The organism is Acinetobacter sp. WCHAc060006, assembly GCF_004209135.1.
GTDB lineage: Bacteria > Pseudomonadota > Gammaproteobacteria > Pseudomonadales > Moraxellaceae > Acinetobacter > Acinetobacter cumulans.
The window spans coordinates 1-56,240 of sequence record NZ_SGSS01000024.1; the positions used below are offsets into that span (position 1 = coordinate 1).

The window sequence follows — 56,240 nt, forward strand, 5'->3', positions numbered from 1 at the left end:
TGTCAGAATTATCTATAAAAATTGGGAAATTAATCCGTAATAAAAGAATAGAGTTAAACATGACTCAAGAGTTCTTGGCCCTACAGTGCTCTATAGATAGGAGCTACATGGGAAGAATTGAGCGTGGGGAAGTAAATCTAACTGTCGAAAAACTATATGAGATTGCAAAAATATTGAAGATTCATCCTCAACACTTATTACCGAACTTTTAGAAAATTAATTATTTAACAAAAGGTTATAAATTAAATAAAAAACGTAGATAATCTACTGTAATTTTAATTGACATAGTACTATCAGCAACATAATATGCTATTTAGCTGGTTTGAATAGATGTTCTACTGCAAAAAATAAGGATGACAGGTGGCCGCCTGTCATCGAGTTCAAAACCATTAACACGACTAAATATTAGGAGTTCAGAACAAATGAAAGTATATCAGATCAATTATGACCTGCGTAAACAACGTAACTATGATGAGCTTTATGAAAAAATTAGGTCTCTAGGCAATTGGTGTCATCCACTGGAGTCATGTTGGTTAATTGTCTCTGAAAAAACACCATCACAAATTGCAGAGGAATTATTCAAAGTCATGGATGGTAATGATGGCTTATTAGTGACTCGCTTACAAAATGAGGCAGCTTGGTACAACCTTGATTCAAAGGGAATGAAAGATGTTACTACTTGGCTTAAAGAAAACTTAGGCAAAGCTTCTTAAATATGTGAGCCAAGGATGGCTCAATCCCTTTCTGAGTAAATATTTATGGCAAAGTTAAAGAGATTCTTAAAACTGAGCGACCTTACAGAGATTCGTACAGGCTTTACATTTCGAGAAAAGATCGAGGAAGTTGAGTCTGGCAATGCCCACGTATTGCAGATCAAAGACATTCGTAACATAGCAACGGATACATGTAGTTATACGCTTTTTGCAGATGCTTTACCGCAAATTGATTGGCAAGGTAAAGATAACGCAATCGTGTCGCCTGAGTCTGTGTTGCTGCCCTGTCGTGGAGAGTATCTCAAGGCACATTATTTTGTAGGCAATCAAGATCAATCAAAAGCATTACCCTTAATTGTGAGTAGCCAGTTTTTGATAATAATGCCAAATCAAAATGTAGTGCCTGAATACTTATGCTGGTACTTAAACCAACCTCATGTGCAATACGAGTTACGGAAAGAAAGTCAGGGCTCTAAGATGCCAATGCTTAGCGTATCTACAGTCAACCAGTTTGAAGTTGAAATCCCTAGCTTGGATATTCAGCAACGCATAATCGAATTAAACCGTATTTGGGAGCAAGAGCAGATCTTGACCCAACAATTACTTAAAAATCGTGAACAAATGATGATGGGCATGTTTAAACAACTGCTCCAAGGAAACAAATAATGGTTACTCAAATCAACCAAGATACCGTCAATAAAGCCCTTTGGTCGGCATGTGATGTATTCCGTGGCACGGTGAGTGCAGATACCTATAAAGACTATATTTTGACAATGCTGTTCTTAAAGTACATCTCTGATGTATGGCAAGACCACTACGACAATTATAAAAACGAATATGGTGATGAACCTGAACTGATTGAAGAAATGATGAAAAATGAGCGTTTTGTACTGCCTCGTGAATCTAATTTCTATACCTTGCTTGAGCATCGTTTTGAGCCCGGCAATGGTGAACGTATTGATATGGCTTTACATGCACTTGAAGAAGCCAATGGTACAAAGCTGAAAGATGTAGGCAAAAGTGTTTTCCAAGATATCTCGTTTAATACCGATAAATTGGGTGAAGAAAAGCAAAAAAATACGATTCTAAAAGATCTTTTAGAAGTATTTGCTGTGCCTGATTTAGATTTAAAACCAAGCCGTGTGGGTTCACTTGATGTGATTGGTAACGGTTATGAGTTTTTGATTAAAAACTTTGCTGCGAGTGGTGGTCAAAAGGCAGGTGAATTCTATACGCCACCTGAAGTATCGGACTTAATTGCGGAGTTACTTGATCCACAAAAAGGCGACAGCATTTGTGACCCTGCCTGTGGTTCTGGTTCACTGTTGATGAAGTGTGGTCGTAAAGTTGTAGCGAATCACGATAGCAAAGAATATGCACTTTATGGGCAAGAAGCGATTGGTTCAACTTGGTCATTAGCCAAGATGAACATGTTCTTGCATGGTGAAGATAACCACAAAATTGAGTGGGGAGATACCATTCGTAATCCAAAGTTATTGGATAAAAATGGCGACTTGATGTTATTTGATATTGTGACTGCAAACCCGCCATTCTCATTAGATAAATGGGGTTATGAGCAAGCTGAAAATGATAAGTTTGATCGTTTCCGTCGTGGTTTGCCGCCAAAGACCAAAGGTGATTATGCCTTTATCTCTCACATGATTGAGACGCTAAAACCTGTTACGGGTCGTATGGGCGTTGTGGTTCCACATGGCGTGTTATTCCGTGGCTCATCTGAAGGTAAGATTCGTGAGAAGTTGATTAACGAGAACTTATTAGATGCGGTGATTGGTTTACCTGAAAAGCTGTTCTACGGTACGGGTATTCCTGCTGCGATTTTAATTTTCAAAAAGCAAAAGTCTGATGATTCTGTTTTGTTTATTGATGCAAGCCGTGAGTTTAAGTCAGGTAAAAATCAAAACAATTTAACTGAAGAGAATATTGCCAAGATTATTGCAACCTATCGTGCTCGTGAAAGTATTGATAAGTATGCGTATTTAGCGACTTTGCAGGAAGTGAAAGACAACGATTACAACCTGAATATTCCTCGTTATGTGGATACTTTTGAAGAGGAAGAAGAGATTGATTTGGTTGCTGTACGTGCTGAGCGTGAGCAATTAAAGACTCAACTTGCTGAGCTTGAAGTTCAAATAGCAAAGTATTTAGAGGAGTTGGGTTATGGTGCCTAAAGAATGGAAAATTAAGACTATAGGTGATATTGCAACAGTATCCTCTGGAGGAACTCCAAGCAGAAAAGAACAAGCATATTGGAATGGTGATATTCCATGGGTAACAACGGCTGAAGTTCAGTTTAAAACTATTTTAGATAGTGCTGAAAAAATTACTAAAGAAGGTTTAACAAATTCTTCTGCCAAGCTATTTCCAATAAATACCATTTTAATGGCAATGTATGGGCAAGGTAAGACTAGAGGGCAAGTTGCAAAGTTAGGGATTGAAGCTTCTACGAATCAGGCTTGTGCTGCAATTATTCTATCTTCTGATTATTGCGTAGATTACTACTATCAATTTTTGATCTACCAATATGAAAACATTCGAGATATGTCGAATAGTGGTAGTCAGGAAAATTTGAGTGGATCAATTGTCAAATCAATTCCTGTACTTGTACCTCCTTATTTTGAGCAGGAAAAAATCGCCCAAATCCTTTCAACTTGGGATCAAGCAATTTCGGCTACTGAAAAACTGATTGAAAATAGCCAACAGCAGAAAAAAGCGTTAATGCAACAGTTGTTGACGGGTAAGAAGCGTTTGTTAGATGAAAATGGGGTTAATTTTAGCGAAGGGTGGAATGAGTATTCACTTGGAAATCTAGGAAATACTTTTACAGGGCTGACGGGTAAAACTAAAGATGATTTTGGAAGTGGTGTTCCATACATCACTTACATGAATATCTTCAAAAATAGTCGAATTGATATTAATCAAGTCGATTACGTGGTTGTTAAAGAAGATGAAAATCAGAACTCTGTAAGGTATGGAGATATATTTTTTACAACATCTTCCGAAACTGCTGAAGAAGTTGGTATGTCATCAGTTTTATTGGAAGAAGTAGAAAGACTATATCTTAACTCCTTTTGTTTTGGTTTTAGATTGAATAATTTTAAAGTTTTACTTCCTCAGTTTGCAGCTTATATTCTGCGCAGCAGTAATATTAGAAAGCAAATATCGATTCTTGGGCAAGGTGCAACACGTTACAACTTGTCTAAAAATCAATTAATGAAGTTAATATTAAAATTGCCAACGATTGCAGAGCAAAAAAAGATTGCCGAAATTCTAACGCTTTCAGATCAAGAAATTAAAACCTTGCAGAAAAAACTTGATTACTTAAAGCAAGAGAAAAAAGCACTCATGCAACAACTTTTGACAGGTAAAAAACGTGTCAAGGTGGCTGCCTAATGCTGCAAATCAATCCTAGCTACTACCGCATTATGGCGGGTGCAAAGTCTGTATTTGCTCAAGAGTTTCTAGAAGGCGGCTTTATTGCCGCCAACTGGAACATTGACCAAGACTTAACACATGACTTACCTGATGATTGGCGTGAGTTTAATCACCGTTTTATTCCTGTCTATCTTGAAGCCTTACCTGATAAAACCAAAATTTCAGCAGGCTTAGCCTGTGGCATGTTACACACCATCTGCAAAGGCATTAAACAGGGTGACATTATCCTTACACCTCGTGGGGATGGTCATTACTTAGTTGGTAAAGTCATTTCAGACTATTACTACGTGCCTTCTGGTGAACTAAGCCATCGTAGAAAAGTCGAATGGTTTGAACAAACTTTACCTAGAGAACTGATGTCTCAAGAGCTAAAGAACTCATCGGGATCAGTCGGTACAGTTTGTAATCTAACCAAGTATGCAGAAGAGCTTAAATCGCTCATTAATGGCAAAGAAACGGTTGAGCATCTCGAACCTGATGAAGTGGTCGAAGACCCCGCCGCTTTTGCTTTAGAAAAGCATTTAGAACATTTCTTGGTAGAGAATTGGTCTAAAACTGAGTTGGGTGCAACATACAACATCTATACCGAAGATGGTCAATTGGTTGGTCAGCAGTATCCATCGGATACTGGTCCTATCGACATTTTGGCAATCAGTAAGGATAAAAAGACCTTGCTTGTTGTGGAGCTAAAGCGTGGTCGAGCAAGTGATCGTGTTGTAGGGCAAATTCAACGCTATATGGGCTATGTCAAAGATGAGTTGGCTGAGGCGGATCAGCAAGTTAAGGGTGTCATCATCGCACTAGAAGATGACTTAAAAATTCGTCGTGCTTTGAGTGTGGCTCAGAATATTGAGTTTTATCGTTATCAGTTGAGTTTTAAGCTGCTTAAGCACTAGATTTGCTTAAAATTAAAGGGGGGGTTTTTGAAAAAGTATTTGAAATTTAATATGTTGGTGCTATTTTTTGATTTTCTTTATAAAGAAAATGTAACACCACAAATACGTATATTCTTATTGAATTTACAAAAGCATCTTGCAATTTCGGCTATGGGTAAGCATAATATGTTTAACAACACCCACAGCGCCTCTGATTTAAGCGTACCAGTGTGGGTTTTTTTATGACTAAAACTTTTTCAAAAGACCCAAAAACATACCCAGAATTATTACAAAAGTTAGAATCTGATGGTCTAAAGATTACAGATCAGACAGCTGCACTACGCCACCTTAAACAGATCAGCTATTACCGATTAAAAGGCTATGGACTGGCTTTTCGACAATATGATGAAACTGGCAAAAGGTTAAGTACATATCAGCCTAATGTTGAGTTAGTTACTTTAATTCATATGAGTATGATTGATGCTGAATTACGTAGTCTGATTTTAGCGGCAATAGACCGTATTGAAGTCGAAGTAAGAAATGTTATTAATCATGAATTATCGATTAAGTATAATAGCTCTCATTGGTTCTTAGATGAAAATTTGTTCCAAAGCTCTGATCAATTTAAACATCAAGATTTTTTGGGCAAGATTAAGCAATTTACTGCTAAAAAAGCAGATGCTGGTAGTGAAAAAGAAAAGCTCAGAGAAACTTTCATACATCATTATTATCAGGCTTATGACACACCAGAATACCCGCCATGTTGGATGATTGCTGAGGTTTTACCTTTAGGCTCATGGTCTAAGTTATATGAGCATTTGGTGCAGAGTAAAGATCGTAAACAGGTTTCAAAACAGTTTGACTTGTCACCAGAGTTATTGGAGTCATGGTTACATGCGCTGACCTACTTACGCAATGTCTGTGCGCATCAAGGGCGTTTATTTAACAGAACATTTGCCTTTCCGCCTAAACAGGGTAAAAAAGCTCCTCTAAAGACCCAGCATCAACTCTATAATTATATCTGTATTTTATTCCTGTTCTTAAAGGAGTTTAATCATGAATATGATTGGTTAGAGCGCATTGAAGCAGTATTAAAGAAATGTCCAAATGAATTATTGAAATTTTATGGTTTTGATGAAAATTGGTTAGAGAAAGATGAAGACTATTGGATGAACTAAACCAAAATTTAGGAATCTCATAAAGTTATTTAAACAAAGTACAAGATAAAGTCATTTTAGGGTGAATGCGTGAATATTTATAATCCAAGGTTTCAAGAAGAATATAGTGGAAAGATTCCTGCTCTAACCTTGTTGACTAACTTAGGATGGTCATTCTTATCCCCATCACAGGCACTCGCTGCTCGTGATGGTAAACAAGACCAAGTGGTATTACGCCAAATTTTACGTAAAGAGCTCTCTAAACGTACTTTTCCATTTGCGGGTCAAGAATATCCACTTTCAGCAAAGTCGGTAGACAACTTAATTGCTGAAATCTGTAGCCCAGCTTTGAATGAGGGGCTACTGACCGCTAACGAAAAAATGTATAACCATTTGTTCTACGGTATTCCAGTAACTGAATTTGTAAATGGAAAAAAAGTTAGCCCAACGATTCCATTGATTGATTGGCATAACATCCATAATAATGACTTTTCATATACAGAAGAATTTGCTGTAACACGTTCAGGTGGAGTAGATACACGTAGACCCGATATCATTTGCTTTGTAAATGGTATTCCTTTAGTTGTGATTGAAGCAAAACGCCCTGACAGTCAGGCAAAGAAAGGTCCAACAATTAATGAAGGTATTTCTCAGACACTTCGTAATCAGCGACCTGATGAAATTCCACATCTGTTTGCATATAGCCAACTGATACTCTCTATAAATGGGCATGAAGGTCGTTACGGCACATGTAATACCCCTGCAAAATTTTGGGCTGCATGGCGAGAAGAAGATATTTCTGATGCAGAAATGTATGCGCTTAAAAATAAGAAATTAAGTGCTTCTCAAAAACAGAGCCTATTTTCTTATCGTCCAGTTGATGACTTAAATTGGTATGAAAACCTAATTGCAGGTGGAGACTTAGCTGTTACAGGTCAAGATCAACTGCTGATTAGTCTATTAAAGCCTGAACGCCTACTTGAAATGGTTCGCCTATATACGCTTTTCGATAAGAAAGCAGGAAAAATTGTTGCTCGTTATCAGCAAATCTTTGGTATCAAACGACTTATTGAGCGTATTAGTACGAAGAACAGCAAAGGTGGTCGTGAAGGTGGTGTGATTTGGCATACAACAGGCTCAGGTAAATCTTTTACTATGGTCTTTCTCAGTAAAGCCATGATCTTACATGAAACTTTAAAAAAATGCCGTATTTTGGTTGTCACTGACCGTGTCGATTTAGAAGATCAACTGAGTAAAACCTTTGTATCAGGTGGTGAACTGGCAGGAAAAAAAGACAAGCAAAATGCCATGGCGACTTCAGGCAAACGCTTGGCTGAACAAATTGGTAAGGGTACAGAACGAATCATGTTCTCTTTGATTCAGAAGTTTAATTCTGCAACCAAGCTTCCTGAATGTGTTAACACAAGTTCAGACTTCATTGTCCTGATTGATGAAGGGCATCGAAGCCAAGGTGGTGAAAACCATGTACGTATGAAACTCGCACTGCCAAATGCGGCATTCGTGGCATTTACAGGTACACCATTGCTTAAAGATGAAAAGACCGTTAACAAGTTTGGACCTATTGTTCATGCTTATACAATGCAAAGAGCCGTAGAAGATAAAACCGTAACGCCTTTGCTATATGAAGAGCGCATTCCTGATTTAGATGTAAATGAACGTGCTATTGATACATGGTTTGAGCGCATTACAGAAGGTTTAAATGATCAGCAAAAATCAGATTTAAAACGTAAATTTGCGAGAAAAGGTCAGCTTTATACTGCTGATGACCGTATTCGCCTGATTGCGTTAGATATTGCTAATCACTTTGTGAAAAATATTGATGATGGTTTAAAAGGACAGCTTGCTTGTGACAGTAAGGCTTCAGCGATTAAGTATAAAAAGTACTTGGATGAAGCAGGCTTGTTTGAGTCTGCTGTGGTGATGAGCCCACCTGATAGTCGTGAAGGGAATACTGATGTTGATGAATCCACTACCCCTGAAGTTACGCAGTGGTGGAAAGAGAATGTCGGCACTCAGGATGAGCAAGCCTATACCAAACAAGTAATTGAGCGTTTTGAAAAAGATGATTCTCTCAAATTGCTGATTGTGGTGGATAAGCTCTTAACAGGTTTTGATGAACCTAAAAATGCTGTTCTTTATATTGATAAAAATTTAAAACAGCACAATCTGATTCAAGCAATTGCGCGTGTAAACCGACTTCATCCGATGAAAAAGTTTGGTTTATTGATTGACTATCGAGGTATTTTAAAAGAATTGGATGCCACAATTCTTGATTACCAAGATCTCGCTGCTCGTACCCAAGGTGGCTATGATATTAATGATCTTACAGGCTTGTATACGCAAATGAGCTCTGAATACAAACGTTTACCTCGTTTGTATAAAGCGCTATGGGCAATTTTTGCTGATGTCAAAAATAAAAATGATCCAGAGCAGTTGCGCCAAGTTTTAGTCCCACGCATTGAAGAGCGTGAGGGTGAGTTGGTTGATATTCACTTGAAAGTACGTGATGATTTTTATGAAGCACTTACAGAATTTGCTAGTTGTTTAAAAGTTGCATTGCAGTCAGCAACCTTCTTTGAAGATAAAAGCTTTTCTGATGCAGATCGTCAGCACTACAAAGAAACAGTCAAACTATTTACAAGCTTGCGTCAGATTGTGAAACGAGATGCTGGAGAGACTATTGACTATGATCAGTATGCTGAGCAAGTCAAAAAACTTCTTGATAAGCATGTTGTGGGTATTGAGGTAAAAGACCCTGATGGAGTCTATGAAGTCGGCAAGATGGGCAAAATGGCGCAACCCGAAGATTGGAGTGAAGAGAAAACACGTAATGAAACGGATATCATCAAAACTCGTGTAACGAAGATGATTGAACAGCAATTGCGTGATGATCCTTATGCTCAGGAGGCTTTCTCTAAACTGTTACGTCAAGTCATTGAAGAAGCAGAGAAAGAATTTGATCATCCATTGAAGCAACACATGCTGTTTAAAGAGTTTGAAGAGCAAGTTGAGGCTCGTCGTTTAGATGAAATTCCTGATGTGTTCAGTGGTAATAAGCATGCTCAAGCTTATTATGGTGTATTCAAGAAACTATTACCTGAAGCATTCTCGATAACAGATCAACAGAATCAAGATAAGTGGATTGAACTCGCTTTCGAGGTTGATCGTTCTGTCATGAGCTCTGTGGCTGAAAACTCCATCAATCCACAAAATATTGAAGCGGATATCCGTAAAAAACTATTACCTCAGATGTTCCGTGAATGTAAATCCATTGGGAGTGGTATGGATCAAGCCAAAAAAATTGTGGAAATGATCGTACAAATTACGCGGGTCGGTTTGAATGGGCTCTAGGATGAATACGCTGCCAGAGAGAAAGTTAAGCATTGCTTATGGTGATGAAGTTATTGATTTTGAAGTGCTTGAAAGTCCTAGTCGTACTCAAAAGATAGTGATTAAAGTCTATGCTGATTGTCGGGTTGTTGTATCAATACCCTTAAATACAGATGAGAAAATAATCATTGAAGCGGTAAAGCAGCGTAGTCGTTGGATCTATAAACAATTACGAGGGTTCCGTGAACAAAGCAGATTTATCACGCCTCGCCAATATAAAAGTGGTGAAAGCCACTTTTATTTGGGTAAACAGTATCAATTGAAAGTGATTCATGATGATACCAAGCCAAGAGGTGTAAAACTTCTGAGGGGAAGATTGGAGGTAAATACCTTAGATGTGGACATCGAAAGTATTAAATCTCACTTAAATGAATGGTATAGGTCCCGAGCAAAAGTCATATTCGAAGCACGTTTGCAACATATTCTAGAACAAGCTTTATGGGTTGAAAATTACCCTGATATTCGTTTGATGACCATGCGAACACAGTGGGGAAACTGCTCCCCATCAGGTTTACTTACGCTCAATCCTCATCTAGTTAAAGCGCCTACAATCTGCATTGATTATGTGATTCTGCATGAACTTTGTCATTTGGTTGAACATAATCATAGTGAGCGTTTCTACCAACTATTGAATCAAGTTATGCCTGATTGGGAGGTAGTGAAAGAGAGATTAGATAACATGGCTGTGAAGTTTTTTGATATTTTATAACAAGTTTGTTTCAGCGGTGGAAATTCGGTAAGGGGGAACTCTTCCATATAATTTATAAACTGATTAAGGTATGTGGCATAAGTGAGCTTAAATTTAAAATATTGTAATTACAAAACAGCAACTTATACATAAAATATCAATGAATGGCTTTTCAGGAAGTTTGTGCAATGTAAGCCTATCGTAAGCTATAAAAAGGGAAATTTAATATCTCCCTTATAGATTACAAATATGAAAGCTGTATTTGAGATGCAAAAAAAAGCTTTTGCTCTAATTCCTCATTCCACAGTCCTTCATCTTCCATACCTTGTTTTATATTTTTGAATATATCATCAGATAAGGTAACAGTAGATGATATAGCTGAATATTGAGCTTGAGGTAAGCATTCATTCAATAAACCTTTCATAGTATTGATCAGTTTATTTCGCCAAATAGTTGTTCGTTTTGATTTATATTGCTCAAATTGATCTTCGGCAACGGAAAGAAGTTCTTGTATTTTTTCACCAATATCAAAACGAACTTGTACCCACGAATTTCACTTGCTAATGGTGAATTTTTTACAAACTCATACAGGGCGTGTTATGTAATTATTTGAAGTTAATTGCTAGTCATGGTTTATTGCCGGCATATATAATGAAATATTAATTAATTGCTTATGTTATCGTAGGGTTGGGTTGATATGCCTATTTTATGAGCGAATTAAAAGAAGGACGGCAATGATCGATGAAGACTATTTCAAATACAGAGAAGCCAATTTATTAGCTCAATGGGATAAAAAACTTGCCACGGTACTAAAAATTCAAGAACTTGAGGCAGAACTCAAAGAATTTAGCTATATCCAAACATGTCGCAAAGATAAAAATACAGCAAGCTATGCACGTTTAGAACGTAGTATAGAAGGGTTTAGAAACCGCATAGCCCGCTTAAAAAAACAACTTTATACGACCTAATCATCATTTTTAACAAAGCAGTGTTAGTACACTAAAATGATTGAATAGCTTAGGTCAATCACTGAACTTTAGTCAGATGTTTAGATGTTCTCACCTCGAATCACTTGCTAGTATCTCGAGAGAAAATTCTATTTGTATTTATTACTGTTTTTAGAAAACTATCAGTGTAAATTTACGGTCAAAATAGCCATAGATCTTTTATTAATTTAACGTAATATTCTGTTTATGTAATTTTAATATTTATATTTATTTATAAAACAATAAATTATTTAATTTTTATTAAATATAGGTATATATATCCATACAATACTGAGAACGATGGATTCAAATATAACGACACATTTACACATTCTTCTTGGTTATTATTTATTAAAAATCGCTTGGAAGTCGTAAAGGATTTGCTCAAAGAAGATGGCCTGGTTTTCATTCAATGTGATGACAATGAACAAGCATATCTAAAAGTTTTAGCAGATGAAGTCTTTGGTCGTGAAAACTACTTAAACCAAGTTTCAGTAAAAATGAAACAAACGTCTGGTGCTTCTGGTGGTGGCGAAGACAAGCGCCTGAAGAAAAATATCGAATATATTTTGATTTACACCAAAAATATGAATAGTGAGAATGGTTTTAAAAAGTTCAACGATTTCTATGACGAAGTAGAATTGTTTGAATATCTAGAAACCATGAAGCAGCTTAAAAAGAGCTGGAAGTATACGCGTATCTTAAAAAGCGTTGGTACCAAAGAGCACATTAAGACATTAACAGATGGTTCAGGTGAGCCGATTGAGGTTTATACGCATAAAGGTGTGGTTCTAGAGCCGATCAAAAAGGTGATGGAAGAAGAAAACCTGACTGAAGCTGAATGCTATCTGAAGTACTTTGATAAGATTATGCGCGACACGAATGCTCAAAGCTCAATTAGAACACGCGTGATGGAAGGTGTAACCGGGGATCATGAGCTATTAAGCATTGAATATGTGCCTAGATCTGGAAAAAACAAAAATAAGGTAACGACTGTCTATTACAAGGGTGCCAAGTGCGATCAAATTGCTTGGTTGAGTGATATTGCGGTCAAAAGAGGGAAATATATCTTCAAGCTTGAAAAAGCTGGCACCTTTTGGGATGGCTTTCCGCTGAACAATTTAACAAAAGAGGGTGGTGTATTGTTCCCGAATGGGAAAAAACCAGAACTACTTTTACAGCGTATTATTGAGATCGCCACGGATGAAGGAGATCTTGTGCTCGACTTTTTCTCAGGTTCGGGTACTACGGCTGCTGTGGCGCATAAATTGGGTCGCAAATGGATTGCGATTGAGCAGATGGACTATATTGATGAAATCACCAAAACACGCTTAAAACGCGTAATAAACGGTGAGGACGGCGGTATCTCTAAACTTGTAAATTGGAATGGTGGCGGTTCATTTGTTTATTTTGAACTGAAGCGCTATAACCAGGCCTATCAAGATGGAATCTTGGCTGCAACAAGTAAAGGTGAGCTGGACAGTATTTATAATGAAATGGCTCAGAATGCCTTTTTAAAGTTTTGGTTTGATAAAAAAGACTTTGAGCGTGAGGAATCATTTAGGGCTTTATCACTAGACGATCGTAAAGTGCTTTTATTGCAAGTTTTGGATGAAAACCAGCTATATCTAAACCATGCAGATATGTTGGATTCAAAATTCAAAGTCACTCAGGAAGAGATTGCGCTCACTGATAAGTTTTATGGTGCACCTAATGTCTAGATTAAGCCCAACATTGGTAAAAGATACCTTAAAAGACTTCCTATATTATCGTATTGAAAACGACAGTGAATACATTGAGTGGGCTAAAAACTTTACTATCCCTCGCTATATCACTGATAACTTGTCGCGTACTTTAAGGGGGTATCAAGAAGAGGCTGTAAAGCATTTTATCTGGATCTATGATCAAGATCCGACTAAAGCCAAACACTTACTTTTCAATATGTCAACTGGTGCCGGTAAAACGCTCACCATGGCTGCTGTTATTCTCTTTTTATATGAGAAAGGCTACCGTAATTTCATATTTATGGTCCATCAATTGCAGATTATTGAACAGGCCTATATGAACTTTATTGATCCGCAATTTGAAAAGTATCTTTTCAATAAGAACGGCGTGAAAATCAATGGACGTTCTATTCCTGTTAAAGAAATCAAACTCTTTCCAGATTCACAAGGCAACGCTATTAACTTTATGTTTTTAAGTACGGCGTTCCTCTACAACAAACTTGTGAATGAGGTAGAAAATGGTTTGTCTGCAGAAGATTTCTTGAATAATAAAATTGTTCTGATTGCAGATGAAGCGCATCGACTTAACGTGAATACACGTAAGAAGATAAAAGAAGATGATGAAGCGATTACCAATTGGGAAACTTCGGTCAATACTGCAATCAAGGCACGGCCAGATAATCTTTTGCTGGAGTTTACTGCTACTGTTGACTTGGGCAATAGTGCCATCCATAGGAAGTATCAGGACAAATTAGTCTATAAATACGATTTCTTGAGATTCAATAAGGAAGGTTACAGTAAAGCGGTTTGCTTCCTTTACAACACTGAAACTCAGATCGCCGATCAAAAACGCTTATTGGTGATTAATGCCGTTGTATTGAGTGAATACAGACGTTTATTCGCTGAGCGTGATATGCAAGTCACGATCAACCCAATTATATTGGTGAAATCAACCAACATTAAACAAAGCAAGCTAGACCGTGAATTTTTCCATAAGGTGATTAATTCACTTAAGCCACAAGATTTAGATTATCTGAAAAAGCTAAGTGAAACCAATCAGACTAATTTGCAAGACGCTGAAGATAGCTTTCGTTTCTTGCGTCAAATGTTTGCTTGGATTGCCTCTCCGAAGTCTGGTCTATCCACGATCAGCGATAGAGATGGTTTAAAATCATTTATTTCTGAAATTAAAATTCGTTTTTCTTCAGATAACACGTTTGTTTACAACTCAACGGATAAAACCAATTCAACTTTGTTGCCGATTTTAGATGATCCTAAAAACTATAATCGGGTGATATTTTCAGTTGATGCACTCACAGAAGGTTGGGATGTTTTAAGTCTCTATGACATCATTCACTTTGATATTTCTGCAGCGAAAAAAGTATCGCTGCAAGATATTCAGTTGATTGGCCGTGGTGCTCGTTTATGCCCATATAAACTGCATAAATCATATCGTTTGAATAATGATAACCTTGACTTGTTTGATAAAGAACATGGCTATGAGTTTGACCAGTACAAACGTAAGTTTGACAATGCGATTGATGAATACGGGCGTGTACTTGAAACGTTCATGTACCACTTTGTTAAGACTGGCACGTTTTACGACAACTTAAAGTTAGAGCTTCTAGGTGAAGGGATTATTAATAAATCCACTGAAAAGCACACAATCACGCTTAAATCTGACTTTATGAACAGTGAGACATATAAGAAAGGTTTTGTCTTAGTCAATCAGCAAGAATTTAGAAATAAAACGACTGATTCTGAGATTGATACGACTTTTAAGCGTGAAATCAAAGCCAGTGCATACCAATTGCATGCTGGTAGCTTGACCGACAAGCAACAGAATCAGATCCAAGCTGAAGTTAACCATAAAACCATCGATCTGACTGAAGAATACTTTAGCCGACCGGTCTTGAAAAAGGCGCTCGTTGCGACTGAAGGGAACTTTTTTAGATTTAACTATCTAAGAGAGCATATCGTTGGGTTAGATAGTATGGATGAATTAATCGATAACTACCTACCGCTTTATCAGATCCGCTATTCATATACTGAAGATAAGGATATTCACGATCTGACCATTGATGAAAAATATCAGCTACTTTTGGGCATAATTTTACCTGAGGTACGTAAGGCTATTGATCGTCATATGCCACGTATCACGGGTAGTAAAACCTTTAAACCTAAATCGCTGTCTACTGTTTTTCAGCAAGAGAAAAACATTTACTTGGTTGCTTTCCCTGTTGAAAATCCTGATACGGGTGAAATCACTGTCAATGCTCCAGACGAACGTGCGATCGCACAATCGTTGCACCCAAATGAACAACTGAAGTTTAATGTTGAGGGTGCCGATTGGTATGCTTATAGTGAAAACTACGGTACGAGTGAAGAGAAGCTATTCGTAAAATTCATTTCGACTCAAATTGATGCCCTTAAACGTCAATATAAAGATGCTGAAATTTACTTAATACGTAATGAGCTAGACTACTGGTTATTTAGTCCTATTGATGGCCGTAGATTCAGTCCAGACTATATGTTGATCGTGAATGATACGGTGAACCAAGAGATGTACTATCAATGTTTGATTGAGCCTAAAGGCGGTCATTTGTTGGTGAATGACGAGTGGAAGGAAGAAGTACTGATCAGCTTGAGTGACGAGAGTTCTGTAATTTTTGATCCAGATGAAGAGGATGACGAAGGTTATAAGAGCTTCTTAAAAGAGGTGGAGAGTATGGGCTATAAAGAGATTAAGTGTTTAGGCTTCAAGTTCTTTAATAGCGATCCTCGTGGTGAAACTGATTTTGCATTGGATTTTAGGGCAACATTGCCACACTAATCTTGAAAACATTGACTCAAAAAGAAGCCCCGATATTCGGGGCTTTTTCATATCTGCTTTTACATATCGAACGACTGTCCACGTTCGTTAGTTTTGTTTAAATTCTGCGGTTCTATACCATACAGCTTTAGACCATCACCTAGAACGAGATCATCTACACGCTTTTCAAAACGAGTAAAGAAATCGTTCAGTCTTTGGAAGACTGGTGGTTCATCTAACAGTTTGGCCATGTTGTTTAATGTTTTACTTAGACTGTTCACAAGATTGAACTTTTGTTGACGGTCCAAAGACAAGCTGTTCGATGTATCTAAAAGGGTGGTGAGGCTTTCTTGAACCTTTAGATAGTTTTGATCATTGGTCACATTACTGACAATCAAATGCACTACTTTGTTTTTGATCTTCAATGTATCCAGATTCAATTGATCAAATGCAATGGTCCTATCAGTAAGATTTTCTCTAAATGTTTTGAGATTCTGCCACTCTGGATGTGCAGCCTCTAAATCAGATAAAACTTTCATGATTGACGCACGGTATTCGCTATCAGACGCACTAATCACAAAAAGTTCAGGATACGACCGCTTCTTAGAAACTTCTTCCTGAGCTTTATTGAGCTTATCTTCAGCGACAGCAATTGAACCCTCAACATCGGCAGTACTAATACCAGCTTCATGAATTAACTTTCTAGCTTTATACATTTCTGCTGAATGAAGCCAAAAAGCGGTAAAGATAGCTGACTTAGCGTAGCTTTGATGATCGATACCTTGCTGAAGATTTTGTTCGGGAATGGTCGAACGATCCACACTCTGCAATTTAACTGTATCTTTGTTGATGTCCTTGGATACATCAATATGTACTTTGGTATTTTGCATGCTATCCATACTTGGGTTTGTGCTACTGGTTGGTTCTTTGGCACCCATTTTCTCGAATTCAATATCACCGGCTTTAATCTTTTGATGGCCATCTGCAGTAGCGACAACTTTCAAAACATCATTTTGAACTTTGGTGACATCAATTTCAGAAAGGATCTCCATATAAGACTTAATGCCCTCAAGAGTCATGACGGGCGTAGATACGGGTGCCGTAGCGGTTGGAGTTGGTTTATCATCAAATGCTTTATCAAATGACGGCGGTTGGTACTTTGGTTTTGCATAGGATTTCGTGCTACCTGTACCAGCTGGTCCATCATAGTTAGCTTTTGATAGATCTTGTTTACGCTTTTCAATATTTGCGTTGTAATTTTCAATATTTGCTTGGTTTTTAGCACGTATGTTCTGCAATTCCAGATATTTTTCATCTGATTGTGCAATCACAATGCCGTAATTCGGTTGGTATTCTTTATTAGGGAACTTGGTTGCATAAGCTTCGCGTTGACGGTTGTAGCGGTTAATTGCATACGCAACTTCAGGGATCTTGTTGTCTATACGTTTGACGGCGTTATTCAGTTCTTTTGCCAACTCTGCAGCTAAACGTTCAACACCTAAATATTGACGAGCATCATCCCAATCAGAAACAGATAATTTATTTTGGAAAACCGGGGGTAGGGTGATACGTGTATTTTCATGTTTGCTCACATCACCTAACACACCACTTAATGAAAAGTTGTGACAAGCTTCTTGTAAGCCAGGATTCAAACCAGACTCAAGCGTTTGGCCAGCATCGTTATCATAACCAACAAATATATTGGCTTCAGGATTGATACTGCAGATAAGCTCAGCAACACTTGAGATATTGGATTTACTGTATGACGCTAAAACTTGTGTGTTTTCTGCAGTAAAACCCTCACCCAATAAACCAAGCTCTAAACCAGCATCCAACGCCTTACGTGCGCTGATCGCTGTTGCCCAACCCTCCTTGATCAAATAGTTCTTTGCATTCGGGTTAAAGACTTCATAGCCAACATCAGGATTTTTGCTAACAGGCAAGAATGCATCTTTCGTTTTGGCTTTATCAAAAAAGTACTTACCCTTATGCAGTACTTCTTCAAGCTTGTTGGTTTCTTTGTTGCGCTTTTTTTGGCGATGGTGGGTGATACGCTGTAAATTGACGACTTTGTTATTGGTGTCAATTAACGGTGCAAGAATGACAGCTCTGCTTTTACGTAAATCAAAGCCTTTTTTCTTTTCGCCCTCAAGCTCAGGTTCAAAGTTGATGAAATGCTTTTGATACGCTAATACATTCTCTACTGTTTCAACGAGAAGCTGTTGATTGGTAGCTGATTCAGGAAGTTCACGCTTTACTGCTTCAATGGCTTCATCACGGGTAAAGTTATCTTTACGCATGATTTTAGCGCCGTATGGCTCTAGGTTCTTTTCAACCATATACGGCATTTGTCGAATGTCGCGTTTAAAGGTCTGAAGGCTTCCAGTTTTATTATTAAAAAATGAATCGTCAATAATTTTACCAGCACGTTGCCACTCAATACGGATAGCGATTTGTGCAGCTAAGAGCTCTTTTTCTTGTTGAAGTAGATGCTTCTTTTGAGCTTCTTCAAACTCACGTACACGGCGATCAACATCTTCTTTGCTTGGTGGTTTGTAGTTAGGGTTTGAATCTCGTTGAGGCTTGATTACGTTCTTATAGTGGTCAGCAAAAGCAATTGAGATTTCAATGTCAGTTACACCAAAGCGGTGTCCTTTGAGTACTGGCCAGTATTCACCAGTATCACGGTTCATGTTTGGATAGATCCAATACATCCCTCGTGGTTTGACATTGTTGCTACTTGATTTACTAGGGTTATCTGATTCGGTGAGGCAAGGCACTTTTTCATCAAATACGGTCACGAATTGATATTTACCAGATGACTTGAATACGAATCCGTAGTTTCGCTCCAGTTCTTCTTGGAAAAACTGAAACATCGTATTTAAATCACAATTATGTCGGGCGCTCGGTACTTTCTCAGCCATAACAATTCCAATTTCTAATATATATTTAGGTGCAATGTGCTACCCAGGTTGCATAGGACTATTAATCATATGCTTAAGAAAATTTATACTTTTAGTATATACCGATTCTAAAAACATTTCTGTTTAATCTTTAATATAAGCTATGTCTAATAAAGGTTTAAAGAAAAATTAAAAGCTTTAATTTATTATTTTAATAAAAAATGTTTAAGCCCTCAATGTTATAATTTACAGATATTAAATAGGTTATGAATGACCACTTATTTAGGGTTAAATTACTTTTAATAATTTGAGGCTTTATATGTCAAAACATATTTTTTTGGGTTCTGTTGTAATCAATGGCAACGGCAATGTATACAGTTCAGGTTCCAACTATCAAATCGTTGGAAGTGGCAAACCAGTGACTAAGCAAGTACCTGTAAACCCATTTAACGAAATCTGTATGAAAGGTCCAATGAGTCTGAAGTTTTTTGCTTCAAGTGTTTCTAAAATGGAAATTACTGCAGACGACAATATTGTAGATCTTATTAGTGCGACTTTTCAGGGGGGTGTATTGGTTTTAGCTATTCAGGACAATGTAAGTTTTAGTACTTGTTCACCGTTAGAAGTATCGATCAGTCACCCAAATTTAAAAGCTATTGATTTAAAAGGTTCAGGCAATATTCAGGTCTTAAATCTTAATGAAGATAAATTCACAGCAAGTATTAGTGGATCTGGAAATATGGATTTAGACGGTACCGTTGAACACTGTGTCTTATCTTTGAGAGGTTCAGGCAATTTTGATGCATTACCATTGAAAAGCAACAATTTAGAAGTGGCACTATCTGGTTCAGGCAATATCTTTTGTACAGCTATCAATTCTGCTCAAGTACAGCTTTCAGGCTCAGGCAACGTTAAAGTTTATGGCAAACCAATCCATAAGTCACAAAACCGAACTGGTTCAGGAAACATTAGTTTTAAATAGGTCGATAAACCTAGTGCAATGAAAGTTTAGAGAAAAATAAACCCCAAAAGTTTGCTACCTTTGGGGGTCTATGTTTGACATTCAAATTATCGAAATAAAAATATTATTAATGAAGTTTTCGGACCATTCAGGATCGTTCGATTTACTCAAAATATCTTTGAGCCAAACCTTTAATGTTTCAATTGGATAATCTGCATTTTTGTATAAGTTAATCACGGTGATAATCTGTTGATTCAGTGCTGTTGTTGAATCATTACGTGCGATCATTTCTACAAGTTTTGTGTAGGCCTGAAGGAGTTCTGGTTCTTCAGCTCCAGTGACTTTACGGGGTTGCTTGCTAATCTGGCCAAGAATCTCAATAAATTGTTCTTTGACCAGCTCAATCGGGTGGATCTGACTAAATCCCTGTTGAGTCAGTAAGGCGTATGCGCGTAAAACCAAGCTAAACCAATTCTTTTTGGTCATGCTATCAGGATAGAGGCCTATATCATCCAACTGTTGTTTGATGCCAAAGAATAGGGCACTGATAGAGTAGTTCGGGTTAACCGTGCTTTGAATTGCAGTCGTCCACACGGCATTTTGCATTTTATGACGTATAACATCACGCGTGTAATCAACGCCGTATAAACATTTAAAATCGTTCCAGTCACTTAGATCTAGCTGTTCTTCAGTAAATTCAGGTCCAATCATGGCTGCGTTTACAGCTCGGCATGCTTCTGTTGCGTAATAGATACCGGGATTGCGCTTTATTTTGCTTTCTAATGCTGTTTTATGGTCATTATCATTGAAGATATAGAAGCGTGAAAACGGGAATTCGGCACGGAAATCACGTACTACATTCATGATGTTGCCAGCCACGTACACGACAATGACTGGAATAGAGTATTGAATTGATTCTGCAATTGCTTCACCAGTGGCGTAGCCCTCACAAAAGATTATCCGATCTTGGTTCCATGCATCCAATGGATCTTTAAATAAGATTTTGAAAGCGCCGTTTGCAAGTACACCACGTAATGTAAACTTATCTTCACCACGCTTGTTTTTATGTTCAGCGATGGTCTGAAGGAAAATGATTTGATTTTTGAGGTTTTGCCCCTCAACTAAAAGCTTGTTCTGACGTAGCGACTGTTGATCTAGATCTGGTTGCAGATCAATAATACGGTTCAGAATAATAGTGCTGTTCTTGTGTTGAGGGTAGTACTGGCTGACATAATCAATCAGCTCATTTTTAGTGAAGTTGCTTGGATTGTACAATCTAGCATGACTGAAGCTAATCTGCTTTTTCACATTGTAGTTGTGTGGACGGTTTGGCAAGGGTAGGCTTCTGGCCCATTCAAAACCCATATAGATTTGAGCCAATATCTCTTGGTCTTTTTTGTTCTTCTCAGCACTTTTGCATGAGCTTAAGAAGCGTTTAAGATCTTCTTCTTGCTGTTCCTTGGTATATACGGTATCACCAGGTTGCAGATCCATTTCTTGAATGTATTCATACAAGCTGTAAGTGAAGTTTGCACCGCCAGCATGAAACCAACCATAAGACATACGTGCGTTATCTAGATCTACAAGATACCAGGCCGTTTTTTTCTTATTTTTTGTGGCGTCATTGTGGTGATTGGTTCTGAGGTAAATACGTTTAGAGCTTCGTTCAAGCTGAAAGTCACTCTCACGATCAAATACAATGCCCTCATTTTCAAGATGCGATCTAAATATTTTAGATAGCGTACCAATATCGATACCATACTTGATCATGAGGGGGTTCATAAATAAAGAAACTCACTTATAAATATTTTATAACCAGCGGTTGAGCGACTACATATTTTGATGGGTTGTTGGTTTGCAACGTAATTTCGTGAGCGTAATGCCATGCCTTAGTGATACGGTTTAGGATGACACTTTCAAGGTCGTCTTCTAAGAATTCGTAAAGATTAAATCGCACGTTGTTTAAGATCAGTTTTTTATAACCTTTCACAAGGGTATTTAAAAAATTCTGAGATTGGTCCATAAAGGCGTTAACGTCAGCATCATAACTTATTGTGTTATTCACGACTGCATTATAAAAGTACTGCTCAGAATCAATTTTAATAATATGCATCTGCTCTAAGAATGACTCTAAATAAGCTGGATGCATATTTTTACTTAAAAACTTACAGATCCGCTTATTCTTGTTGTCGTTAAAATAGATGTATTTAGAGGTTAGCTCAGTATTAATCACTGTGACATATTCGCCGTCCACACGAAACTTCACGGTATTATTGTTGGTGAACTGCAGCATTAATTCTGTGAAGATATAGCTATCTAACGTTTTTTCATGCTTAAACGTCTGCTTGTCCAAGAAATTACTGTTGTACTGAAGATCTGCAACATTGGCATAGCTTTGAACGAATTGAGCGATGTCATTGTGCATGTTTTGGGTGTCGAGATCCGATACTTCAGTTGAAACCGATTGAAAGGCACTATTTTTATAAAGATGCCCTAATAATTCTGTTTGATTGTGGTTTTTAGGTTTAACTTTCAATCCAACTGTAAAATCGTCTTGCTCATAATTCCCTTTAATTAGATTGCTTAAATAACTTTCAGCTTCTTGAAAAGATACGTTTCCAAGGTTGTCTAAAAATGATTTTAAGGAAGTGCCATCTAATCGTACTGCAACATGAGATATAAATGATGGATCGAACTCGAAACGCATAATACTTCATTGATTGAAATGGGTATTAAAAGTATATAACAGGTTTAAGGAAAAAAGAATGAAAACCTTTAAGTATTATTACCATAAAAGTAATTTTGAATTGATTTAATAAGTTTAGTTTCGGTTTCTTGAGTATATAAACTACCTGAAATTAGTTTTAAGCCAGTATCAGTTTTAAGCCAATGTAGTGTATTAAAATGGTCATTAGCGATATGGCTACTCTTGTGCATGCGCGACACAAAACCAGTGTTCAGACCAGTATCAAACAGGCGTGGACAGCTTGGTGCGTGGACATGATAGAGGACTTCACGGCGTTGATTGCTAGAGGGTGATTTACCTACGCCACGGCGTACTGGCATACCTTTGTGCTTTCTATAACTACTGAGAAATGAATCAATCGTATCGTTATACGTGGGTTGCATCAGGTAGCCACGGTGATTGTAGATGTCAGTTTTAGGATGAATAGAGAAATTAAATAAGCTAAGCATTTTACCAAGTAAGATTAATAGCTCAGGACTACTTTTAAGGTTGGTACCAATCAAACTATCTTTAATAGTTTTAATAGTATCCGTGCGATACTCTAAAACCACATAGTCACCCCAATTAGAGGTTAAGCTTAAAGCATCTTCATCAGATATGTTGGCTTCAGTATCTTCATAGCAAAACACAATGATCAATACTTTAACGTTGTTGCCGTTAAACAAAACTTCGTTTTGATGCGCGAAAAAACCATATAAAGGTTTGTCGTTGTGTCCTAGACCTGGTGTATGAATAAAGTTGGTCCACTGAAAGTAGTAATTCAGCAAATGACCATCGACATAGCGACCGTTTTCATCATTCAATAGGGTGCGATATACATCATTTTCAAGCTTTAGCACGGGTTGGCTGTACCGCCAAGCGCTCAACGCTGCAGTCGTAAATGCAAAGTCATAAAAGTTAAACTCAGGGTTCATATTTTTATAGAACAATGCATAAGGCTGTAACACACTTTCCCATACCTGTAATGGGATAAAGATGTTGGAACCCCACTTAGGAATCTCCGCAAAATAACCAGTGCCATAGGTATGATTTACGTTATCCCAAAACAGGCGTTCTAGCTGTTTATAGTCTGGAATGTCTACGCTTTTAACCAATGATGCTGTACATAATGCTAACTTTTTCTCCAGTGCCAATAATTGACTGACAGGAGGGTATAAGCGACCAGCTTTTTGCGTAAAAACTTCCGCATTCAACTTTGATATAACATCAGCAAAGATTGAATCTTTCACTATACTGGTCATCCATAAAAAGTGTGTGAGGGTGGCTGATTTAGTATAAGGCATTCTAACAAGTTGTATGTATTCTATTAGGCGTAAAATTCTAAAAAGTTGATAATATATATCAGTTTTTAAAGCATTCACATTTCATACATAATTCCAACCTCGCTCAAATATAACATCTTATTGTTTGCAATTTCTAAACAGCAGTTTAACTAATCTGCAATATATCAGGGTAGAGTTGAGTATAGGGCTTAATCATTACTTTTGTTCAGCATGAGATAACAGTTTGTGGAATTTACGTGAATATAATTAAAAAAGCTTTAAAACTTATTAGAGATCGGTTATATTACGAATCAAGGGATATTACCCTATTTAATAAACTATTAGACTGAGATTGTTCTAATAGTTTTTTTTTGCCCTTTTTTTGACATTTCCTCTTTTTTCTTCTATAGCTTCTGCTATATTTCTCCATATTTTTCGTTATTTTGGTTAATATTTAATCAATGTTAAAAGCATAAATAATCAGCAACTTAGCCATTTATACCCACTACTATCCACAAAAACCTGTGCATAAAAAAACCAAATATTAAATCCCAAAATGGAATTTCTTCAATTTTAAGCTATAATTACGCACATAGTTTTAATCATTGTAGTGGACTTAGTTATGAGCCATGTAGACCAAATAGAAACGATTAAAATTACTAACCGCGAAATCGGAATATTGCCTAACAATGTGCCAGTAGTGGATCAGTTTTTGAATAACTACCGCACACATAAAGCATCAACGACTCATTCAGTGGCTAGTAATTCACCTTTAATGAACAATACCAATTCAATGCATGTGCATCGGTCAGTATAAGATTCTCCCTATAATCAGCCTATTCGTAAAATTCATTAGAAATAAAAAAGCAGCGATTTCGCTGCTTTTTTATTGCCTATTGGATTTGTTTAGTGCTGATCCATATAGCTTTGAGTGAGCTTCTTACGCTCGTAATTCTCTTTGAGCTGTATGCCAATACTAATAATTACCATAGGTAAAATGGCTAGGGCAAAAAGAATGCAGATCGAATCAAAAATATTGGCCTGGGCATATGAGCGCATTATTGCGGATTCGCATTGGTTAATTCCTCTAGTGTTGATGGTTTTGTGGCGACTGGTTCATTTGCTGGTGCTTCAGGTGATACTTCTGGTACTTCAGGTGATACTTCTGGTGTTGAACTTGGTTCTTGTTGTGGATCTAACTTGTCTTCATAAGACTCTTGTGGAAGGCTATTGCTTGCAACAAAGTTATCTAGAATATCCTGAGCCTTATATGCCTTATTGCATTCGTCATTTGAGGCGTACAATTCTTTTTGTACGCTATCGTCTAAATACTTTTCTCGGCCATCACTAACATCATCGCTGTAATAACCAGCTTTCTTAGCAGAATCTATATAAATGGAATAACAAATATTTAAAACATTACTACGCTCGTAATCATGTTTGTAATACCAGTCAATACTACGTTCCTTTGCATCGGTTTTCGTATCTTCAAGATATTGATCTAAGCGTTTTTCTTGTGGCGTAGACGAACACCCGATGATTAACAATGAGGTGCTTAAAACTATAAGTTTTTTAATCATGGTTTTAGCTTAAAACAAACGATACCTTTATAGTACAACATTAATTCGTTAAATAATATTTTTGGAATTTTAATTTGTGATGGTTAAACATTGCATTTTCAAACAATTAAGCCGTTTTTTCCCATAATTTTAGATAAATATTGTTGTCTTTTTGCGCGTAGAATATTGAAAACAGGAAGTAATTTAACCACTTGAAATGTTCATCCAACTAAAGATTAAGAAATAAGCCCTTAAAAGTGTTTGTTTATCAACCCTTAAACCTATTTAAACATTTTAAAATTGTATATACTAAAACCATTACTAGATTAACTTCAGTAATTATTACTAAAGAAAGTTAAAAATTGGATGAATTTTAATGAGTAGTTTGTTCATAGTAGAGTCACCCGGAAAGGTCGAAAAAATTCAACATATCTTGGATGACCTGTATCCGCACGAATTCGTTGTACGCGCTTCAGTTGGCCATGTATGTGATTTACCTAATCATGAGATCGGTTTTTCATATCCAGCCTTTGTTCCTAAATACGAAATATCTCAAAATAAAACACGCGTTGTTCAAGAATTAAGACAGGCTGCTAAAAATGCAGATACGGTTTTCCTCGCAACTGACTTGGACCGTGAAGGTGAAGCCATTGCATATCACTTAAAACGTATCCTGAACTTATCTGACGATCAGTATATTCGCGTCAAATATAACGCTATTGATAAAAGTACGATCGCTAATGCACTTCAAAATGGTGAAGAGCTGGATCAAGGTATGGTGGCATCTCAAGAAACACGCCGTTTCCTTGACCGTATGATTGGTTTTTACTTGTATGAGCCAATTTCAAATATTTTAAAAGGCAAATTTCCTGTTGGCCGTGTTCAATCTGCCGTACTCGTTGTGCTTGGTGATTTAGAAGATCTACTGAAAAACTTCAAATCACATGAACATTACAATCTTGAAGTAACTCTAAAACAAGGTTGGGCTGCGAAATGGGATTTTTCTAAGTGGCTTAATCCTGAAATGAAGGATGTGCACAATAACCAGTGGTTAGATAAAGCTTCAATTACCCGTCTACAAAACGTAATTGATAAAAAAGAATTAACCATTACCAGTGTTGAAACTAAGCCATCTTTCCGTAGTGCTCCAGCGCCGTTTATTACTGTTGATCTGCAAGCTGCAGCTGCAGCGCGTCTTGGTTTGGATCTAAAACAAACTATGGAAGCAGCGCAAAAGTTATATGAAGGTGGTTATATCACTTACCATCGTACTGATGCTGCTGTAATTTCGCCTGAGGGGATGCAAGCTCTAGAAGCTTTTGGTGAGAGAGAGGGCATTGCGATTATCGGCAATAAAGCCAAATCTCGCGATGGTGCTCAAGAAGCACATGAATGTATTCGTCCTAGTGACTTCTTTACCTTTGAAGCTGGTGAGGACCAAGTTCAAAAGGATCTATACCGTCTAATCTGGTTGCGTACTGTTGCATCGCAAATGGCTCCAGCTGAATACGAAGTTAAATCCGTTATAGGTGTCTATAAAGATGTCACTCTCAATGTAGATGGTGAAAGCATTACTAAAGATGCTGAATTCAAAGCTTCTAGCCGTATCTTAAAAGAAGATGGCTGGTTGGGCTTATTAAAGACCTACAGTATTGATGAAAATGCACTTGAATACGTGGACGGTGAAGAAGATTCAGAAAAAGAACCTGAACATACGCTACCTATAGATATTGAAGTCGGTCAAAACCACAATGTTATTGCTGGTAAAGTTATCGCGACCAAAACCAAACCACGTTCACGCTACACCGTACCATCATTGGTCAAATTACTTGAGAAAAAAGGAATTGGTCGTCCTAGTACTTACCAATCAATCTTTGAACGGTTAATCAAGCACGGCTATATCAAGCTTGTTAAAAAGAAAATTGAAGTTACACCGCATGGATTGAAGTTGATTCAAAACATTAGAGGTAAGTTTAGTTTTGCAGATCCGCTTTACACCAAAGAAATTGAAGAAACACTGGATCTAATCGCTACTGGTGATGCCGATTATAAACAAGAACTCCAAAAGTTCCATTTAGGGATTGAAAGTGAATTAGGACAGTTCTCAAAACATTGGCTTGATTCATTCCCTGTCTACAAATGTAATAACTGTGATGACGGACGCATGTTGCCGAAAATCGGTACCAATCGCGACAAAACAACATCGGTCTACTGGTCATGTAATTCATGCAAAAGTTCAGCGCCAAACAGAAATGTTGATGGTAAAGATGAACCGGGTAAGCCAACTGTACGTGAGCCAACTGCTCATTTATGTTTATGTGGCAAATCACTGACTCAGGTTACAACTGATAAATCTGTATTTTTTGAGTGCTCTCAACGTGCGTTCGTAGATGGCACCTGTAAAGAAACATACCGTTCTACAAATGACGAAAGCGGTAACTTGGTTCCTGATTTTGACGAATATCGCCGTAACCATACATACAAATGTCAGCTTGAAGGGTGTGGCGGTTGGTTGCGTGAGTTAAAAGGTATTTCAACTTCTTCAGGTAAGCCGTATCACTTCTTTTCTTGTGAAAAATCCAATCCAAACCTGAAAGGCAAAAAATGTAAGTCGGGTCCATTAGAGGTGTTCCCTGATGGTAGTCCTAACTACGAGCCAAGATTCCAAGTGACCAAAACAGAGTATCCATGTATCTGTAAAAAGCCTCTTATACATACCAAGTACCGCAAAGAACCTGGTGTTTACGAAGAGCGATACAGTTGTGAAGCTGCATCATGTAAACGTTATTTCGACATATTGCCAGATGGATCACCAGATACCCAACTTACAAAATCTCGCACTGGCAACGAAGCCAAGTGTTTTGAGTGTGGTCAGACCATGATTCAGTCTGCATTTAATTTACGTGGTGAACGTAAGTTTAAATGGGATTGCTTTAGCTGTGGTGCAAGTGGATACGACAACAACGGTGAGCCAGTTCAACGTGGTAAAAAGAAAGCCAAGTCTAAATCGACCTCTACAAAAGCTAAATCAAGTAAATAATTGAATAGGTGAATAAATGAGTAATCACGAACCAGATGATATGGACAACATCGGGAAGGAAGCTGAAGAAGCGCTCAAACCCCAACCCGATGATGAACATGTAAGTGAGCCTGAACAGCCGGCCAAAACAGCAAAAAAGGGCAAAAAAGTAGACATTGATGAAAACTTTTTTGCTAAGCATAAAAAGCTAATCTTGATTGGCGGTGGTGTTCTTTTCTTTTTGTTAGTTGCTGTGGTTATTTTTGGCAATCAAAACATCGAAGTTGAACGTCCACAACAAAGCGATGTTGAACTTGAAGCTCGACTGCAGAGTGAAGTTGCAAGACGAGTAAAAGAAGAAAGTATGAAATTGGCTGCTCAGCGCAATGAAATTATCGACCGTATTAGTCGTAACTTTGACTGTAACGCACCACAAGTATTCTGTCATGCACAAGATACGTCAGAACCGTATTCAACTGTCGTTTCTAGTTTGCAGAACTTCCAATTTAAGCCAGATACGCCGTATGAAGTTTACATTGAAGTCTACCCCTTGAAAGTGGATGCCCAAAACCCACAATCAAGTCAGCGTAAAGGAAGTGTTTGTAGCCCGAACAACGTGCACCTTTTCTTATGCCAAAAAATCGTAATGAAAAATCCTGCGCTTATGGCCAATCAGATCCGCGAACTATATGCGCTGCTAACGCCGTCTATGACTTATCGCTTGCAGATCAGCAGTCGTCCAATTACGCCAAGTGACATCGATCTGACATTGATTTCTACCGAACTGGACAAAATGAATGCCGATTCTGCAACTGCTAGTGAACCTGAATTGGAGTGTGTACCGCCAGATCCTAAAAAAGATCCTGTTGCGTACAACTTATACGAAACAGGGGGCATGTCTTGTCAAGACATCATGAAGGACTTAGCTTTACGTAAGACTACTACTCCAGCTGGTCAACCTGGTCAAGCTCAACAAAGTGGTGGTGAGCAACCACAATATCAACCGCAAAGTCCTGATGCATTTGGTACGCCAGAAGCAACACATTAAACATACCAATAAGAAACGGATTGATTTTGGTTAATCCGCTATTAATTGGCTTTTGGTTGAGAATACTAATTTAAGCATCTGTTTATCAAATAGATCTTAAAAAAATGAAACAATAAAATGCAGATTTATTCTGCATTTTTTAATTTTCACATTACAATAGTTTAAATTCGCAACTTTTAAGCAACCGGGTACGCTATGAACAACCCAATCAAAATTCAAGATCTGCAAGTGGCAGATTTGCCGTCCACGTTTAAGCTGAAGAAAAAACATAAAGAAGAAGTTTTTCTGAAGTTCAAAGAGTTGAATGAGGCACTATTCAAAGTAGGGTACATTCCAGTGACGTTCTCAGACTTTGTGCATGCACTTATAGAAACTGGCGTAAAGGGATTTTCTGTCGAAGAATATGTCAACGCTCAATTAAACTCTTAATTTTAGAACTCTAATTATTTTTTTGATGTCAAAAAAAAATGGACCACATTCGTAATCCATTCCTTTATTTTCTTTAACGATTAACTTTCTATTTTGGTACCACACTGAGGGCAAAACAGCATATTGTCCTGAAGTGGTTCACCACATTTCACACAAAACATATTCTTTTTCGGTTTGATGATCACGGGTACTTGATCTGATAGATCCTGACTGTGTGTTTCAGGGTTATTCATCAATCCAAGATGTGTACCATGTGTTCTTGGTGAGCTTTTATTGATTGCGCTATTCATCTGGTTCATAGATGACATGCGGTTAATATCTACTTCAGACGTTGGGGCAACCACAATGCTTTGGCTTTTGGCAAAGTCGGCTAAATGCTCTTTCAGTACAACAGCATCATCAGTACAAGCAGTCATGCTCAAGATCGCACGGTTTTGATATTTACCGAAGGTCGTTGTGCTAATTTCAGCGTACCAGACACGTAACGTCATGGTTTCAACATTGATGACTTCTTTTTGTGATTTCACGCTGTCGTCAAGGTAACGGCCAAAGTTCATTTGAGACAATTGATAGCTACCTTTAGCCTCAACCCATATTAGTTTTGATACAAAGTCAAAACGGCTCCATAGGTAATTACCGTGCTCAAAACAAAACTTCCCTAAGATCCACATCGATACACCAAAGAAACCATAAGTGAAGTCGCTAAAATCCAGATAGCTTCCGTTATATAGACCTTTGGCAAAAATAGTCATTAATACGACTGAAGCAATAAAACTTAACAATCCAAAACTATTGAGGATGGCTAACCAGCGATACTTTTCTTCTTTGAAGCATGAGCTCAATGTCATATCACGAAGGGTATTGATTGGCACTGGTTGAGTTTCTTCTAAGATCTCACCCTCAAAAGCACCGTTTTTACTGCGAGAGTTGATAACTGGCAACTGGCGTGAATAGATTCTGTTAGGAATAGCACTTTCCCAATTCTTTTGTAGATGGCGTTCAAGTTCATCAAACAATTGCATTGGTTGGCAATTCATACTCAAACTATCCTGAACGACTCCAGCACTGGCTTGTGGTGGCTGTTTTACCATTTGAGCAATCACGGCCAAGAAGAATATCGCAATCGCAATCAGCGCTGCAATTAACGTAAAAATTGCTTTATCCATGCTTGGCAACCAAATAGGTGCAACTGCATGTTGGGTAAGGATAGGAACCAATACAGGTCCAAGAATGGCGACTAAAACCAAACCAATGACTTTAGATAAACCAATTTCTTGTGCACCTGAGTTCGGATTAGCCATAGGACGCAATAAAACAATCAAAATAATGGCGTTGTAAACAATCCCAAGCCAAGCACCTGTATTGGGTGATGCACCCACATACGCGATTAGAGCACTCACTAAGGTAATCAGAAAAACAATCGCATTTTGAAATTGAGCTTCTGCAGCGTTACGGATGAATAATGGCGAAAAAATAAGATTAGGGAACAGTGAATATAGAATCCCGTTCACTGAGCCTTTTGGTTCTTCATAAATCAAAGCGCTTTGGCGTAGGATCTCTTTAATATCGGTTGCACCAGGATAAGCACCAGTTTCTTGAATGGATAACTCCTGTGCAAGTCCGGCTGGTTGATCACGACCAAAGTAGAACTTTAGGTTTGATAAGCCTGTGGTCAGCAGTAGAGCGCCATAACTGAACATTGCTAGACCAACTATAAGCGGTGGTAGTGCAACAAATACACCGTTACTGAATAGACCTTTTGCACTGAAAATTAAGCTTAGGCCAGCCAGCATAAAAACGATGGCACCGATCACTTTAAAAATGTTTTCTATTCGGTAGGGATTAGGGAATTCAAACCGCTTATCTTGCGAGTTATATTCATATGCCATTTTTAATACTCCTTAACGCATTTATCTAATTACGTTTTAACTGGTTAATTATAACTAAGTCGTGGGGTATAAAGTTTTTTTAGTTAAAATGAATCACTGTTTTAGTTAAGTTTTAATAAGGGAATTTAAAAAGTATTTTAAAGGCGCATTAAAAAAGGGGATAACGAATCCCCTTTAAAGATGTACCAAGCTTATGTGCTGTTATTTGTTTTGATCTGCTTGTTTTTGAGCATCTGCAGCTGCAGCGTTCAGCATAGAAGACATATCATTTTGCTCGTCCTCTTTTGGTGGATTTTGTTCTGCAGTTTTTTGATGTGCATCAAAATCGTGGCCCTCAACTTTTGAAGGTTTTTCATTATCGACATAAGCTTCACGCGCTGCTTGTAGGTCTGCAGATGGATCTACTTTGTCAATTTGTTCATCTGGTTGAATAGGTTTTGATTGAGATGTTGATTCTTCTTTTTTACTACAACCAACTAAAACCAAACCTACAGATAATAAGCCAGTTAATAATAGAGTTTTGAATGACATTTAATCGCCTCCAGCGAAACATAAGCAAAGGTATAGTCACATATACTTATAATGTATATACCAAAATTTAACTAAAACTAGTCCGTTGTATAACGTGACCTTTATAAAAACGGTTTAAGTATATACCAATTGCAAATTTTCTTGTTATCGGCTGAAAGCTAATAGAATAGGGTATCGCTTAACGACACTATATAATGGCAAAAAAAAACCACCTTTTACGGTGGTTTCACTAGTTTTAAAGATTAAATCTCTTTAAGGTCTAGATTTTGTTCGCAATAACTACGTACAGCTTCTTTATCTGAAGGATCAAAACCCTTTTCAATCATTTCTTCACGTAACCATTTAATTACTTGACCGCGACCAGCCCAACGTAAGCTGTTGTTTTCACGGTGAACCCATTCATGCGTAAGCTTACGTTTTTGACGTCTTACAGGCTCAACTTTTGTGGTATCAATGTGGTTGTTTTTTAGATATTCGCTAAGTGTATGGATGTCCACAACACCATCGGCAGTAATTTTTTCTGAAATGATTGCATTAATGGCACTAACAGCATCGTGAAAAGCTTTATTTTCTTTAACGACTAGTTGTTGTTGAAGTTCTTCAATATAATTCTGAAGTTCAACAGGTGACATTTGAGCAACATTTTCTGGTTTTGATACATTTAACATGTCATTAGTTCCAGTATTGCGAGTTAAGTTGTTCATGATTAAACCTTTAGAAATATATTTGAAAATTAATTCAAAATATCTCTTACGACAAAACCATTTTTACACATTTACATTATTAAAATCAATTAGAGTTAATCGTATTTATACCTAAATATACCTTGAAATGGTTTTTCTTATAACTTTTATGTCGGGAATTTCCTTAAACCTAATGACAGTAATGCCAGCACTCTTCAAAAGCTCGTCACGCCTTTTATCTTTATCCTGGGTATATTTGTGATAATGCCCATCAAGCTCAATAGATAATATAGGATTGTAGTCTTCATCAACAATCAAATAGTCCACGTAAAGCCTAGAAAACTGATTTCGGGTACTTATGTTTTGCGTGGTCATAAAAGCACTCATGCTTACTTGCACCAAAATGTTGCGTGATGGAATGACCTGTTCTAGTGCATCAAGCATTATAATCTCGTCTTTTGTAAGGACTTTTTTAGATACAAGCTCCTGATTCTTTTGAGGCTTACGATAGCCTTTTTTTGAATTCTTTTTGGCTTTAGTTTTAGGTTTGCGAAATACGCCACATAAAGCAAAAACAAACTTATACACTATATAAAACAATAATGAATAAATTATGGACTTTAACAAAAAGGAATTTAAAATCGTTTCCATAAACCTAATACACAACAAATTTTAAAGGGTGCTTAAACTTCTTAAACATATTAGATAGTTTTAACGGTGATTGATACGAATTAACTAAAAATGTTTAAGGACTATTAGTGATGCAATGTTAAAAATAGTATAATCTTGTAAAAACAGCTTAGAAGTAGTTTTAAAAGTAAAACTGGTTCTCACAAATAACACCGACTATTTCACTGGAAAAGTTTAAAATGGTATTTAATAAACGTACTTTAGCTTTACTGATTGGTACAATCTCGCTATCAGCACACCTCTATGCCAACAACACAACCGTTAAAGTCTCACAAACTCCAATTGTATCATCTTCACCAATTCCCTTAGTTAAAGCGAATGCAATTGAACAATACTATATCAATGTTAAACATCGCTTTAATGGTGCGGAATTTGAACAACCGCCTCGTAAAATTAAGAGCATTAAACTTAACTTGAATGTTATTAATAACGGGGAAGTGGTTTTAACGGCGCACGAAGCTGATAAATCCAAGCTGGAAGACTATTTACAGCAAAACCCTAAAAACTCGGAACTATTGGCCAGTTACGTTGCTCGTATGATCAATTACAACCACGGCTATACGGTTCCTGAAAACAAGGGTAAATACAGCAAGTATGCAAGTACGACTGTATATGAAGCTCTTCTTGATGAATTGAACTATAACTTCGCAACTACGCCAGTAGTATCAGTAGATAGCTATGCAAGCCAACAACAGCTTGAATCTGCTTATCTATACATCCTTTCTCGTTTAGATCCACAAGAAAAAGCGGTGTTTTGGCAATTTGTGAACACATACAAAGTAGGGGATAAGATTGAGATCCCTGAAGGTACTGTTATAGCAGATGTCTTGAACACTTATAAAATCCAATTGAATTTTAAAGCGCCTTAATCACTAAACAGGTAAGGAATATTTAGGAACAAACTATATTATTTTTTTAAAGTTATTTTTTACCTGTTCCTATATGTATTCGCCTTTTTATGTTTCCTCATGGTATTGGGTGTTTTATTCATTATTTTGGTGTGAGTTCTAATTAACTATGCGACATTCCAAACAACCATGCGATAAGGCTTGCTCAAGGGAATTTAGATGAAAAAAACAAATGTCCATATCTTCATTTGGAAATTTGTAATTGGATTATTCTTTTTTAGTTTTCTTATGACTTATGTTCACTCAAATGCTGAAATTACAAATTTATCAATGTTGTTTTATGGGTTTAAGGTAGGTCTGTGGTTTGCAACTATTGCTACCACTTTGATTTGTGTATTGCTCGGTTTAGCAAAGCTCTTAAACAATAAACCTGAGAAAAATGAGCTTATTTACTCATGGTTTTATACATCGACAAAATATACGCTAGTGTTTGTTTGCACATTAGCTGTTGCTATTTTTGTCGCATAGTTAAGTGTAATTTTTTGGTCTTATCGCAACATTGATTAGTAAATTTGTCGCACAGTTCTTTAGAATATTGAATGTATTTTATTGATATTTTATAAAACTGTCGCTTAGTAAATTGGAACTGACATTTGGGGGTCCATTACAGCATCAGCAATAGTTGGATCATGAAATTGCTCAAACCATAAATTTCGGAACTTGACTTTTAATCAACCAATATATTGCTCGAAAATTAGAAGCATTGGGTTGATGTGATTATTTCGAATTTGTTATTAGAAATTAATTGAAAGCAGTATTTTTTAAACTTTAGGTGGAATGAAAAGGTGATTTTTTCAAGTATATTCACTGGTCTTTTTATGACGGTGGGTTTCACAGCGCTAATTTATAACTACGTGTTGATGGGTGGTAATTCTGGTTTGTTCTTTTTGGTTTGGGGTGGTGGTTTCTCTCTAGCAGGATTGTATTTCCATTACCACGGAACAATTGGGAAAATTGGGTGGCAGAGACAGCGCTTTGTTCGTAACACGCAAACACTTGAATGGTATAAGACTGAATACCCTCAATGTGTTGTGACTACAAATATCGTGAAATGTTGTTTTTGCGAAAGTACATCAATTCGCAGATATGCCTTAAAAAACAATACTTACAAAATTCGCAACTCTTGTGCTAAATGCGGTGAAGTTTTGTTTTATACGGATGAGGATTAATAATGACTATTCATGCGTATTATGGTGATGTTAGCCACCTGAAAAATGAACAAAAAATGTTTGAAGACTTATTAACCCAATTGAAGCTTCATTGGGGTAATAGTGAAGATTGGATTTATTTGTTCTATAACACAATGTGGTCAGGTCAGGAAATTGATGTTATTGCTTTCACCAAGGAAGCAATCGTTGTTATTGACCTAAAAAACTATTCAGGCAATCTGGTTGGGTCGGAAAATGGGGAATGGCAGATTAATGGTGAGCTTGAGGTTCAGGGTGGCTCTCAGATTAATCCATTTGTTCAGATTCGGAAGAACAGATTTGCTGTTTTAGAGTGGTTCAAAAGTGCTGAATTGTTTACCGACCAAAACTTAGGTTTTATTAGTGGTTGCATCATCCTGAATGAGTTATCTAGTACGCAAATGGATTTGTCTCATTCGGTAAGAAAGTGGTTTTATGTTACCGATATTGCCAATTCAGTGGATACTTTGTCTAGACTCCATACCAAGGGGATTAGTCTTGCTAGTGATGATATTGTATACCTAGTAAACAAGTTAAAACTTAAAGAATATTCTTGGGATCAGGGTGTTGCTCCTAGAGTTCGCAATCTTATTCAGTCAGAAGATCGTGATACTCCAAGTGATAATAGTCGTAATCAAAGTTCCGCTCCGATCAAATACACATTACATGATCAAATGGAAAAGAAATTCAAAGGTGTTTTAGCACCGTACCTATTTTTCTATGGAACGGTCATCATCTGTTTAGCTATTGCTTTTCATATTGCTAATGGTATGAAAGGTGAAGGGGTTGGGTACTTATTTAGTTTGATCTTTGGTCGCTAAAAATATCAGTTATTCAGGTTGGGATTCCGTAATTATTAAGCCTTTTCCTTTTTGCATTAAAAAAGCCTACATTGTAGGCTTTTAGCTTTTTTAGATCTGTATTACTGAATTAAGTCGTCAACGGCTTCACCAAGGTAGGTTGGATCGTATTGCTTATACAAATAGTTTTCCAGAATTGGTAAATCTGGTGCTAAAACCATTCGCGTAATTTTAGGACGATCTTCTTCAAGGTTAAGCTTCACATGTACGGCGAAGAAATCAATGTTGTTCGTGATGAAGTCATATTCTTTACGACCAGCACTTTTGAGTTGATCAACCATACGCGAAAAGAAGCGGTTATTCGTAATAGAGCAATTCAAGAACTCTAACGCATCTTTTTCAGTAACATTAATTTCAATAATGTTATTGAGGAAGGCTAGCTCTGGTTTAATTAAGTTGCCGTTACGGTCTGCAGTTAGACATTTTGTAGAAAAGGTACCAATACCAGCCATACGACCATCATATTTCACAAAACCGTGCTCTTCAGATGCAACTAAGTTTGACGCATGAACGTATAGAGTAGGGTGGTGCTTTGTATTCCACTCTAAATCAATAACGTCAGTTTCATTTTCTGCATAGAGAGTTTGTAAAAGGGATCTATTGAGGTTGGTATAGAGGACTTGATCAAGCTCTAATACTTTGCGGCGATATAGCTCAGCGAAGGCAATACCGTACTGAGATAAGATATTACATGTTGTATTGAAGCTATTGCAGTAAATCGCACGGTTATCGTTACCGCCGTCTCGATCCTCACTGACCACAATTACATGGTTCCCTAAAACACCATTGATTTTATAAACCACAATTGAGCCTAATGCGAAGTTTTGGGTAAGTAGTTCTTCACCCTCAAATCGTACTGCCGTGCAGTTTTTAATATTTTCTGCGCTTAAAGGATAATTACCCGGTGTGATGGACCACAATGTTGAGACTGGTACAAATAGAGGCTCAATAGAACTACTTAAGTCAACTCGACCAATCGTGATGATGCTTGTGCCGTTAAAACTATCGCCCTTGTGTTCTGCAACGGCTGATGTTCCGATCGTACCTGGTATTTGTGCGTTCTCTGAAGCGCTATTATTTGGTACAACTGATTCTGTCATGAAACAACTCACTAAAAGTTTTATCTTTGTTTAAAAATACCACATGATAAATAGTATTAAAACTTATACTACTATTATAAGATGATCTTTAAGATTCATAAAGGTATATTTATGCTAAACCATAAAACCCAAGTTTGTTTTTTTAATAACCTGATTGGACGTTTTTATAAAAACCATTTGATCATAGATGTTAAAACTTTAAACCTAGATTTTATTTTAGATGTTATTGAATTTCCGACATCAATTGAAGGTTTAAAAAAAGCACCTAAAGTATCAAAAATTAAAATACCTTTTACGCAACTTGCTCAGGATCTTCAGCCACAAAATTACCTAGATTTAGTCCAATCTGATGCCAAAAATCTGTATCTGCAGATTGGGCAAGAAAGACGTTATATTCACGGCGAACAAACTAATTTTTCATATGCTACATCGGTGTTTCAGCAGATCGGTGATGATGAAGTGCTCCAGCTTGAGGCTTTGAACTATGCACTGAAGCTCCAAAGCATTACTAATGGTATTCAGCAACATACAACAGCGATTGAGACATATATCGAGCTAAAGCCTTTACGATATGCGTTTAGCTTAGATACGTTCATAAGTGCAACTGCAGATCTAGATCAACCTTTCGATACTCGTGAAGCGCTTTCTGGCCATATCGTTAACCATTGGGAAAAATGGGTTAAAGCAAACAATATCACCAGTGAAAGTTCTTATGATGCGGTGCTAATAAATACCGATAAATTAATACTGGTTCGAGTCGGTATTCACTCATTCTCAGTGAAGATTACAGACCTTGAAGTGGCTGACGGCGTTATCTATGCTTCTCTTTGTGATTTAGAGCTCTTACAGGTGCTTCTACCAACGTTCTTTGATGGTATACCTTGCCGTATTACTGCATATGCCGATATGAACATTCAATATGCTGTATCGCAATATAAGACTTGGCTATCAAGTCAAAACCTGAAGAAGATCCAGTACGTTCGCAAACAAGGTATTGAGAAGTACTTGCGTAAAAAATTAGAAGATGAAAGTGACTTAATCGGTAACGCGCAACTTGCCAAAACCTTAATGAATACCAGCTATACAGAACAAACAGTCTCGTTTTTTTCTGACGCTTGGGGATTATCGTACGCAAACCATTTTGAGAAGAAAATTCGTCATGCTTTTGATCTGGTCATACAGGCTTTGGATCATGAAGGGATCTCATTAGAGCAGCTGCAGTTCATCAATAGCCTAACAAAAGGGGCAATTGAGAATGCTATTAACGAGATGCTGAACAAGACTGGTTCGCCGTTAAACGTGGTACCAACACTCACTCAAGAATTACTGTTAATTTGCGATGAATTCAATGCCAAAAAACTCAACATATCAAGTGAGCTCTTGGATGCAATCACTCAGTTTGCAGAACAATATGCAGTATCACCACTGTTGGCCATTAAGCGTGATAGCGCCGTGTATTTGCTGTATGAACCATTAGATGCCGATAATCAGTTAATTGATTATGAGTGGTTTTGTACTGCGGTATATACCAAAAATCAGTTTGTGCCTGAAGCCGATGAACAACATAAAACAAATGTAGCGGATCTTCTTAAATCGGTTGAAGTACTGCATGTATTCAAGCCGAATATCCTGTCGTGGACCAATGGCAAGGTATTTGAAACGCCAGAAGAAAAGAAAAATGCTTTTATGTTATGTCTCACACCTGAAGCATTTGAAAATCAAATAGAATTCTTACGCACTAAGAACGCAATACCAGGATATTTTAAAAACCTGATTACATCCTTAGGTGGTTTAAGTACAGTGGCCACGGAACAAGATAAATACGGTGTATTTTTGATTGAGTCGATCGCTAAAAATTCGACTGGTTTTGCATATCAAGGACAACTCTTTCCTATCGATCAAAATGCCCAAATTGACTTAGATCAATGCTCAAATTTAACGCTTAATTCTAAACTACTACCAAAAAACTACCTGACCTTTAAAAGACTAATGAGATTAAGCGATAGTTTAACGAATGGCGTTAAATAGGTTTAAGGAATATTATTATTTTTACTTTAAGTTTAAATAGTGGTTTTTTAAATGCACAAAAATAAAGTATTATACTTTCAAACATAAAACCCTTTTAAAGTTATACAGAGAATACTGAATGAAACTATTAAAAACTGCGATGGTGGGTATCCTTGGTACTGTAATAGCACATACTGCTTTTGCTTATGATGATGTACCAACCCCAAATCCAAACTTTAAAGAAGCTTACGTGGGGCTTTTAACGCCATCTAAAAACTTTAATGTTGTTGCTGGTGGCCTTACACCTGAAATCAGCGAATATAAACTGTCTGATAGCTATTTTGAGAACAATTCAAATCAACGATACAAAGCGACAGCTCACCTTTATCAACAGATGAATACTCGACAACGAGCGATGTATTTATTAGTTCAGCACACAGCTTACTTAAACGATATTTTCTACCCTCAACGTAACCCTTTAGTTAATCCAAACGTATCAGACGAACAATTGAATGTTGAACCAGCACTTAATAAACTGCAGTCCTTACGTACTGACAAAGATATTGTCGAAAATGTTGTAGATCGTGAAACTATGCTTCAGGTATTAAAAGCACATTACGATTATTATATGCGCGATCAATTTACAGTACGTTTTTACGGTAAAAACCAAAACACATTTACTTATGGAATTGATAACTATTCTGGTTTAAAAATACGTTCGGTGGAAGGAAACTTACGCATTGTTGATCGCAAAACAGGTACATTGTTAGGTGACTCAATGGTTAAGTTAAACCACTGGATACCAGCTACCCGTACCAAAGAGCGCCGCACTATTGATATACCGTCTTCCATGCCAGAATGGAAAGACGTTGAAATTAAAGATCTTGCAATTAAATTCCAACCAACTGCAATAACAACCATGCAAGGTAAACGCATTGATATTAATAAAATCTATGCGTACAACACTGAAAAATTCAATTTCTAATGCATTAAGCGGTCTATCTCGACCGCTATTTTTATGTTTTGGTACAATTATTAACCGTAGCCTAAGCAAAAGTTATAAGTTGCTTTTCCCACTAATCAAATTAAGGTTAAAACTATGAAAAAAGCTCTCCTATCAATTGCCACTGTAATCATGGTCGGGGGATGCTCAGAAGTGCCGAATGATATGTCGCATATCGATGTTTTTTCTTCCGATCGCTACCTATCAACTGCACATCAATTTAATAAGCTTGTTGATGATACGTTTAAGTATCCTTATTCAAAAATACCGTTTTTTCTAGTGACGAAAGGGTGGAGTGTTAGTGGTCCAAAAGAGCCAGTATCGCAAATTGTATATAGTTGCTTAACTTCTAATGAGGTGGAATTGGTGACAAAAATCAAGCCATTCATGCCCGAAGTGACCTACATCAAAACACCTGAAAACCAGGTGAAAAATTGCATCATTAAACATTCAAATGACTCAATTAATGCTGATGCGCTGAATGACCTTAAAGCGTTCCCTTTATTCCAAAAATATGCAGACAATCCATTTTTACGTAAGACCGTGGATGCTGCGAAAGCAGATGGCAAAATCTCAGTAAAAGAATATATGGATATTGTGCAGATTGTCATAAAATTAAGTGGAGCTGACAAACAGGTTCAGCTAGAGAAAACTATTCAAGAGCTTTAGGTATTCATATGTCGGAAAATCTATCCATGCATAGCATGTCGAATGAGGAATTGATTCAAGAATGGCTTGATAGCCTGAAGCTTGAAAATAAGTCCGACATGACGATTAATGAATACAAAAAGAGCTTACTTTTGATGTTAGAAATGCCTTTTTTTAAAGGTAAACATCTATTGGAACTAGACCGCGATTACATCACATCATTTCGGTTGCATCGAATCGATGTTGATATTGTTTCTGCAAGAACACTCAACAAAAATTTATCAGCTTTAAAAAACTTCCTGAACTATTGTCTGCGTAAGGAATATATACCTGAAAACTTCTTTTCTGACATTCGGGTTAAGTTCAAAAACCAAAGCTTACCGCGCCCGATCGCCGTGAATACGTTGAATGAGATACTTGATAACAAGACGCCATTAAATCCGAAATACAATAATCAAAAGTTAAGAGATCTAGCAGCTGCAGAAATTGCTTATTCTGGCGGTTTACGTATCTCTGAATTACATGCCATCAAACTAAGTGATATCAACCTCAGTGCTATGCAACTAAAGGTATTGGGTAAAGGAAATAATGAACGGATTGTTTTTTTAGGAAAAAAATCACTAGAGGCTATTTCTACTTGGCTTTTAGTTCGTAATCGTTGGATTTCAAAAGCTGGAGTAGAAGACTGCGGATATTTATTCATTGCACCATCTGGCAAACATATTGCGAAAAACCATTTAGGTGCATGCATTACAGCTCTGTTAAAGGCGCATGGTTCTGGAAATATTGGTAGTACTCATGCTTTGAGACATAGTTTTGCATCGCACTTGTATAACAAAACAAAAAATATTCGCGCCGTTCAGGAAATGCTAGGTCATAAATCACTATCTTCGACACAAGTATATATTCTTGTAGATCACGAAACGTTGATTAGTTCTTATAAAGATGCACATCCACGCGCTAGAGCGAACCAAGATTAATAATTTATTCGCTTCTTGTACTTCTAAAGATATATCGTAAACGATCGAAATAATTAACTTTTGATGGTGCCCGTAATGGCTAAGACTTTTGAACAAGTAAAAAAAGAATTTTTCAATACAAGGGTCATCACAAACAATCGACTACCTAAGCGTGGTGAAAGCCACAAAATTGCTGTGAAACTTGGTTTAATAGACCAAAAACAATCAACATATGTTAAAAAACAGAAACTTTCATATGTTGGCTTATCTGTAATTGAGTGTTTTGAAGAAGCTGGTTTAGATGATGTCTATATCAATGAAAAAATTGAAGAGTTTTCAGAGCTAAAAAACTATACTTCATTACATAAGGCATTAAGAATACTTGATGACGGCCACATGGCCCGTTTAGCAAAAAAATTAGAGGTTTCAGTCGATATGCTCAATGCGACATTGGCTGTGCTGAATAAAATATAAAAAACGGATTGAACCAACCCATGAATGCAAATGAGCTTTATGAAAAGTTACAGCAAATTGGTAAGCCACTGGTCCACGTAGAAAGCCTCGTATCTACAATGCAGTTGGAAATCCCTGTTGAGGAGATTGAAAAACACATTGAACTTTTCGGGGTTAATTTTTTACTGGTAGAAGTTGTTCGATATACCTTTGACGGTTTTCTATCTCCAGAGTACCAACACTATATAGACGAATTCATTGCAGAAAATGAACTGGATGAAGATGTCATTTTGAATATCAGAAATAAAACATCATCAGATATAGGCCTGGTTAATGTTGGCTTTAATCTAAATGGTTGCATCCTTGGCTTAACCCATACGGATGAATGGATGGAACATTTATTCCACTTGGTTAAGTTCATTACTGACAGTGAAAAACGCGAGAAAAGTAGGAACTTTTTGTCTGAACAAGACAAAATCAAGGAACAAAAAGTTTTAGAAAAACAAGCCAAAGAAAAAGAAAGGGAAGTGATGATTCAACAGGTAGAGGATCTCACCAATACCGATGATTTTAAATTATGCAAAACGAAGGGTGAAATATTGTTGTTTTGGGAAAAGAACATTCCTGACCTATACAAAACTCTATCCAGAACTTTTATGGAAACAATGTCTAAGAAATATATCTCTATATTGCGTGGCTCATGAAGTGATACGATATGAGGAAGAACAACGAGTAGTGCATAAATCAGCGTTCTTGAACAACGCAAACAACAATAAAAATTAGTACTCAGCATTCACCAAAGTTTTGTATTGAGAATATTTCGTCAAATTTACTGTGTCACGTACTTGGCCATATTGAATACTGCCTAGATCTGAGTAGGTAAGGTTTTTCTTTTGAGATACTGCAACCAATAATTCATAGTTATTTCTTTGATTGAGTTCAATTGCTGAAGCGATATTTTTGTCTTGGCTCACTTGAGAAGTAATGCTTTGGATCTCCTTTCTATCTGAAGCAGATACATCCAATGTAGTTAAATAAAATCCGATCGATAGAAATATTGTGGCGGTTAAAGTGAATAGGGATGCACCAGTAAGATAAACGGCGCGTAGAGTTCTATACTTTGTATAAACCACAACTGAAGATATGCAGATTGCCAAACATAGCGCAAGAATAACGGCATGTTGGTCTAGATAATCTGAGAAAAGCATTGTAAAGCCTGAAGTACAAAAACATGTTATATCACTTAGCTACCAAGCCATTTGTAGTATTTGAGACTTATCGTATATATGAAATATAAATAGCAAACCTTTGGTATATACTGAATCGGTTTAAAGTGCTGAAACAATAGGCTTTAGAAATAAAATACTAGTCAAAATGTGAATAATCAGGGGGTACACATGGGGCAAGCTAAGCAAAGAGGTACAGCTCAAGAACGTGCTGAAAGTGCAATTCAAAGTACGATTGATGCAACCTTGGCAAAGATTAAGACCGTACTTGATGGATACTATCAAGACATGCCGAATAACTTCTCGCAAGCTGAAAATTACTTTACTGGATATGTCGCTGCATTTGATATTAAAGATGGGATGGAACTTGAAGGTAAAGAGTCTGAATGGGCTTATGATGGTTTACCTACGCCTACCGCTTTACTCAAACTCGTTGAAACTGAGTTAAACGAAGTGATACGTGAAGATAAAGAGTTTTTGGATGACTTTGATCCTGAAATGTATATTGAAGAACTAGGCGAAAACTTGATGTTCTTCCGCTATATAGGTGCTTCTAGTTTCGATACGCCAGATGATGTTTTGCATAATATTCAAACAGTGTCATTTTGGGCGCCACACTTGGTCATGATTAATGGCGTATGGCATAACACTTATGATGCTGGTGCGGTCAATGATGATGGTGAAACGGTCGGCATAAGATTCTAATTCTAGAGGGGTGCATATTGATTACTGCAGCATGCACCTTATTGGTTTAAACATTGCTGTATCGACTGAGCAATATTTTCAGATATTTTCCAGATTACTTTCTGATTAGATAAGCGATTTGCTTCTTCAGGATTGGCAATCACGCCGATCTCAATTAAAACCGCCGGCTTTTGTGATTTCTTCAGGACCACTAGATTGTCATATTGATATACGCCATTTGAGGTCAAAAGCTTTTTGTTTTCACCTGGTATATTCATGCCATGGTAAGTAGAAGGGCTTTCACCAATTGATTTTAGGTTCTGGCCAATGAGATTGGCGCATTTCAAACTTTTTCCGTATTCTGGATTTTTCTTTGATACAAAAATTGAAAAACCTTTGAGTTGATTCTTGTACTTGGTCAGCTCAGTAGGTATTGAGTCGTGGTGCACCGAAATAAAAAGATTAGCATTAGGGTATCTGGTCGCACGTTGAACCAGTGAGACTTTATCTTCATTCACTGAAGATCTGAGCACTTGGACATGACGCGATTTAAGAAAGTATTCAATAGAATTGACCATGCTAAGGTTGTAAGTGTATTCAGGATAGCCGTTAGCTGCAGTAGATCCAGCTTGTTTTGGTGAATGGCCAACATCAAGTACTACTGAATTTTCAGCAAAGATAGATTGTGTAATGATTGACATTGCTAATATCGATATACATTTTAGCTTTAGCACAATTAAAACCCTTTAAGCTATTATTATGGTTTTAAGTATATTTAATTTAAAAAAAATTAAAAGGTTTAAAAGGTTTTGTTAAAATGGTTTTAAGATGGTTTTAAGATGGTTTTAAGATGGTTTTAAAGTACTTATCATGAGAGCTCTAAATACAATTTTGGATATAAAATTTATACATCGACTGTTCACTCAGTTTGTAGAACATCACCCACGACCATTGAGTGTTCACTTCCTGAAAGGCACCTATATAGATGAATTAGAGGGTTATAAGTCAGAGATGGATCCGTAAATTTGAACAACTCCTATAAGTGATATTCTGCTCCTCAAATGATGTTATAAACATCAATATATGGAGTATTTTATGACACGTAGACCAAGAAGAAATCATTCAAATGACTTTAAAGCTAAGGTAGCACTTGCTGCGATTAAAGCAGAAAAAACACTTGCTGAATTGAGTGCTGAGTTTGATGTTCATCAAAACCAAATTATTGACTGGAAAAATCAATTGATCTCAGCTTCCTCGCAAGCTTTCGATCAATCAAAAGCTCCAACAGAACCACCCATCGATCTAAAAAAATGATCCTAGACAGTATCGTGGACAACAAATCCCTCTAAATTCTTAAAATATTTCTGTTCAAAGGCTTCTGGGCTTAACCAGCCGTTTGCGGAATGCCTTCTGACCCGATTGTAATAAATCTCAATATAGTCAAACAAGACTGTATTCGCTTCTTTTCGAGTGGCAAACACACTGCCATGGACCACATGACCTTTCAATGTATGAAAGAAGCTTTCGGTCACTGCATTATCCCAACAGTTTCCCCTGCGTGACATACTTTGAACGCAGTTATTCGTCAATAATAGCGCCCTAAAATCACGACTACAGTACTGTGAGCCTTGGTCCGAATGCACCATGACACCCATTGGATACCCCTGACGAGCCATTGCATAATGAAACGCATCACACACCAATTGACGGTCTATTCGATGGCTGGTTTGCCAACCGACAATACGACGGCTGAATAGATCCAGCATCACACACAAATACAGCCAACCTTGCTTAGTACGGATATAGGTAATATCCGTTGTCCAGATCTTATTGGGTTCATTGACCGTAAATTGACGATCCAACAAGTTAGGCGCTGTAGGCAAACGATGGTTTGAATCAGTCGTATACTTGTATTTACGTGCAATCCTGCTACGTAAACCAAGCTTTTTAAGCATTCTTCCAACGGTTCGTTCGCTCATGCTGTAACCTAAATCATGCATGTCATGTACCAATGAAGGTGCACCCAATCGTGCATGATGCTGCCAATATACGGCTTTTAAATCATTATATTTCTGCGCTGGATTGGCCTGGCGTTTTCGCCAGGCATAATAGCCTGAAGTGCTGACACCCAGGCATTGACAGGCAGAAGATACAGTGACTTCATTCACATCCAGATCTTGAATTACCGTGTACTTTTCTTGGCATGATCTGTCAGAAAGTACACATGCGCTTTTTTTAAGATGTCATTGGCTTCCCTGAGCTGTTTGACTTCTTTCTCTAATTCTAAGATCCGCTGTTGTTCTGGTGAAAGTTGACGTTTGCTTGAACCTACTGGATTGGCTTCACGAATCCATTTGTCTAAAGTTGAATAACCCACACCTAATTTCTGGGCGATTGCAGCTATAGGTTCGTGGGAGTTTGAAAGTGCATAATCAATCGCTTGCTGTTTAAATTCAGGACTAAAACGTTTAGCCATTTCTTGAATCTCCAAAGATTAAAGTTACGTTATCTTTAGAAGGACGTGCTGTCCATTATTTTGGCTAGGATCAAAACTACATGCAAAAATCGGTGAGCAGGCATTAGAAATTGATTTTTTAGAAGGTGTGTTGAAGAAACTGGGTCGCTTCAACCACAAAAGTTAATCGATGACTCACTTCAGATTTCAGTATCTAAGCAAGCTAAGCTGCTGAAAGTCTCCCGTGGTTGTTATTACTATCGCCCAAAACCTGTGAGTGAATCAGATCTGAAGCTGATGCGCTGTATGGATGAGTTACATATGCAATACCCTTTTGCAGGTAGCCGTATGATGCGTGATTTATTGAATCGTCAAGGACATCATATAGGACGACGTCATACACGTACTTTAATGAAGAAAATGGGCATTAATGCGTTATATCGTAAACCAAATCTAAGTCAGGCCAATCAAGCTCACCGTAAATATCCATATCTGCTCAAAGGATTGGCTATTCAGCGCAGTAATCAAGTGTGGTCTACGGATATAACGTATATCCCTATGGCAAAAGGCTTTGTTTATTTATGTGCTGTGATTGATTGGCATAGCCGCAAGGTACTTGCGCATAGAGTATCGATTAGTATGGAGGTTACATTTTGCATAGAAACATTAAATGAAGCTATTGAAAAATATGGCCGACCTGAAGTCTTTAATACAGACCAAGGCAGTCAGTTTACCAGTGATGCATTTATTGATGTATTGAAATCAAATGGCATTCAAATCAGTATGGATGGTAAAGGTCGATGGGTTGATAATGTGATGGTTGAACGATTATGGCGGAGCGTTAAATATGAAGAGGTGTATCTCAAAGCCTACAGCAATGTTTTGGATGCGAAGAAGCAATTAAACGCATATTTTGAATTTTATAATTTGAAACGACCTCATTCGAGTCTGGACAAAATGACTCCAGATGAGTTTTACTATGACCAGCTACCCCAACAAAACAAGGTGGCTTAACTAGAGCGGAATATCACTTATAAATACGCTTTTAGTTGTTCAAACAAGTGGGACCACCTCTATATCTCGATAGGTATAGTAGAGTGATATCTCGATAGGTATAGTGTTTTGCAGTTTAGAGGAGATATCGCGATGCATACGCGGAAGGCAATAACGGAGGCGCTTCAAAAACTCGGAGTCCAAACCGGTGACCTCTTGATGGTGCATGCCTCACTTAAAGCGATTGGTCCGGTCGAAGGAGGAGCGGAGACGGTCGTTGCCGCGTTACGCTCCGCGGTTGGGCCGACTGGCACTGTGATGGGATACGCGTCGTGGGACCGATCACCCTACGAGGAGACTCTGAATGGCGCTCGGCTGGATGACGAAGCCCGCCGTACCTGGCTGCCGTTCGATCCCGCAACAGCCGGGACTTACCGTGGGTTCGGCCTGCTGAATCAATTTCTGGTTCAAGCCCCCGGCGCGCGGCGCAGCGCGCACCCCGATGCATCGATGGTCGCGGTTGGTCCGCTGGCTGAAACGCTGACGGAGCCTCACGAACTCGGTCACGCCTTGGGGGAAGGATCGCCCGTCGAGCGGTTCGTTCGCCTTGGCGGGAAGGCCCTGCTGTTGGGTGCGCCGCTAAACTCCGTTACCGCATTGCACTACGCCGAGGCGGTTGCCGATATCCCCAACAAACGGTGGGTGACGTATGAGATGCCGATGCTTGGAAGAGACGGTGAAGTCGCCTGGAAAACGGCATCGGATTACGATTCAAACGGCATTCTCGATTGCTTTGCTATCGAAGGAAAGCCGGATGCGGTTGAAACTATAGCAAATGCTTACGTGAAGCTCGGTCGCCATCGAGAAGGTGTCGTGGGCTTTGCTCAGTGCTACCTGTTCGACGCGCAGGACATCGTGACGTTCGGCGTCACCTATCTTGAGAAGCATTTCGGAACCACTCCGATCGTGCCTCCGCACGAGGCCGTCGAGCGCTCTTGCGAGCCTTCAGGTTAGAGGCCGTCGACAATGATAATCTGGATCAACGGACCTTTCGGCGCCGGAAAGACGACGCTCGCTAAGCGGCTGCGCGATCGGCGTTCCAAATCGCTGATCTTTGACCCCGAGGAAATCGGGTTCGTGGTGAAAGAAACGGTCCCCATGCCAGCGAGCGGAGACTATCAGGATCTCCCCTTGTGGAGGGGACTTACGATCGCGGCGGTCAGGGAGATTCGAAGGAATTACTCGCAGGACATCATCATCCCAATGACGCTCGTGCACCCGGACTATCTGACTGAGATACTCGACGGGGTAAGGCGGATCGACGATCAGCTGCTGCACATCTTTCTGACGCTCAACGAGGACCTATTGCGTCACCGGATCGCGAACCAGACCATGCATCCTGACCCGAATCGAAATGCGGAGATTCGAGAGTGGCGATTAGCGAATGTCGCCCGATGCTTGGCCGCAAGGGAACGGCTTCCATGCACAACCCGTGTTCTCGATAGTGGTGCACACACCAGCGATGAACTCGCAGCGATGGTGCTCGACGGAATCGATGGGCGCACCTGATCGCCTTCGACGCCTGCGCAAAGCGTAGCGCGAGGGTGGCGGGCTCACGACCAAACGCCCAGAGGTCGATCATCGCAGGGATGTTTGGCTTTGTGGTGCGGACGACGGGACTCGAACCCGTACTCTCACAGAGAAGCAGATTTTCGTACCACCTCGACTTTCGCCGCCGTCTGATGACGTTCGTGGTCTGGACTGTCCCTTCGCCATTGCCCGAAGGCTTTAGGCGCCGCCCGTCCAGTCTCTACACCTTCCCCCGAAGGGGCTTGGCTCGGGATTGGCTTAGGGTATTGCCCGTTAGCGTTCCCCGACTTTGAGCGGTTCTACTCCGCGGATTTCCCCGCGGGCACTCCAATTTTAAAGTCTGCTGCGTCTACCGATTTCGCCACGTCCGCCTTTTTTCGCCGTTCCTAGCGCTCGTGCGATGCACCTATGTTGCACCTAGCGCCGAATCGTTCTTCGTCATCCTGAAAAACCACGTCTCCTAAAGCCTTGCATAGCTTATCTTTTCTCCACCACGAACTTTTTTGTGGGATGGTAGAAAAAAAGACTTTTTAAGTCCGCTGGCTTGCCAGGCCTTGTTAGCTTGTACGGTCATGGTTATCGGGTAAAGAATATTGACGGCATCGCTGGTGTCGGTGGCTGAAAAGCCGGCTCCCATCAGGGCAATAGCCATTTCAGATGCAGGCGTACAGGGCAATGGTCAACAGCTACAGCCTGTCTGACGATTCCGGCGTCATGGCTGCGGCGGCTATCACGCATTTTTTGTTCGGTCAGGCGGTGTTTTCGTACCTCAATGGTTGGAGCGTGTTGATCGGACCTGGTACAGGTTTGGACAGCACGGGCTGCAAATACGCAAGGGATTTAATGGGCCTGGTGGCGTTCACGGCTTTTATCGTGACGTTTCTGTTCAGGGGCTACTCATAATCTCGTGGCTCGGCGGTTCCCGGCACACCATGACAGTAAGGAAGGACCCTGTGTCTCAACTCTCCCAGCTTCGAAGCCCCGCCGCCGTGCAGGCTGCCATCGATGAGTTCGTGCAACTGGGCCGCACGAAATTCCTGGCGCGCCACGGCTACGGCAAGTCCCGCGACTTCCTGGTACGTGATCCGAAGACCGGCACCGATTGCGATTCCAAGGCCATCGCCGGTGTGGCCTTCGGCAAGCAATTTCCCGAGCAGGGCCCGCTCACTGCTGACAGCTTCTCCGGTGGCGAGGCGACCGTCGTTCCGGCGCTGACGCGGCTCGGGTTTCGCATCATTCGCATCGGCGAAGACTGGTCCGAAGAAGAGGTCCTGGCCACGGTCGAAGACTATTTCGACATGCTGCGTGCCGAGGCGGCTGGGGAGCCGTACAACAAGTCCGAGCACAACCAGGCACTGCGCCAACTGCTGAACGGTCGCAGCAAGTCTTCAGTCGAGCTCAAGCACCAGAACATTAGCGCCGTACTCGATGCCCTGGGCCTGCCCTATATCAACGGCTACAAGCCACGCGGCAACAGCCAACTGCTGCTGCGTAAATCCGTACACGCCTACGTTCTGGAACATCAGCAGACGGTCGGCGCTCTTGTCGATGCCCTGGAGGAGGTAAAACTTCCGGGTGACAAAACCTACCGAGCGGCTTTGGTAGAACCACCCGCCCGTGAAGTGCTTGTGCGTACCCCGGCATCTCTACGGCAACGCCTACCGCGAAAGTTCGATTATGCCGCTCGCGATGAAGCCAACCGCAAGCTGGGCCGGGCAGGGGAGCAGTGGGTGATTGGCTACGAACAGCAACGCCTGACCGAGCTCGGCCACCCAGAGCTTTTTCAGCGGCTGGATTGGGTGTCCGACACCCAGGGAGACGGTGCGGGGTTCGACATCCTGTCGTTCGAAGAGGACGCCCATGAGCGCTTCATCGAGGTGAAAACCACCAATGGCGGGGTAGGCTCGTCTTTCTTGGTCAGCCACAACGAACTCGAATTCTCCAAGGAGGCGGGCGATCAATTCCATCTGTATCGCGTGTTCCAGTTTCGGGACGGTCCGCGCCTGTTCACGCTACCCGGCGACCTCAGCCAACATGTGCATCTCAAGCCGACGGACTACCGGGCGAGTTTCCGGAGTTTGGTGGGGTAAAGGCAGGGTTCTGTTGAGCCGAATGGCTGTGTGCGGCCGATTCTGTTGAAAAAGTAGCGGCCTCCCCATGCCGTTGGCAAAATTGCTTTGTCAGCGAGCGTGGGGGCGAACAGCATGATGGGACAGTTACCGGGAGGACAGCAGCGCCTGTTCTACTCGTTCAATCTGGAAGATCACGTCCCGGCCCAACATCTCCTGCGCAGCATCGACCAGTGCTTGGATCTCAGTGATCTACGTGCCTACCTGGCAGATTTCTATAGCCCCATCGGGCGTCCCTCGATTGACCCGGAGTTGATGGTGCGCATGCTGGTCGTCGGCTACTTGCTATGGCATTCGTTCCGAGCGGCGATTGTGCGAAGAGGTGCACCTGAACCTGGCCTATCGCTGGTTCTGCCGGTTGGGTCTGGAAGACGAAGTCCCCAATCACTCGACCTTCTCGAAGAATCGCCATGGGCGTTTTCGTGACAGCGATCTATTCCGCTGGTTATTCAATGAGGTGCTGCGGCGCTGCATGGCAGCCGGCCTAGTCAAGGGTGAAGGTTTCGCCGTCGACGCCAGCATCATTAAGGCGGATGCCAGCCGGCAACGTGGGGTGGCGGGAGATGAGGTCGATTGGAACGATCCAAAGCTCAGCAGCCGCGCAGTGCGCGAGTACCTCGAAGCCCTTGATGAAGAGGCGCTGGCTGAGGCTCTTCCCAAGAAAATTTCGCTCACTGATCCTCAGTCCCGTTGGACAGCAGCGCCAGGTGGCCCGGCCTTTTTTGCCTACTCCACGAATTACCTGATCGACACTGAGCACGGTGTGATCATGGACGTGGAAGCTACCCCGGCGCACCGTACCGCCGAAGTCGATTCGACTAGGACGATGGTCGAGCGTGTCGAGGCGCAGTTCGATCTCACACCGGAACGCCTTATCGGCGATACCGCTTATGGCACCGCCCCGATGCTGGCCTGGATGGTCGAAGAAAAGGACATCGAACCGCATGTGCCGGTGTGGGACAAGACCGAGCGCAAGGACGACAGCCTCTCCAGTAACGACTTTCACTGGAGTCAGGACGCCAATGAATATCGCTGCCCAGCCGGCAAACCGCTACGCAGTGAATGGCGCGCCTTCACCCAGCAAAGGTCGCGGGTAACTAAGGCCAAAACCGTCATTTACCGCTCCAGCCAAACCGACTGCGCCACCTGCCCGTTGAAAGCGAAATGCTGCCCCAACACGCCGAATCGGAAGATCGTCCGCAGCATCCATGAGGCTGCCCGCGACGTGGCTCGACGCATCGCCAAGACACCGGAGTACCTCGTCTCTCGCTGCGAACGAAAGAAGGTGGAGATGCTTTTCGCCCACCTCAAACGGATCATGAAACTCGACCGTTTACGACTGCGTGGCCTAACGGGTGCCACTGACGAATTCACCTTGGCTGCGATGGTGCAGAACCTGCGCCGCATGGCCAAGCTTTTGCCTCAAGGGCCACCGCTGACGGGATAGGTATGCCTGCTACGAGCAGAAACCCTCAAATTAACCCTTAAACCTGAGCAAGGACGCTCAGTGAAACGCCGGAAGGCAACTTGAAGTGGCTTGCAGCCACTTCGACAGCAGGCACACCTGATCGGCAGGCTGCCGCTAAAGCTACTTTTTCAACAGAATCGGCCGATTTGTGCCGGTCGTCAAGGACCGCTTCGGATCACTCTCAACCGGATCGCGGGCCAGCTGATTTGCTAAAACCCGCGCCAAACTCAACGAAGGATTTCGCATGATCCGTTTTTTTTGGCGATCACGCTCGGCCTGATGGTTGGCTGCTCGTCGAGTTCAAGTTCGATCTGATCAGTGAGCGGTAGCGCAAGTGGATCGCCTCAGCCAAGCAGCGTTGTTGCCGGCGGCCGGAAGAAAGCCTTGAACTAGTAGCGGAAAGGATGAAACTTTATTTTTACGATTCTCAGCATTTTCCAAGGTTGAGCGAAAATTAGGATGATACTTTAATGATTCCGGCCTCCATCCCCACAAAACGCTTGCAGATGGCAGAATTGAAATAAGTCATTGTTTTAAATGGATTTTTGCAGGAATTGCTACGTTGCAGGGTCCTGTAGTTAGGATGACACTTTATTTTCCTCCCACAATCAAAGCATCCATCCATGCATTTGTGAAATCAGAACCCATTGAACGCATTGAGTTTGAAAAAAACTTGCTGAACTTAGGTATCGTGAACAATTATGAAAAATATATAGACTACAATAATTTGCTGTTTCACGTTTTGTTTAGCAAATGGATTAACAGTCCAGTTGACTTTGGATATTTTGTCGATCAAAACTTTTACGGTGCCAGCTAAGCTCACTCAAAACATCTACGGTGTAATACACCGTAAAAAGAATTGCACCTGGTACTTGCCACTAAAAAATGACAGTGAATGACATTTTGAGAGAAAAAAATTGTGGGGTAGTGCCTTTTCTACTCCTTTGAGAATTATAATTATGACAATTCCGATACACCTAACAATAACTTCATATTTTTCTTTCTTGAACTAAGATTCAATAACTTAACTAATTTCTATTTCAATCATAAAATATGATATGTTGACCTTAAGAATAATTCATAAACTTTACTATGTTTGCTTTAAAAACAATTCATTTAGAAAAGAAAGTCTCAAACGAAAATCAAATTATTCTTTTATTTGATTTAGATTCATTCTGTCCATGTATGTACCCTATGCTGTACACCATGAAATTTCTTAGATTTCAAAGTATCTCTACGCAGCATGCAGATTTAATCGCAATAAAATTTTGGTATGAATTTTGGTTTGAAAAGTTTGCCACGTCCTTTTGTGAGTCGTTCTATTCGACATCCTATAATTTTGAGATCATTCAATGTGAAATTGATAATTTCATTGTTTACTTAGAAAATAATAAAAAACTTGAAAGTAATCTTATACGGCTAAGCAATTCAGAACATATTAATTACACAACAATTGGTCATAGAGTTAGATCCTTCTTAAAGTTTTACAACTTCTTGATTAATGAATACTTAAGCATGCAATCACAGCCACAACTTACGTTGAAGGAAATTCAAAAAATTAAAGAAAACTTGAATAAATATATGACAATAAAGAAAAAAATTATAAATAATTTTTCAAAAGCCAATAAGACAATTAAAAGTGAGATAAATCATAATTTTAAGAGCATGAATCAGGAAATGATTAAAGGATTGTATTCAGTCATTTCACCAAGTAACTCTAATAAATACAATGAATTAAATCCTTTTAGATCTAAAAATGTACAACTCAGAAACTTTCTGATCATACATCTCATGCTCAACTATGGTCTTAGAATTGGTGAGCTTATGCTACTAACAACCAACTCTATTAAAAAATCAATTCAGAATCATAGTTTTAGTTTAATTATTACAAATACAGATGATGAGTTCGATGATCGATCAAAAAAGCCAAAAATCAAAAATGAATATTCGTACCGAGTAATTAAACTGCAGGAACGAGACTACAGAATTCTTCAAATCTATATAAATGAAATCCGAAAAGAAATTCCTTCACATATCTTATTTACATCCTTAAAGCCTCCCTATTCTGCTTTAAGTTTTCTAATAAAAGATCTAAATACGTATCTTTCATCAATTGAGATTCATTGTTATTCAATATATTGTAGGTTGAAAGTATCAAATGTGAAAGTTGAGGATCAGAACGTAGGGTTGATTCGATAGCAAGTTCGATAGGCTCATTAAATATTCCTTCATAGCTTTTTTTTAACCATGCTGGATCTAAATGCATCATTTTATAAGTGAAGCCGAGAGGATCTGGTGCATTACCATCATGAACTTCTTCAGGTTCAAGCATGAAAGTTTGACCTTGATAGTTATCAATAATTTTTTTTCTACAATTGAATTGTTGATGTCCTAACTCTGTTACCCCTATAAGATAACTTGAGTGTAGATGAGGATCGTATGCAAAGCCTTTGAAGTGGGCATGAATTAGTTCTATACCTGTAGACTTATCCTGTGTGACATTGACCCAATTGCTCATATTTACTTAATTAGTCCTAATGGATTTAGCTTATCAAAAATTATCTAATGAAGAAATTCTAAAATTAACATAATACACCTTATACAAAATGCCCTTGTAAGCCCTTAATCAAGGGCATTTTTAGTCTCTACTTAACATAAAATTTTGGTGGTGCTTCAAAAAGTATGCTGCCTTTAAATGAAGCCATTATTGATGTAAAAGAAAAGAAGGCTAAATCAAAAGCTTTAAAATGGTTTTCAAGCTTTTTTGAAAAATTACAGCTTCTTCTGAAGCTACGCCTAATTCTATGCCTTATTTTGCAATTATTGCCTTCAATACCTACAGTAAAAAATTTACCAATACTTTGCTTACCATTTTTAAAAGCAGTGATGAAACTGTCCCAATGATCACTTGCAATTCGGGTGTAGTGAATATCTAATTGTTTAAGCTTTGTCTTCAATTGTTAGACTGTAGCTAAATCTCGTTTACCCCAAACATAAGCAACAATTTCACCTGTTTCTCGATGATAGGCGT

Annotated in this window: 48 protein-coding genes and 5 pseudogenes; 36 read left to right on the forward strand and 17 right to left on the reverse strand. The window is 38.9% G+C overall.

What is annotated here, in order from left to right; all coding sequences use genetic code 11:
* The 9 genes from EXE29_RS13095 to EXE29_RS13135 form a co-directional block, all read left to right on the forward strand.
* The coding region (locus tag EXE29_RS13095) for a helix-turn-helix domain-containing protein (RefSeq protein WP_130125663.1) at positions 1-212 on the forward strand (212 nt) is incomplete at its 5' end.
* Between the two features lie 210 nt (positions 213-422).
* The gene (locus EXE29_RS13100; protein WP_057081899.1) at positions 423-713 is read left to right on the forward strand and encodes a hypothetical protein; all 291 of its coding nucleotides are present in this window, start codon (positions 423-425) and stop codon (positions 711-713) included.
* 45 nt (positions 714-758) lie between these two features.
* On the forward strand, positions 759-1,379 hold the full coding sequence (locus EXE29_RS13105; protein ID WP_057104322.1) for a restriction endonuclease subunit S: 621 nt from the start codon (positions 759-761) through the stop codon (positions 1,377-1,379).
* Positions 1,379-2,902 (forward strand): type I restriction-modification system subunit M, encoded by a 1,524-nt coding sequence (locus EXE29_RS13110; protein ID WP_120364880.1) that lies wholly within the window; start codon positions 1,379-1,381, stop codon positions 2,900-2,902. The genes EXE29_RS13105 and EXE29_RS13110 overlap by 1 nt, the downstream gene beginning before the upstream one ends.
* The gene (locus EXE29_RS13115; protein ID WP_120364881.1) at positions 2,892-4,124 is read left to right on the forward strand and encodes a restriction endonuclease subunit S; all 1,233 of its coding nucleotides are present in this window, start codon (positions 2,892-2,894) and stop codon (positions 4,122-4,124) included. The genes EXE29_RS13110 and EXE29_RS13115 overlap by 11 nt, the downstream gene beginning before the upstream one ends.
* Positions 4,124-5,062: an endonuclease NucS domain-containing protein gene (locus EXE29_RS13120; protein ID WP_120364882.1), complete on the forward strand. Its 939-nt coding sequence runs from the start codon at positions 4,124-4,126 to the stop codon at positions 5,060-5,062. The genes EXE29_RS13115 and EXE29_RS13120 overlap by 1 nt, the downstream gene beginning before the upstream one ends.
* A 221-nt stretch (positions 5,063-5,283) precedes the next feature.
* Positions 5,284-6,219 (forward strand): Abi family protein, encoded by a 936-nt coding sequence (locus EXE29_RS13125; protein ID WP_079281686.1) that lies wholly within the window; start codon positions 5,284-5,286, stop codon positions 6,217-6,219.
* A 69-nt stretch (positions 6,220-6,288) separates the two neighbouring features.
* A complete protein-coding gene (locus EXE29_RS13130) occupies positions 6,289-9,570 on the forward strand; it encodes a type I restriction endonuclease subunit R (protein WP_120364883.1) in 3,282 nt (1,093 codons plus the stop codon).
* Position 9,571: 1 nt separating this feature from the next.
* Positions 9,572-10,318 (forward strand): M48 family metallopeptidase, encoded by a 747-nt coding sequence (locus tag EXE29_RS13135; protein ID WP_120364884.1) that lies wholly within the window; start codon positions 9,572-9,574, stop codon positions 10,316-10,318.
* A gap of 220 nt (positions 10,319-10,538) precedes the next feature.
* Here the strand turns inward: EXE29_RS13135 and EXE29_RS13140 are convergent, their stop codons facing one another.
* On the reverse strand, positions 10,539-10,721 hold the full coding sequence (locus EXE29_RS13140; RefSeq protein ID WP_057081906.1) for a hypothetical protein: 183 nt from the start codon (positions 10,719-10,721) through the stop codon (positions 10,539-10,541).
* Between the two features lie 310 nt (positions 10,722-11,031).
* Here EXE29_RS13140 and EXE29_RS13145 point away from each other — a divergent pair, with 310 nt between their 5' ends.
* From EXE29_RS13145 to EXE29_RS13155, 3 genes are all read left to right on the forward strand, one after another.
* Positions 11,032-11,265 carry a hypothetical protein gene (locus EXE29_RS13145; RefSeq protein ID WP_057081907.1) on the forward strand — a complete coding sequence of 78 codons (234 nt, stop codon included), beginning with the start codon at positions 11,032-11,034 and terminating at the stop codon, positions 11,263-11,265.
* Between the two features lie 293 nt (positions 11,266-11,558).
* A complete protein-coding gene (locus tag EXE29_RS13150) occupies positions 11,559-13,004 on the forward strand; it encodes a site-specific DNA-methyltransferase (RefSeq protein WP_087528766.1) in 1,446 nt (481 codons plus the stop codon).
* Positions 12,997-15,840 carry a DEAD/DEAH box helicase family protein gene (locus EXE29_RS13155; protein WP_058952593.1) on the forward strand — a complete coding sequence of 948 codons (2,844 nt, stop codon included), beginning with the start codon at positions 12,997-12,999 and terminating at the stop codon, positions 15,838-15,840. Before EXE29_RS13150 ends, EXE29_RS13155 begins: the two co-directional genes overlap by 8 nt.
* A gap of 59 nt (positions 15,841-15,899) precedes the next feature.
* Here the strand turns inward: EXE29_RS13155 and EXE29_RS13160 are convergent, their stop codons facing one another.
* On the reverse strand, positions 15,900-18,743 hold the full coding sequence (locus EXE29_RS13160; RefSeq protein WP_058952594.1) for a primase/helicase family protein: 2,844 nt from the start codon (positions 18,741-18,743) through the stop codon (positions 15,900-15,902).
* A 298-nt stretch (positions 18,744-19,041) separates the two neighbouring features.
* Here EXE29_RS13160 and EXE29_RS13165 point away from each other — a divergent pair, with 298 nt between their 5' ends.
* Complete coding sequence (locus tag EXE29_RS13165; RefSeq protein WP_058952595.1) at positions 19,042-19,704, forward strand: GIN domain-containing protein; 663 nt, start codon at positions 19,042-19,044, stop codon at positions 19,702-19,704.
* Between the two features lie 81 nt (positions 19,705-19,785).
* On the opposite strand, the gene EXE29_RS13170 is transcribed toward EXE29_RS13165, so the two are convergent.
* The 3 genes from EXE29_RS13170 to EXE29_RS13180 form a co-directional block, all read right to left on the reverse strand.
* On the reverse strand, positions 19,786-21,453 hold the full coding sequence (locus EXE29_RS13170; RefSeq protein ID WP_227504919.1) for a primase/helicase family protein: 1,668 nt from the start codon (positions 21,451-21,453) through the stop codon (positions 19,786-19,788).
* Positions 21,454-21,481: 28 nt separating this feature from the next.
* A complete protein-coding gene (locus EXE29_RS13175; protein WP_005006163.1) occupies positions 21,482-22,390 on the reverse strand; it encodes a hypothetical protein in 909 nt (302 codons plus the stop codon).
* Between the two features lie 68 nt (positions 22,391-22,458).
* On the reverse strand, positions 22,459-23,658 hold the full coding sequence (locus EXE29_RS13180) for an AcrVA2 family anti-CRISPR protein (protein WP_114190206.1): 1,200 nt from the start codon (positions 23,656-23,658) through the stop codon (positions 22,459-22,461).
* Between the two features lie 655 nt (positions 23,659-24,313).
* On the opposite strand from EXE29_RS13180, the gene EXE29_RS13185 reads away from it, so the two are divergent.
* Positions 24,314-24,508: a hypothetical protein gene (locus tag EXE29_RS13185; protein ID WP_096911212.1), complete on the forward strand. Its 195-nt coding sequence runs from the start codon at positions 24,314-24,316 to the stop codon at positions 24,506-24,508.
* A 241-nt stretch (positions 24,509-24,749) separates the two neighbouring features.
* On the opposite strand, the gene EXE29_RS13190 is transcribed toward EXE29_RS13185, so the two are convergent.
* Positions 24,750-25,238 carry a hypothetical protein gene (locus tag EXE29_RS13190; RefSeq protein WP_228160834.1) on the reverse strand — a complete coding sequence of 163 codons (489 nt, stop codon included), beginning with the start codon at positions 25,236-25,238 and terminating at the stop codon, positions 24,750-24,752.
* Between the two features lie 388 nt (positions 25,239-25,626).
* On the opposite strand from EXE29_RS13190, the gene EXE29_RS13195 reads away from it, so the two are divergent.
* The 3 genes from EXE29_RS13195 (at position 25,627) to EXE29_RS13205 (ending at position 29,746) form a co-directional block, all read left to right on the forward strand.
* Complete coding sequence (locus EXE29_RS13195; RefSeq protein WP_120364885.1) at positions 25,627-28,290, forward strand: type IA DNA topoisomerase; 2,664 nt, start codon at positions 25,627-25,629, stop codon at positions 28,288-28,290.
* 16 nt (positions 28,291-28,306) lie between these two features.
* The gene (locus EXE29_RS13200) at positions 28,307-29,317 is read left to right on the forward strand and encodes a hypothetical protein (protein ID WP_024160720.1); all 1,011 of its coding nucleotides are present in this window, start codon (positions 28,307-28,309) and stop codon (positions 29,315-29,317) included.
* A 195-nt stretch (positions 29,318-29,512) separates the two neighbouring features.
* Positions 29,513-29,746: a hypothetical protein gene (locus EXE29_RS13205; protein WP_005006205.1), complete on the forward strand. Its 234-nt coding sequence runs from the start codon at positions 29,513-29,515 to the stop codon at positions 29,744-29,746.
* An 80-nt stretch (positions 29,747-29,826) separates the two neighbouring features.
* On the opposite strand, the gene EXE29_RS13210 is transcribed toward EXE29_RS13205, so the two are convergent.
* From EXE29_RS13210 to EXE29_RS13225, 4 genes are all read right to left on the reverse strand, one after another.
* On the reverse strand, positions 29,827-31,635 hold the full coding sequence (locus tag EXE29_RS13210) for a zinc ribbon domain-containing protein (protein WP_005006206.1): 1,809 nt from the start codon (positions 31,633-31,635) through the stop codon (positions 29,827-29,829).
* A 201-nt stretch (positions 31,636-31,836) separates the two neighbouring features.
* The gene (locus EXE29_RS13215; RefSeq protein WP_005006208.1) at positions 31,837-32,166 is read right to left on the reverse strand and encodes a hypothetical protein; all 330 of its coding nucleotides are present in this window, start codon (positions 32,164-32,166) and stop codon (positions 31,837-31,839) included.
* A gap of 242 nt (positions 32,167-32,408) precedes the next feature.
* Entirely contained in the window at positions 32,409-32,870 is a 462-nt protein-coding gene (locus tag EXE29_RS13220) for an H-NS histone family protein (protein ID WP_005006210.1), read from the reverse strand.
* Between the two features lie 111 nt (positions 32,871-32,981).
* Positions 32,982-33,500: a DUF2726 domain-containing protein gene (locus EXE29_RS13225; RefSeq protein ID WP_047471608.1), complete on the reverse strand. Its 519-nt coding sequence runs from the start codon at positions 33,498-33,500 to the stop codon at positions 32,982-32,984.
* A 218-nt stretch (positions 33,501-33,718) separates the two neighbouring features.
* Here EXE29_RS13225 and EXE29_RS13230 point away from each other — a divergent pair, with 218 nt between their 5' ends.
* From EXE29_RS13230 to EXE29_RS13245, 4 genes are all read left to right on the forward strand, one after another.
* The gene (locus EXE29_RS13230) at positions 33,719-34,408 is read left to right on the forward strand and encodes a hypothetical protein (protein ID WP_005006214.1); all 690 of its coding nucleotides are present in this window, start codon (positions 33,719-33,721) and stop codon (positions 34,406-34,408) included.
* Between the two features lie 198 nt (positions 34,409-34,606).
* On the forward strand, positions 34,607-34,915 hold the full coding sequence (locus EXE29_RS13235) for a hypothetical protein (RefSeq protein WP_000753507.1): 309 nt from the start codon (positions 34,607-34,609) through the stop codon (positions 34,913-34,915).
* 350 nt (positions 34,916-35,265) lie between these two features.
* Positions 35,266-35,616, forward strand: a complete 351-nt coding sequence (locus EXE29_RS13240; RefSeq protein WP_218646829.1) for a hypothetical protein — start codon at positions 35,266-35,268, stop codon at positions 35,614-35,616.
* A gap of 2 nt (positions 35,617-35,618) precedes the next feature.
* Complete coding sequence (locus EXE29_RS13245; RefSeq protein ID WP_005006218.1) at positions 35,619-36,455, forward strand: nuclease-related domain-containing protein; 837 nt, start codon at positions 35,619-35,621, stop codon at positions 36,453-36,455.
* Between the two features lie 101 nt (positions 36,456-36,556).
* Here the strand turns inward: EXE29_RS13245 and EXE29_RS13250 are convergent, their stop codons facing one another.
* Positions 36,557-37,594: a hypothetical protein gene (locus EXE29_RS13250; RefSeq protein WP_005006219.1), complete on the reverse strand. Its 1,038-nt coding sequence runs from the start codon at positions 37,592-37,594 to the stop codon at positions 36,557-36,559.
* Between the two features lie 111 nt (positions 37,595-37,705).
* Between EXE29_RS13250 and EXE29_RS17755 the strand changes: the two genes are divergently transcribed.
* From EXE29_RS17755 to EXE29_RS17760, 6 genes are all read left to right on the forward strand, one after another.
* The gene (locus EXE29_RS17755; protein ID WP_005006220.1) at positions 37,706-39,622 is read left to right on the forward strand and encodes a hypothetical protein; all 1,917 of its coding nucleotides are present in this window, start codon (positions 37,706-37,708) and stop codon (positions 39,620-39,622) included.
* Positions 39,623-39,740: 118 nt separating this feature from the next.
* A complete protein-coding gene (locus EXE29_RS13260) occupies positions 39,741-40,586 on the forward strand; it encodes a hypothetical protein (protein WP_120364886.1) in 846 nt (281 codons plus the stop codon).
* Positions 40,587-40,700: 114 nt separating this feature from the next.
* Positions 40,701-41,273 carry a hypothetical protein gene (locus EXE29_RS13265; RefSeq protein WP_046127922.1) on the forward strand — a complete coding sequence of 191 codons (573 nt, stop codon included), beginning with the start codon at positions 40,701-40,703 and terminating at the stop codon, positions 41,271-41,273.
* An 8-nt stretch (positions 41,274-41,281) separates the two neighbouring features.
* Positions 41,282-42,232: a tyrosine-type recombinase/integrase gene (locus EXE29_RS13270; protein WP_227541429.1), complete on the forward strand. Its 951-nt coding sequence runs from the start codon at positions 41,282-41,284 to the stop codon at positions 42,230-42,232.
* A gap of 75 nt (positions 42,233-42,307) precedes the next feature.
* Positions 42,308-42,685: a helix-turn-helix domain-containing protein gene (locus EXE29_RS13275; RefSeq protein ID WP_005006227.1), complete on the forward strand. Its 378-nt coding sequence runs from the start codon at positions 42,308-42,310 to the stop codon at positions 42,683-42,685.
* A gap of 20 nt (positions 42,686-42,705) precedes the next feature.
* The gene (locus tag EXE29_RS17760) at positions 42,706-43,368 is read left to right on the forward strand and encodes a hypothetical protein (protein ID WP_227553516.1); all 663 of its coding nucleotides are present in this window, start codon (positions 42,706-42,708) and stop codon (positions 43,366-43,368) included.
* Positions 43,369-43,443: 75 nt separating this feature from the next.
* Here the strand turns inward: EXE29_RS17760 and EXE29_RS13285 are convergent, their stop codons facing one another.
* Positions 43,444-43,872, reverse strand: a complete 429-nt coding sequence (locus EXE29_RS13285; RefSeq protein ID WP_043041554.1) for a hypothetical protein — start codon at positions 43,870-43,872, stop codon at positions 43,444-43,446.
* Positions 43,873-44,061: 189 nt separating this feature from the next.
* On the opposite strand from EXE29_RS13285, the gene EXE29_RS13290 reads away from it, so the two are divergent.
* Entirely contained in the window at positions 44,062-44,595 is a 534-nt protein-coding gene (locus EXE29_RS13290; RefSeq protein ID WP_043041555.1) for a hypothetical protein, read from the forward strand.
* A gap of 38 nt (positions 44,596-44,633) precedes the next feature.
* Here the strand turns inward: EXE29_RS13290 and EXE29_RS13295 are convergent, their stop codons facing one another.
* Complete coding sequence (locus EXE29_RS13295) at positions 44,634-45,275, reverse strand: N-acetylmuramoyl-L-alanine amidase family protein (RefSeq protein ID WP_024160906.1); 642 nt, start codon at positions 45,273-45,275, stop codon at positions 44,634-44,636.
* A 382-nt stretch (positions 45,276-45,657) separates the two neighbouring features.
* Here EXE29_RS13295 and EXE29_RS13300 point away from each other — a divergent pair.
* Positions 45,658-45,885: pseudogene (locus EXE29_RS13300) on the forward strand (transposase); the annotation flags it as partial.
* A 5-nt stretch (positions 45,886-45,890) separates the two neighbouring features.
* Here EXE29_RS13300 and EXE29_RS13305 read toward each other — a convergent pair.
* Positions 45,891-47,050 (reverse strand): IS3 family transposase gene (locus EXE29_RS13305; protein ID WP_087554624.1). Its coding sequence is split into 2 segments (ribosomal slippage): positions 45,891-46,816 and positions 46,816-47,050, totalling 1,161 coding nucleotides; the frame shifts between segments, so codons are not numbered across the junction.
* A 73-nt stretch (positions 47,051-47,123) separates the two neighbouring features.
* On the opposite strand from EXE29_RS13305, the pseudogene EXE29_RS13310 reads away from it, so the two are divergent.
* The 3 genes and pseudogenes from EXE29_RS13310 to EXE29_RS13320 all read left to right on the forward strand — a co-directional run.
* Positions 47,124-48,043: pseudogene (locus EXE29_RS13310) on the forward strand (IS3 family transposase); the annotation flags it as partial.
* A 132-nt stretch (positions 48,044-48,175) separates the two neighbouring features.
* Positions 48,176-49,036, forward strand: coding sequence for an aminoglycoside N-acetyltransferase AAC(3)-IId (gene aac(3)-IId / locus EXE29_RS13315; protein WP_000557454.1), 861 nt, complete (start codon positions 48,176-48,178; stop codon positions 49,034-49,036).
* Positions 49,037-49,048: 12 nt separating this feature from the next.
* On the forward strand, positions 49,049-49,591 hold the full coding sequence (locus EXE29_RS13320; protein ID WP_000587837.1) for an AAA family ATPase: 543 nt from the start codon (positions 49,049-49,051) through the stop codon (positions 49,589-49,591).
* Positions 49,592-50,072: 481 nt separating this feature from the next.
* Here the strand turns inward: EXE29_RS13320 and EXE29_RS13325 are convergent, their stop codons facing one another.
* Complete coding sequence (locus EXE29_RS13325; protein WP_000951934.1) at positions 50,073-50,264, reverse strand: hypothetical protein; 192 nt, start codon at positions 50,262-50,264, stop codon at positions 50,073-50,075.
* A gap of 23 nt (positions 50,265-50,287) precedes the next feature.
* Here EXE29_RS13325 and EXE29_RS13330 point away from each other — a divergent pair, with 23 nt between their 5' ends.
* The 4 genes and pseudogenes from EXE29_RS13330 to EXE29_RS17880 form a co-directional block, all read left to right on the forward strand.
* Complete coding sequence (locus tag EXE29_RS13330; protein ID WP_000248278.1) at positions 50,288-50,515, forward strand: hypothetical protein; 228 nt, start codon at positions 50,288-50,290, stop codon at positions 50,513-50,515.
* 50 nt (positions 50,516-50,565) lie between these two features.
* On the forward strand, positions 50,566-51,702 hold the full coding sequence (locus EXE29_RS13335; RefSeq protein ID WP_000080860.1) for a protein NO VEIN domain-containing protein: 1,137 nt from the start codon (positions 50,566-50,568) through the stop codon (positions 51,700-51,702).
* Between the two features lie 114 nt (positions 51,703-51,816).
* Positions 51,817-53,188: pseudogene (locus tag EXE29_RS13340) on the forward strand (IS1182-like element ISCfr1 family transposase).
* A gap of 1,113 nt (positions 53,189-54,301) precedes the next feature.
* A pseudogene (locus EXE29_RS17880) lies at positions 54,302-55,288 on the forward strand (site-specific integrase); the annotation flags it as partial.
* On the opposite strand, the gene EXE29_RS13355 reads toward EXE29_RS17880, so the two are convergent.
* The gene (locus EXE29_RS13355; protein WP_120365090.1) at positions 55,251-55,727 is read right to left on the reverse strand and encodes an AraC family ligand binding domain-containing protein; all 477 of its coding nucleotides are present in this window, start codon (positions 55,725-55,727) and stop codon (positions 55,251-55,253) included. The pseudogene EXE29_RS17880 and the gene EXE29_RS13355 sit on opposite strands and share 38 nt — an antisense overlap.
* A 173-nt stretch (positions 55,728-55,900) precedes the next feature.
* Positions 55,901-56,240 (reverse strand): annotated as a pseudogene (locus tag EXE29_RS13360) (IS1 family transposase); the annotation flags it as partial.

What these genes read in the sequence shown, in the direction of transcription:
- EXE29_RS17760 (WP_227553516.1), top strand. Translation starts at nt 42,706, where the DNA reads ATGAATGCAAATGAGCTTTATGAAAAGTTACAGCAAATTGGTAAGCCA.
- EXE29_RS13110 (WP_120364880.1), top strand. Translation starts at nt 1,379, where the DNA reads ATGGTTACTCAAATCAACCAAGATACCGTCAATAAAGCCCTTTGGTCG.
- EXE29_RS13325 (WP_000951934.1), bottom strand. Translation starts at nt 50,264, where the DNA reads ATGGCTATTGCCCTGATGGGAGCCGGCTTTTCAGCCACCGACACCAGC.
- EXE29_RS13260 (WP_120364886.1), top strand. Translation starts at nt 39,741, where the DNA reads ATGAAACTATTAAAAACTGCGATGGTGGGTATCCTTGGTACTGTAATA.
- EXE29_RS13210 (WP_005006206.1), bottom strand. Translation starts at nt 31,635, where the DNA reads ATGGCATATGAATATAACTCGCAAGATAAGCGGTTTGAATTCCCTAAT.
- EXE29_RS13235 (WP_000753507.1), top strand. Translation starts at nt 34,607, where the DNA reads ATGAAAAAAACAAATGTCCATATCTTCATTTGGAAATTTGTAATTGGA.
- EXE29_RS13170 (WP_227504919.1), bottom strand. Translation starts at nt 21,453, where the DNA reads ATGATCAAGTATGGTATCGATATTGGTACGCTATCTAAAATATTTAGA.
- EXE29_RS13270 (WP_227541429.1), top strand. Translation starts at nt 41,282, where the DNA reads ATGTCGGAAAATCTATCCATGCATAGCATGTCGAATGAGGAATTGATT.
- EXE29_RS13115 (WP_120364881.1), top strand. Translation starts at nt 2,892, where the DNA reads ATGGTGCCTAAAGAATGGAAAATTAAGACTATAGGTGATATTGCAACA.
- EXE29_RS13145 (WP_057081907.1), top strand. Translation starts at nt 11,032, where the DNA reads ATGATCGATGAAGACTATTTCAAATACAGAGAAGCCAATTTATTAGCT.
- EXE29_RS13125 (WP_079281686.1), top strand. Translation starts at nt 5,284, where the DNA reads ATGACTAAAACTTTTTCAAAAGACCCAAAAACATACCCAGAATTATTA.
- EXE29_RS13265 (WP_046127922.1), top strand. Translation starts at nt 40,701, where the DNA reads ATGAAAAAAGCTCTCCTATCAATTGCCACTGTAATCATGGTCGGGGGA.
- EXE29_RS13195 (WP_120364885.1), top strand. Translation starts at nt 25,627, where the DNA reads ATGAGTAGTTTGTTCATAGTAGAGTCACCCGGAAAGGTCGAAAAAATT.
- EXE29_RS13275 (WP_005006227.1), top strand. Translation starts at nt 42,308, where the DNA reads ATGGCTAAGACTTTTGAACAAGTAAAAAAAGAATTTTTCAATACAAGG.
- EXE29_RS13230 (WP_005006214.1), top strand. Translation starts at nt 33,719, where the DNA reads ATGGTATTTAATAAACGTACTTTAGCTTTACTGATTGGTACAATCTCG.
- EXE29_RS13220 (WP_005006210.1), bottom strand. Translation starts at nt 32,870, where the DNA reads ATGAACAACTTAACTCGCAATACTGGAACTAATGACATGTTAAATGTA.
- EXE29_RS13100 (WP_057081899.1), top strand. Translation starts at nt 423, where the DNA reads ATGAAAGTATATCAGATCAATTATGACCTGCGTAAACAACGTAACTAT.
- EXE29_RS13290 (WP_043041555.1), top strand. Translation starts at nt 44,062, where the DNA reads ATGGGGCAAGCTAAGCAAAGAGGTACAGCTCAAGAACGTGCTGAAAGT.
- EXE29_RS13200 (WP_024160720.1), top strand. Translation starts at nt 28,307, where the DNA reads ATGAGTAATCACGAACCAGATGATATGGACAACATCGGGAAGGAAGCT.
- EXE29_RS13245 (WP_005006218.1), top strand. Translation starts at nt 35,619, where the DNA reads ATGACTATTCATGCGTATTATGGTGATGTTAGCCACCTGAAAAATGAA.
- EXE29_RS13295 (WP_024160906.1), bottom strand. Translation starts at nt 45,275, where the DNA reads ATGTCAATCATTACACAATCTATCTTTGCTGAAAATTCAGTAGTACTT.
- EXE29_RS13320 (WP_000587837.1), top strand. Translation starts at nt 49,049, where the DNA reads ATGATAATCTGGATCAACGGACCTTTCGGCGCCGGAAAGACGACGCTC.
- EXE29_RS13175 (WP_005006163.1), bottom strand. Translation starts at nt 22,390, where the DNA reads ATGCGTTTCGAGTTCGATCCATCATTTATATCTCATGTTGCAGTACGA.
- EXE29_RS13205 (WP_005006205.1), top strand. Translation starts at nt 29,513, where the DNA reads ATGAACAACCCAATCAAAATTCAAGATCTGCAAGTGGCAGATTTGCCG.
- EXE29_RS13160 (WP_058952594.1), bottom strand. Translation starts at nt 18,743, where the DNA reads ATGGCTGAGAAAGTACCGAGCGCCCGACATAATTGTGATTTAAATACG.
- EXE29_RS13140 (WP_057081906.1), bottom strand. Translation starts at nt 10,721, where the DNA reads ATGAAAGGTTTATTGAATGAATGCTTACCTCAAGCTCAATATTCAGCT.
- EXE29_RS13225 (WP_047471608.1), bottom strand. Translation starts at nt 33,500, where the DNA reads ATGGAAACGATTTTAAATTCCTTTTTGTTAAAGTCCATAATTTATTCA.
- EXE29_RS13240 (WP_218646829.1), top strand. Translation starts at nt 35,266, where the DNA reads ATGACGGTGGGTTTCACAGCGCTAATTTATAACTACGTGTTGATGGGT.
- EXE29_RS13250 (WP_005006219.1), bottom strand. Translation starts at nt 37,594, where the DNA reads ATGACAGAATCAGTTGTACCAAATAATAGCGCTTCAGAGAACGCACAA.
- EXE29_RS13285 (WP_043041554.1), bottom strand. Translation starts at nt 43,872, where the DNA reads ATGCTTTTCTCAGATTATCTAGACCAACATGCCGTTATTCTTGCGCTA.
- EXE29_RS13165 (WP_058952595.1), top strand. Translation starts at nt 19,042, where the DNA reads ATGTCAAAACATATTTTTTTGGGTTCTGTTGTAATCAATGGCAACGGC.
- EXE29_RS13355 (WP_120365090.1), bottom strand. Translation starts at nt 55,727, where the DNA reads ATGAGCAATTGGGTCAATGTCACACAGGATAAGTCTACAGGTATAGAA.
- EXE29_RS13185 (WP_096911212.1), top strand. Translation starts at nt 24,314, where the DNA reads ATGAGCCATGTAGACCAAATAGAAACGATTAAAATTACTAACCGCGAA.
- EXE29_RS17755 (WP_005006220.1), top strand. Translation starts at nt 37,706, where the DNA reads ATGCTAAACCATAAAACCCAAGTTTGTTTTTTTAATAACCTGATTGGA.
- EXE29_RS13105 (WP_057104322.1), top strand. Translation starts at nt 759, where the DNA reads ATGGCAAAGTTAAAGAGATTCTTAAAACTGAGCGACCTTACAGAGATT.
- EXE29_RS13120 (WP_120364882.1), top strand. Translation starts at nt 4,124, where the DNA reads ATGCTGCAAATCAATCCTAGCTACTACCGCATTATGGCGGGTGCAAAG.
- EXE29_RS13215 (WP_005006208.1), bottom strand. Translation starts at nt 32,166, where the DNA reads ATGTCATTCAAAACTCTATTATTAACTGGCTTATTATCTGTAGGTTTG.
- EXE29_RS13135 (WP_120364884.1), top strand. Translation starts at nt 9,572, where the DNA reads ATGAATACGCTGCCAGAGAGAAAGTTAAGCATTGCTTATGGTGATGAA.
- EXE29_RS13330 (WP_000248278.1), top strand. Translation starts at nt 50,288, where the DNA reads ATGGTCAACAGCTACAGCCTGTCTGACGATTCCGGCGTCATGGCTGCG.
- EXE29_RS13155 (WP_058952593.1), top strand. Translation starts at nt 12,997, where the DNA reads ATGTCTAGATTAAGCCCAACATTGGTAAAAGATACCTTAAAAGACTTC.